Source organism: Sulfurimonas sp. (genome assembly GCF_028714975.1).
In the GTDB taxonomy this organism is placed as follows: Bacteria; Campylobacterota; Campylobacteria; order Campylobacterales; family Sulfurimonadaceae; genus Sulfurimonas.
In genome coordinates, this window is record NZ_JAQTLH010000008.1 from 1 (window position 1) to 57,671 (window position 57,671).

The 57,671-nt window shown below is 34.5% G+C and carries 57 protein-coding genes and 1 pseudogene (1 of these 58 running past the window's edge); 38 read left to right on the forward strand and 20 right to left on the reverse strand.

The window, feature by feature from the left end; translation table 11 throughout:
• Positions 1-242: 242 nt before the first annotated feature.
• Both purM and PHQ93_RS07835 read right to left on the reverse strand, forming a co-directional pair.
• Entirely contained in the window at positions 243-1,238 is a 996-nt protein-coding gene (gene purM, locus PHQ93_RS07830) for a phosphoribosylformylglycinamidine cyclo-ligase (RefSeq protein WP_299942865.1), read from the reverse strand.
• 49 nt (positions 1,239-1,287) lie between these two features.
• Complete coding sequence (locus PHQ93_RS07835) at positions 1,288-1,470, reverse strand: DUF2892 domain-containing protein (protein ID WP_299915197.1); 183 nt, start codon at positions 1,468-1,470, stop codon at positions 1,288-1,290.
• 143 nt (positions 1,471-1,613) lie between these two features.
• Here PHQ93_RS07835 and PHQ93_RS07840 point away from each other — a divergent pair, with 143 nt between their 5' ends.
• The 3 genes from PHQ93_RS07840 to dapF are packed head-to-tail and all read left to right on the forward strand — an operon-like array spanning position 1,614 to position 3,510.
• Positions 1,614-2,159 (forward strand): spermidine synthase, encoded by a 546-nt coding sequence (locus PHQ93_RS07840; RefSeq protein WP_299942867.1) that lies wholly within the window; start codon positions 1,614-1,616, stop codon positions 2,157-2,159.
• Entirely contained in the window at positions 2,159-2,761 is a 603-nt protein-coding gene (gene coaE / locus PHQ93_RS07845) for a dephospho-CoA kinase (RefSeq protein ID WP_299942869.1), read from the forward strand. The genes PHQ93_RS07840 and coaE overlap by 1 nt, the downstream gene beginning before the upstream one ends.
• Positions 2,758-3,510: a diaminopimelate epimerase gene (gene dapF, locus PHQ93_RS07850; RefSeq protein WP_299942871.1), complete on the forward strand. Its 753-nt coding sequence runs from the start codon at positions 2,758-2,760 to the stop codon at positions 3,508-3,510. The genes coaE and dapF overlap by 4 nt, the downstream gene beginning before the upstream one ends.
• Positions 3,511-3,589: 79 nt before the next feature.
• On the opposite strand, the gene prfA is transcribed toward dapF, so the two are convergent.
• Together prfA and rpsT are read right to left on the reverse strand one after the other, a co-directional pair.
• Positions 3,590-4,657 (reverse strand): peptide chain release factor 1, encoded by a 1,068-nt coding sequence (prfA, locus tag PHQ93_RS07855; RefSeq protein ID WP_299942873.1) that lies wholly within the window; start codon positions 4,655-4,657, stop codon positions 3,590-3,592.
• A 12-nt stretch (positions 4,658-4,669) separates the two neighbouring features.
• Positions 4,670-4,930 carry a 30S ribosomal protein S20 gene (gene rpsT / locus PHQ93_RS07860; RefSeq protein WP_299915192.1) on the reverse strand — a complete coding sequence of 87 codons (261 nt, stop codon included), beginning with the start codon at positions 4,928-4,930 and terminating at the stop codon, positions 4,670-4,672.
• 143 nt (positions 4,931-5,073) lie between these two features.
• On the opposite strand from rpsT, the gene glmM reads away from it, so the two are divergent.
• From glmM to PHQ93_RS07915, 11 genes are all read left to right on the forward strand, one after another.
• Positions 5,074-6,414, forward strand: coding sequence for a phosphoglucosamine mutase (gene glmM, locus PHQ93_RS07865; protein WP_299942875.1), 1,341 nt, complete (start codon positions 5,074-5,076; stop codon positions 6,412-6,414).
• Positions 6,407-6,862: a signal peptidase II gene (lspA, locus tag PHQ93_RS07870; protein ID WP_299942877.1), complete on the forward strand. Its 456-nt coding sequence runs from the start codon at positions 6,407-6,409 to the stop codon at positions 6,860-6,862. The genes glmM and lspA overlap by 8 nt, the downstream gene beginning before the upstream one ends.
• Positions 6,863-7,125: 263 nt before the next feature.
• Complete coding sequence (tig, locus tag PHQ93_RS07875; RefSeq protein WP_299942880.1) at positions 7,126-8,427, forward strand: trigger factor; 1,302 nt, start codon at positions 7,126-7,128, stop codon at positions 8,425-8,427.
• Positions 8,428-8,431: 4 nt separating this feature from the next.
• Positions 8,432-9,022, forward strand: coding sequence for an ATP-dependent Clp endopeptidase proteolytic subunit ClpP (clpP, locus tag PHQ93_RS07880; protein ID WP_299942882.1), 591 nt, complete (start codon positions 8,432-8,434; stop codon positions 9,020-9,022).
• Positions 9,023-9,040: 18 nt separating this feature from the next.
• Entirely contained in the window at positions 9,041-10,090 is a 1,050-nt protein-coding gene (locus PHQ93_RS07885; protein ID WP_299942884.1) for a GGDEF domain-containing protein, read from the forward strand.
• Between the two features lie 20 nt (positions 10,091-10,110).
• The gene (gene def / locus PHQ93_RS07890) at positions 10,111-10,638 is read left to right on the forward strand and encodes a peptide deformylase (RefSeq protein ID WP_299942886.1); all 528 of its coding nucleotides are present in this window, start codon (positions 10,111-10,113) and stop codon (positions 10,636-10,638) included.
• Positions 10,639-10,748: 110 nt separating this feature from the next.
• Positions 10,749-11,894 carry an ATP-binding protein gene (locus PHQ93_RS07895; protein WP_299942888.1) on the forward strand — a complete coding sequence of 382 codons (1,146 nt, stop codon included), beginning with the start codon at positions 10,749-10,751 and terminating at the stop codon, positions 11,892-11,894.
• Positions 11,895-12,250: 356 nt separating this feature from the next.
• The gene (locus tag PHQ93_RS07900; protein WP_299942890.1) at positions 12,251-14,050 is read left to right on the forward strand and encodes a hypothetical protein; all 1,800 of its coding nucleotides are present in this window, start codon (positions 12,251-12,253) and stop codon (positions 14,048-14,050) included.
• Between the two features lie 247 nt (positions 14,051-14,297).
• Positions 14,298-14,516, forward strand: coding sequence for a DUF2188 domain-containing protein (locus tag PHQ93_RS07905; RefSeq protein WP_299942892.1), 219 nt, complete (start codon positions 14,298-14,300; stop codon positions 14,514-14,516).
• Between the two features lie 4 nt (positions 14,517-14,520).
• Entirely contained in the window at positions 14,521-14,865 is a 345-nt protein-coding gene (locus tag PHQ93_RS07910) for a hypothetical protein (RefSeq protein WP_299942894.1), read from the forward strand.
• A 165-nt stretch (positions 14,866-15,030) separates the two neighbouring features.
• A complete protein-coding gene (locus PHQ93_RS07915; RefSeq protein WP_299942896.1) occupies positions 15,031-18,162 on the forward strand; it encodes a metallophosphoesterase in 3,132 nt (1,043 codons plus the stop codon).
• Between the two features lie 398 nt (positions 18,163-18,560).
• Here the strand turns inward: PHQ93_RS07915 and PHQ93_RS07920 are convergent, their stop codons facing one another.
• Genes PHQ93_RS07920 through PHQ93_RS07930 form a run of 3 tightly spaced genes read right to left on the reverse strand, consistent with a single transcriptional unit; the run spans position 18,561 to position 20,221 of the window.
• Positions 18,561-19,172 (reverse strand): hypothetical protein, encoded by a 612-nt coding sequence (locus tag PHQ93_RS07920; RefSeq protein ID WP_299942898.1) that lies wholly within the window; start codon positions 19,170-19,172, stop codon positions 18,561-18,563.
• A 16-nt stretch (positions 19,173-19,188) separates the two neighbouring features.
• Positions 19,189-19,461, reverse strand: a complete 273-nt coding sequence (locus tag PHQ93_RS07925) for a hypothetical protein (RefSeq protein WP_299942900.1) — start codon at positions 19,459-19,461, stop codon at positions 19,189-19,191.
• Positions 19,462-19,465: 4 nt separating this feature from the next.
• Entirely contained in the window at positions 19,466-20,221 is a 756-nt protein-coding gene (locus PHQ93_RS07930; protein ID WP_299942902.1) for a DNA/RNA non-specific endonuclease, read from the reverse strand.
• Between the two features lie 168 nt (positions 20,222-20,389).
• On the opposite strand from PHQ93_RS07930, the gene PHQ93_RS07935 reads away from it, so the two are divergent.
• The 11 genes from PHQ93_RS07935 (at position 20,390) to PHQ93_RS07985 (ending at position 30,269) form a co-directional block, all read left to right on the forward strand.
• On the forward strand, positions 20,390-20,563 hold the full coding sequence (locus PHQ93_RS07935) for a hypothetical protein (protein WP_299942904.1): 174 nt from the start codon (positions 20,390-20,392) through the stop codon (positions 20,561-20,563).
• Between the two features lie 120 nt (positions 20,564-20,683).
• Positions 20,684-20,995 carry a hypothetical protein gene (locus tag PHQ93_RS07940; RefSeq protein WP_299942906.1) on the forward strand — a complete coding sequence of 104 codons (312 nt, stop codon included), beginning with the start codon at positions 20,684-20,686 and terminating at the stop codon, positions 20,993-20,995.
• Positions 20,996-21,090: 95 nt separating this feature from the next.
• A complete protein-coding gene (locus PHQ93_RS07945) occupies positions 21,091-21,825 on the forward strand; it encodes an endonuclease (RefSeq protein WP_299942908.1) in 735 nt (244 codons plus the stop codon).
• Positions 21,826-22,290: 465 nt separating this feature from the next.
• Entirely contained in the window at positions 22,291-22,722 is a 432-nt protein-coding gene (locus tag PHQ93_RS07950; RefSeq protein ID WP_299942910.1) for an ImmA/IrrE family metallo-endopeptidase, read from the forward strand.
• Positions 22,723-23,097 carry a hypothetical protein gene (locus PHQ93_RS07955; RefSeq protein WP_299942912.1) on the forward strand — a complete coding sequence of 125 codons (375 nt, stop codon included), beginning with the start codon at positions 22,723-22,725 and terminating at the stop codon, positions 23,095-23,097. It abuts the gene before it with no gap.
• 593 nt (positions 23,098-23,690) lie between these two features.
• Positions 23,691-23,966 (forward strand): helix-turn-helix transcriptional regulator, encoded by a 276-nt coding sequence (locus PHQ93_RS07960; protein ID WP_299942914.1) that lies wholly within the window; start codon positions 23,691-23,693, stop codon positions 23,964-23,966.
• On the forward strand, positions 23,963-24,163 hold the full coding sequence (locus tag PHQ93_RS07965; protein ID WP_299942916.1) for a hypothetical protein: 201 nt from the start codon (positions 23,963-23,965) through the stop codon (positions 24,161-24,163). Before PHQ93_RS07960 ends, PHQ93_RS07965 begins: the two co-directional genes overlap by 4 nt.
• A gap of 8 nt (positions 24,164-24,171) precedes the next feature.
• On the forward strand, positions 24,172-25,539 hold the full coding sequence (locus PHQ93_RS07970) for a DNA adenine methylase (protein WP_299942918.1): 1,368 nt from the start codon (positions 24,172-24,174) through the stop codon (positions 25,537-25,539).
• Entirely contained in the window at positions 25,536-26,813 is a 1,278-nt protein-coding gene (locus tag PHQ93_RS07975) for a DNA adenine methylase (protein WP_299942920.1), read from the forward strand. The genes PHQ93_RS07970 and PHQ93_RS07975 overlap by 4 nt, the downstream gene beginning before the upstream one ends.
• Positions 26,800-28,536, forward strand: coding sequence for an AAA family ATPase (locus PHQ93_RS07980; protein ID WP_299942922.1), 1,737 nt, complete (start codon positions 26,800-26,802; stop codon positions 28,534-28,536). Before PHQ93_RS07975 ends, PHQ93_RS07980 begins: the two co-directional genes overlap by 14 nt.
• Complete coding sequence (locus PHQ93_RS07985; RefSeq protein ID WP_299942924.1) at positions 28,536-30,269, forward strand: hypothetical protein; 1,734 nt, start codon at positions 28,536-28,538, stop codon at positions 30,267-30,269. Before PHQ93_RS07980 ends, PHQ93_RS07985 begins: the two co-directional genes overlap by 1 nt.
• A gap of 35 nt (positions 30,270-30,304) precedes the next feature.
• Here the strand turns inward: PHQ93_RS07985 and PHQ93_RS07990 are convergent, their stop codons facing one another.
• The 5 genes from PHQ93_RS07990 to PHQ93_RS08010 are packed head-to-tail and all read right to left on the reverse strand — an operon-like array spanning position 30,305 to position 36,182.
• On the reverse strand, positions 30,305-31,600 hold the full coding sequence (locus PHQ93_RS07990; protein WP_299942926.1) for a hypothetical protein: 1,296 nt from the start codon (positions 31,598-31,600) through the stop codon (positions 30,305-30,307).
• Positions 31,597-32,679 (reverse strand): TniQ family protein, encoded by a 1,083-nt coding sequence (locus PHQ93_RS07995; protein WP_299942928.1) that lies wholly within the window; start codon positions 32,677-32,679, stop codon positions 31,597-31,599. The genes PHQ93_RS07990 and PHQ93_RS07995 overlap by 4 nt, the downstream gene beginning before the upstream one ends.
• 1 nt (position 32,680) lies before the next feature.
• On the reverse strand, positions 32,681-33,589 hold the full coding sequence (locus PHQ93_RS08000) for a TniB family NTP-binding protein (RefSeq protein ID WP_299942929.1): 909 nt from the start codon (positions 33,587-33,589) through the stop codon (positions 32,681-32,683).
• Between the two features lie 8 nt (positions 33,590-33,597).
• Positions 33,598-35,487 (reverse strand): DDE-type integrase/transposase/recombinase, encoded by a 1,890-nt coding sequence (locus PHQ93_RS08005; protein ID WP_299942931.1) that lies wholly within the window; start codon positions 35,485-35,487, stop codon positions 33,598-33,600.
• A complete protein-coding gene (locus tag PHQ93_RS08010) occupies positions 35,484-36,182 on the reverse strand; it encodes a TnsA endonuclease N-terminal domain-containing protein (protein WP_299942933.1) in 699 nt (232 codons plus the stop codon). The genes PHQ93_RS08005 and PHQ93_RS08010 overlap by 4 nt, the downstream gene beginning before the upstream one ends.
• Positions 36,183-36,355: 173 nt before the next feature.
• Here PHQ93_RS08010 and PHQ93_RS08015 point away from each other — a divergent pair.
• Positions 36,356-36,430: pseudogene (locus PHQ93_RS08015) on the forward strand (ATP-binding protein); the annotation flags it as partial.
• A gap of 42 nt (positions 36,431-36,472) precedes the next feature.
• Positions 36,473-36,745, forward strand: coding sequence for a hypothetical protein (locus PHQ93_RS08020; protein ID WP_299943085.1), 273 nt, complete (start codon positions 36,473-36,475; stop codon positions 36,743-36,745).
• Here the strand turns inward: PHQ93_RS08020 and metH are convergent, their stop codons facing one another.
• The gene (gene metH, locus PHQ93_RS08025) at positions 36,746-40,237 is read right to left on the reverse strand and encodes a methionine synthase (RefSeq protein WP_299942935.1); all 3,492 of its coding nucleotides are present in this window, start codon (positions 40,235-40,237) and stop codon (positions 36,746-36,748) included.
• Positions 40,238-40,404: 167 nt separating this feature from the next.
• Between metH and ccoG the strand changes: the two genes are divergently transcribed.
• The 9 genes from ccoG (at position 40,405) to PHQ93_RS08070 (ending at position 51,145) form a co-directional block, all read left to right on the forward strand.
• The gene (gene ccoG / locus PHQ93_RS08030; RefSeq protein WP_299942937.1) at positions 40,405-41,838 is read left to right on the forward strand and encodes a cytochrome c oxidase accessory protein CcoG; all 1,434 of its coding nucleotides are present in this window, start codon (positions 40,405-40,407) and stop codon (positions 41,836-41,838) included.
• 48 nt (positions 41,839-41,886) lie between these two features.
• A complete protein-coding gene (locus PHQ93_RS08035) occupies positions 41,887-45,396 on the forward strand; it encodes a DUF748 domain-containing protein (RefSeq protein WP_299942939.1) in 3,510 nt (1,169 codons plus the stop codon).
• A gap of 48 nt (positions 45,397-45,444) precedes the next feature.
• Positions 45,445-46,491 (forward strand): YeiH family protein, encoded by a 1,047-nt coding sequence (locus PHQ93_RS08040; protein WP_299942941.1) that lies wholly within the window; start codon positions 45,445-45,447, stop codon positions 46,489-46,491.
• Positions 46,492-46,552: 61 nt separating this feature from the next.
• Positions 46,553-47,020, forward strand: a complete 468-nt coding sequence (locus PHQ93_RS08045; protein WP_299942943.1) for a hypothetical protein — start codon at positions 46,553-46,555, stop codon at positions 47,018-47,020.
• The gene (locus PHQ93_RS08050) at positions 47,020-48,066 is read left to right on the forward strand and encodes a tetratricopeptide repeat protein (protein WP_299942946.1); all 1,047 of its coding nucleotides are present in this window, start codon (positions 47,020-47,022) and stop codon (positions 48,064-48,066) included. Before PHQ93_RS08045 ends, PHQ93_RS08050 begins: the two co-directional genes overlap by 1 nt.
• Positions 48,041-48,472: a ribonuclease HI gene (gene rnhA / locus PHQ93_RS08055; RefSeq protein ID WP_299942947.1), complete on the forward strand. Its 432-nt coding sequence runs from the start codon at positions 48,041-48,043 to the stop codon at positions 48,470-48,472. The genes PHQ93_RS08050 and rnhA overlap by 26 nt, the downstream gene beginning before the upstream one ends.
• Positions 48,469-49,152, forward strand: a complete 684-nt coding sequence (rnc, locus tag PHQ93_RS08060; RefSeq protein ID WP_299942949.1) for a ribonuclease III — start codon at positions 48,469-48,471, stop codon at positions 49,150-49,152. Before rnhA ends, rnc begins: the two co-directional genes overlap by 4 nt.
• The gene (gene aroC, locus PHQ93_RS08065) at positions 49,149-50,225 is read left to right on the forward strand and encodes a chorismate synthase (RefSeq protein WP_299942951.1); all 1,077 of its coding nucleotides are present in this window, start codon (positions 49,149-49,151) and stop codon (positions 50,223-50,225) included. Before rnc ends, aroC begins: the two co-directional genes overlap by 4 nt.
• 68 nt (positions 50,226-50,293) lie before the next feature.
• Positions 50,294-51,145 carry a nitrate- and nitrite sensing domain-containing protein gene (locus PHQ93_RS08070; protein ID WP_299942953.1) on the forward strand — a complete coding sequence of 284 codons (852 nt, stop codon included), beginning with the start codon at positions 50,294-50,296 and terminating at the stop codon, positions 51,143-51,145.
• Between the two features lie 20 nt (positions 51,146-51,165).
• On the opposite strand, the gene PHQ93_RS08075 is transcribed toward PHQ93_RS08070, so the two are convergent.
• The 6 genes from PHQ93_RS08075 to PHQ93_RS08100 form a co-directional block, all read right to left on the reverse strand.
• A complete protein-coding gene (locus PHQ93_RS08075; RefSeq protein ID WP_299942955.1) occupies positions 51,166-52,137 on the reverse strand; it encodes a DUF6781 family protein in 972 nt (323 codons plus the stop codon).
• Positions 52,138-52,150: 13 nt separating this feature from the next.
• Positions 52,151-52,420, reverse strand: coding sequence for a DUF493 domain-containing protein (locus tag PHQ93_RS08080; protein ID WP_299942957.1), 270 nt, complete (start codon positions 52,418-52,420; stop codon positions 52,151-52,153).
• Entirely contained in the window at positions 52,401-52,871 is a 471-nt protein-coding gene (moaC, locus tag PHQ93_RS08085) for a cyclic pyranopterin monophosphate synthase MoaC (protein ID WP_299942959.1), read from the reverse strand. The genes PHQ93_RS08080 and moaC overlap by 20 nt, the downstream gene beginning before the upstream one ends.
• Positions 52,872-53,017: 146 nt before the next feature.
• Positions 53,018-53,599 carry a molybdenum cofactor guanylyltransferase MobA gene (mobA, locus tag PHQ93_RS08090; RefSeq protein ID WP_299942961.1) on the reverse strand — a complete coding sequence of 194 codons (582 nt, stop codon included), beginning with the start codon at positions 53,597-53,599 and terminating at the stop codon, positions 53,018-53,020.
• Positions 53,600-54,640: an OmpA family protein gene (locus PHQ93_RS08095; protein WP_299942963.1), complete on the reverse strand. Its 1,041-nt coding sequence runs from the start codon at positions 54,638-54,640 to the stop codon at positions 53,600-53,602.
• Positions 54,641-54,704: 64 nt separating this feature from the next.
• A complete protein-coding gene (locus PHQ93_RS08100; RefSeq protein ID WP_299942965.1) occupies positions 54,705-55,970 on the reverse strand; it encodes a 3-isopropylmalate dehydratase large subunit in 1,266 nt (421 codons plus the stop codon).
• A 245-nt stretch (positions 55,971-56,215) separates the two neighbouring features.
• Here PHQ93_RS08100 and PHQ93_RS08105 point away from each other — a divergent pair, with 245 nt between their 5' ends.
• Positions 56,216-56,917, forward strand: a complete 702-nt coding sequence (locus tag PHQ93_RS08105; RefSeq protein WP_299942967.1) for a pseudouridine synthase — start codon at positions 56,216-56,218, stop codon at positions 56,915-56,917.
• A 10-nt stretch (positions 56,918-56,927) separates the two neighbouring features.
• Here PHQ93_RS08105 and PHQ93_RS08110 read toward each other — a convergent pair whose 3' ends face one another.
• Positions 56,928-57,431 carry a hypothetical protein gene (locus PHQ93_RS08110; RefSeq protein WP_299942969.1) on the reverse strand — a complete coding sequence of 168 codons (504 nt, stop codon included), beginning with the start codon at positions 57,429-57,431 and terminating at the stop codon, positions 56,928-56,930.
• A gap of 164 nt (positions 57,432-57,595) precedes the next feature.
• Between PHQ93_RS08110 and PHQ93_RS08115 the strand changes: the two genes are divergently transcribed.
• Positions 57,596-57,671: the 5' portion of a NifS family cysteine desulfurase gene (locus PHQ93_RS08115; RefSeq protein ID WP_299942971.1), read on the forward strand. Its footprint extends 1,136 nt past the window's final position; 76 of the gene's 1,212 nt are visible here — the first part of the coding sequence; it begins with the start codon at positions 57,596-57,598; its stop codon lies off the right edge, out of view.

Here is a 57,671-nt window from a genome sequence, read left to right on the forward strand (position 1 = left end):
ATTCTTTATAAAACGCTAAATTAAAACATCTAAATAATTCTAACTATTAACTTTTAAAATCATAACTACAAATTGAACTCTCTGAATATTTTTGTTTTTAGATTGCCGCGCTTCTAAAGAAGCTCGCAATGGCGATTACTCTAAGACTTTAAAAAATATTATAGTAATGGTTGTTTGGAATTTATTTGGGTATACAGTTTGAGAGAGGTTTGACATGTAATTATTTACATGTCAATTTTGATTTATATTAGAACTGCTTCTCTTTTTCCCTCTTTAATCTCACCGATTAGGTAACCGTCTGTTTTTGAAAGAACTGTTTCAACATCTTCTTCTTTTACGACTAAAATCATTCCTACACCCATATTAAAAGCTCTGTACATCTCATTTTCTTCTACATGATCAGAGATTAGTTTAAAAATCGGTAGAACTTTTATAGCATCTTTTTTTATTTCTGCTTTTAGGTTTTGCGGTAGAACACGAGGCAGATTTTCTACAATTCCGCCGCCTGTTATATGAGCTAACGCAATTATTTGATTTTTTAACTCTTTAAATGTTTTAACATAGATTCTTGTCGGTTCAAGCAGTGTCTCTATAAGAGGTTTCCCGTTAAAATCATCTTCAAACTTCATAGCCATTTTTTCAAACAGAACTTTTCTTGCAAGTGAAAAACCGTTTGAGTGGAGTCCTGAGCTTGGAAGAGCGATTAGTTTATGACCTGCTCTTACCATTGAAACTCTATCCATCTCTGATTTTTCTGCTACGCCTACGGCAAAGCCTGCTAAGTCATAATCGTTATGTGAGTACATTCCCGGCATCTCGGCAGTCTCGCCGCCGATTAATGCGCATTCGCTCTGTCTGCAGCCCTCTGCAATGCCGGCAATAACATTTGTTGCAGCCTTAACATCAAGTTTTCCCGTAGCGTAATAGTCTAAAAAGAATGAAGGAGTGCCAAAATTGCAAAGAAGGTCGTTTACGCACATAGCGACAAGGTCAATTCCGACCGTGTTGTGTATGCCTGAGTCAATAGCCAGTTTTAGTTTTGTTCCGACACCGTCAGTTGCCGCAAGCATTACAGGCTCTTTAAAGCCTTTTGGCAGCTCAAACGCTCCGGCAAAAGAGCCTATACCGCCCAGTACTCCCGGAATATTTGTAGATTTAACTAACGGCTTGATGTTTTCAACGAAACTGTTGCCGGCATCTATGTCGACGCCTGCATCTTTGTAGCTTATTTGGCTCATTATCGGCTCCAATATTAAAGTATGAAATTATACCTAATGAGAGTTAAAGTTACTTGATAGAACACTTTTTAGTGATGATGCAAAGCGGACAAAAGTCTGCTATTCCTGCAATTAAAGGAATTACTCCCAGATAAAACCATGCATTACCCGTAATTACACCCGTTGCGATAAGAGCTAAACCGACAACTATCCTGATAACTCTGCAATTTTTTCTTATTTTGTCATAATTCATTTTTAAGTCCTTAATCATTTTAATTTATAATTATATTTATATAAACAAATAATTGACTTAAAATCGGCTGCTATTTAAACTTTTTAAAGCTTTTTAATGCAAATATGATAAAATCGCGCTAAAAGAAGTTAGGAATTATAAAAATGAGAGATTTTATATATGCGGAGATGATGGTGCATGTGCCTATATGTACATCTAAAGAAGCAAAGAATATTTTGATAATAAGCGATAATGCAGATAAGTTAAGTGCAGAGGCGGCAAGACATTTTGAGTCAAATTTAAAAGTGATTCCTTGCAATTTAAATGAAGTAAGCTCTTTGGCTGATGGCAGTTATGATGTGGTTATATCTGAAATGCCTAGCGAAGGGGCGCTCTTTTCGCAAATTAACCGTGTTTTAAAGGTTGACGGACAGTTTGTAACTACTCATCCATCTTTGGATGATGTAGATAGAAATAAAAATATAATGGTCGCTTTGGCAAATTATTTTAAAATAATAATGCCTTATAATATCGGAAACGGCAAAACTGCGCTTTTTTGTTCAAAAGAGTATCATCCGACTGCCGATATAAATCTTCAAAGAGCCGATATGATTGACGGATTAAGTTATTATAATTGCGATATCCATCCGGCTGCATTTGCAATGGGGAACTATATCCGCAAAGAGTACTTAGGAATCATTAAAAACTAATGGCATTTGCTTATGCTATAGCATTAACCGGAGGAATTGCAACGGGTAAGAGTACCGTTGCATCTCTTTTGGCACTTAACGGCATGAGAGTCATAGATGCCGATAGCATATCTCATGAGATACTTGACTCTTCGGTTGAATGGGTGCGGGAAAACTTCGGAAATGAGTTTATAAAAGGTACAAAAGTAGATCGTTCTAAGCTTGGTCAATTGATCTTTTCCGACAATGAAGCAAAAAAAAAGTTAGAGAATTTTTTACATCCAAAAATCAGAGCCGAGATAGAACAAAGAAGCATAAAGCAAGACGGTTTTAAATTTCCATATCTTATTGATATCCCTCTCTTTTTTGAAAACGGTGCTTATGATATAAAAGAGAGTGTAGTAGTTTACACGCCTGCCGATATTCAATTAGAGAGATTTATGAAAAGAAACGGCTACTCTAAAGAGGAGTCGTTAAGACGCATAGCTTCTCAGATGGATATAGAAGAGAAGAAAAAAAGAGCTACTTGGGTAATAGACAACTCTAAGGACTTAAAACATCTGCAACGAGAGTGCGAAGAGTTTGTCGAGAAGATAAAAACTAAATATTTGGGGAAAAAATGAGAGTGGCAAAATATAGCGCAAACGGAAACGACTTTGTAATTTTTCACACATTTATAAAAAAAGAGAGAAGTGAACTTGCAAAAAAGGTTTGTCATAGACAAAACGGTGTTGGAGCCGACGGGCTTATTGTTTTGATTCCCTCTTTAAAGCAAGATGAATATGATTTTGAGTGGCAGTTTTACAATTCCGACGGCAGTGTTGCCAATATGTGCGGGAACGGTTCAAGAGCATGCGCGCACTACGCATTTGTAAATGAGCTGGCACCGCAAGAGATGAAATTTTTAACGGGTGCCGGTGTTATAGGGGCTTATGTTGATGGAAGTATGGTCACAAGCGAACTTACACCTCCGAAAATAGTAAATAAAGAGATTATAGAAAACTCTAAACTATGGTGGCTTCTTGATACGGGAGTGCCGCATTTAGTTCATTTTACGGATAATATAAACGAGTTTGACATTAAAGAGGCAAGAGAGTTAAGACATAAATATAATGCCAATGTAAATATAGCTTTTGTAGAGGATAAAAACTTACGAGTCAGAACTTATGAACGCGGCGTTGAAGATGAGACTCTGGCCTGCGGAACGGGAATGGCAGCATGTTTTTACAGAGCATATACGGAGAAAAAAGTAGCTAACGATATAGAAGTTTATCCGACAAGCGGCGAAACACTTTATCTGGGTATGAATGAGAGAACTATTACATTCCGCGGTGAAGTTAAAAAGGTTTTTGTGACAGAGTTTGGAAATTGAGAGTTCTAAGTAATATAAATTGATGTTATGTACTTTTTTGTAATAGTACATAACATAATGAAGCGGTAAAACGATAAAATTAGAGTCCTGCAGCCTCAACGATTTTAGCTTGGTGATCTGCTATAAGCGGCTCTACAATCTCATCCATAAGTCCACCCTGCATAATCTCGGCTAGTCTATAAAGAGTTAAGCCGATTCTATGGTCACTTATACGATTTTGCGGATAGTTGTATGTTCTAATTCTTCCGCTTCTATCGCCCGTTCCAACTTGAGCAGAACGATTTGCGCTATCTTTAGCAAGTGCTTCTTGCATCTCAAGATCATAAAGTCTAGCTTTTAGAACTTTCATAGCTTTTTCTTTATTCTTATGTTGAGATTTTTGATCTTGGTTTGTTACTACTAAACCGGTCGGCAAGTGAGTGATTCTTACGGCAGAATCCGTCGTATTTACACTTTGCCCACCACAACCGCTTGAACGCATAACATCAACTTTAAGATCATTTTCATTAATTTGTATCTCAACATCATCAACTTCAGGCATAACAGCAACAGTGATTGCTGAGGTGTGTACGCGACCTTGTGACTCTGTTGCCGGAACTCGCTGAACACGGTGAATTCCACCTTCATACTTCAACCTGCTATAAACCTGATCGCCTCTGATAAGTGCAATAACCTCTTTAAAACCGCCGGCATCTGATGGGGATGTGCTCATGATTTCAATTTTCCACCCTTTAAGATCTGCATAGCGAGTGTATGCCTCAAACAGATTTCCAACAAATATAGCAGCTTCATCTCCACCGGCTCCCGCACGAAGCTCAACGATAATATTTCTATCATCGTTTGGATCTCTTGGTAGAAGTAGAAGTTTTATATCATCTTCAAGCAATGGAATTCTCATCTCAAGCTCTTTGAGCTCCTCTTTTGCCATTTCAGCCATTTCTGGGTCATAAAGCATCTCTTTTGTATCGCTGATTTGAGCAATTACAGATTTGTACTCTTGTGCTTTTTCTACAATATCTTCGAGGGAGGATCTCTCTTTTGAGAGAGCTGTCATTCTTTTGATGTCAGAAGTTATGTCAGGTGAACTCAGCATTTCGCCAAGTTCATTATAACGATTGATAAACGGGGTAAGTTTATCGGCTAACATTAATAGTTAACCTTATATAGCGTTTACAGCTCTGTGAAGACGACTGATTTTTCTTGCAGCAGTCTCTTTTTTCAAGATACCTTTGCTTACAAATTTTTGAATTTGTTTGTTTGCTACGCCCATAGCTGTTGTAGCTTCTTCTTTATTTCCTGCATCCACTGCAGAACGAACATCTTTTACAATGTTTTTAAGACGAGTTCTGTAAAAACGATTTCGTTCTGCACGAACGATAGTTTGGCGAATTCTCTTAACCGATGACTTGTGATTTGCCATATGAGTCCTTCTCATAAAAATTTAGTGCAGAATATTAGCTTAAATATAATTAAAATTAAGTTAAAGCCAAGGTGAATCATAATAATTTCAATAATATTGACTAATTATGTTAAAATACAGCACATTAAATTTTGGAAAATATCATGAAATTATTTGGAACAGACGGTGTAAGAGGTGAAGCCGGTACATTTTTAACTGCACAGCTTGCTATGAAAATAGCGATGGCTGCCGGAATATATTTTAAAGCGCACTCTAAAACCAATAAAATTCTAATCGGAAAAGATACGCGCCGAAGCGGTTATATGATAGAAAATGCAATAGTGAGCGGACTTACCGCCATCGGTTACGATGTTATCCAAATAGGTCCTATGCCTACTCCCGCGATTGCTTATATAACGGAAAATATGCGCTGTGATGCCGGAATTATGATAAGTGCTTCACACAACTCTTATGAAGATAACGGGATTAAATTTTTTGACAGCTACGGGGATAAACTTCCACAAAGTGTCGAAGAGGAGATTGAGAAGATATACTTTAACGAAGATATGCTTTTAGAGGCTCAAGTTAAAGGTAAAGAGATAGGAAAAGCAAAAAGAATCGACGATGTAATAGGTCGTTACATAGTTCAGTTAAAAAACTCATTTCCCAGAGATCTCTCTTTAAAAAATATGAGAATTGTTCTTGATACCGCAAACGGAGCAGGATATATAGTAGGTCCGACTGTTTTAGAGGAGCTTGGTGCTGAAGTTATAGTTCTGCATAATAAACCTGACGGGTTTAACATAAATGATAATTGCGGTGCTTTGCATGTAAAAGATTTATGTGAAAATGTTATTAAATATAGAGCAGATTTGGGCATTGCACTTGACGGTGATGCAGATAGAGTCGTTGTCGTTGATGAAAACGGAACCGTGGTTGACGGAGATCAGCTCTTAGGTGCTCTTGGCGCTTATATGCATGAAACCGGTGTATTAAAAGGCAAAGGTATAGTTTCAACCGTAATGAGCAATCAAGGTTTAGACGAATTTATGAAATTTCACGGACTAAAACTCTTTCGCTCTGATGTCGGAGATAAAAATGTTTTAGAAATTATGAAAAAAGAGGGTATTAATTTTGGAGGAGAGCAGAGCGGACATGTAATCGTAAGTGATTACGCAAAGACCGGAGACGGTTTGGTTTGCGCTCTTCAAATATTGGCACTCTTAATCAGAACAAATCAAAAAGCATCAATTGCGCTGCGTCCGTTTGCGCTCTATCCGCAAAAACTGGTAAATATAAATGTAAAAGTAAAAAAACCGCTTGATATGATAGACGGACTTGACGCAAAACTAAAAGCGTTGGATGAAAAAGGGATTCGTCATCTCATTCGTTACTCAGGAACAGAGAATAAACTTAGAATTTTGCTAGAGTGCAAGGATGCTAAAAAAATGAACTTGCAGATGGATGATATGGTAGAATTTTTTCAAAAAGCTTTAAATGCATAATAAAATTTTTCGTCTTTTGACAATACTTTTTTTTACGATAGCAGTTATTTTTATAATAGATCAATATATCAAGTCGCTATTTGTCGACGGTTGGAGGTATTATACCGATTGTATAGATTTGATTTTAGTTTATAACAAAGGCGTGGCATTTTCAATGTTTGCATTCTTAGACGAGTCGCTAAAATATATTCAATCCGTACTCATTTTCGGTATTTTACTCTACATTATTTATCTTAGGGAAGTTTGTTACGCTTTTCCTGCAGGTTTGATGTTGGGCGGGGCATTTTCAAATATATACGACAGGTTTGTTCACGGCGGTGTTGTAGATATGGTTTACTGGCATTGCGGATTTAATTTTGCGGTATTTAACTTTGCGGATGTGATGATAGATGTCGCGGTTGCTTGGATTTTACTGCTTAATTTTAAGCCAAAACTTTGTAAAAATTAACTCTAAAGATAGATAAAAGCAGATTTAAGGTAATATTGCCAAAAATATAAAATAATAAATCAAGCTTTAGTGCCGTAGCGGCTTTTTATTCTGACACGGAAGTGTCAAGCTTTAGTGCCATAGCGGCTAGCGTAGCCAAAGGAATTACTTTTCTTTAGCTTTTTATTCTGACACGGAAGTGTCAAGCTTTAGTGCCATAGCGGCTAGCGTAGCCAAAGGAATTACTTTCTTTGGCGTTTTAAATTAAATAAAAAAGGAAATTGATGAAAATCAAAACAAATAAGATTAATAGTGCAAATGCTGAGATAGAAGCTCAAATCCCAAAAAAAGTAGTGGAAGCTAATATAGAAAAACTAGCTAAAAAGTTGACTAAGACTGCTTCGGTTCAAGGGTTTCGTAAAGGTAAAGTTCCTGTAGCCGTAGTTAAAAAACAGTTTGGAGATCGTTTAGTTCAAGATGCAGAAGCAGAAGCATTGCGTGAAGTTTTAAACAGAGGTCTTGATGAGTTAAAAGTTGCAATGAATTCATTAATCGGTGAGCCGAATATCTCTAATTTTGTTAAAAATGCAGATAGCATTGATGTAACCGTTAAAGTTGCAATGAGACCGGATATAAATCTTGACGGTTATCTTGAAATGGTAGAGAGCTTTAAAAAGCCTCTAATAAGCGATGAAGATGTAAATGCAAGACTTGAAAAAATTGCCGATTCTCAAGGAAAATTTGTAGATCTTAAAGAAAAAAGAGCTGCACAAAATGGCGACAGCGTGATTATCGACTTTGAAGGTTCGATTGACGGAGTACTTTTTGATGGCGGAGCTGCTAAAGAGTTTGCTTTGGTTCTTGGTTCAGGTCAATTTATCCCAGGATTTGAAGATCAAGTAGTCGGTATGAATATCGGCGAAGAAAAAGTTGTAAAAGTTAAATTTCCAGATAACTACGGCTCTGACAAATTAGCAGGCAAAGATGCCGAGTTTAAAGTAACTCTTCATAATATTCAAGCAAAAATAAAAGCGGAAGTAGATGAAGCACTTGCAGCAAAACTGCTTGCGGGACAAGATGATAAAAGTTTAGAAAACTTAAAATCTCAAGTAAAATCTCAACTAGAGTTTGAAGCTCTTTCAAAACTTTACAATGAAGAGTTAAAACCGGCGCTTTTAGAGACTTTTGTAGCTAAGATGGATTTTGACTTACCTGAGTTTGTAGTAGACCAAGAGATTGATGTTTCATTAAATAAAAAAGCTAGTACTATGAGTGAAGATGAGATACAAGAGCTTAGAGAAGATGCAGATAAACTAAAAGCACTTCGCGAAACTTTCCGAGAAGATGCGTCAAGAAGCGTAAAAGCAACTTTTATCATAGATGCACTTGCTACTGCGGAGAATATCAAAGTTGATGAAAATGAAGTTATGCAAACTATCTATTATGAAGCAATGCAAATGGGTCAAGACCCAAGATTAGCTTACGATAAGTATAAAAATGCAGGTTATCTGCCTGCTATTCAAATGTCAATGATTGAGGATAGAGTGCTTACGCAAATTCTTAACTCAAAGATGAAAGAAGCTTAATTAAATGAGTTATATTCCTTATGTAGTTGAAAAAACAGCGCGCGGTGAGCGTTCTTACGATATCTATTCTCGTCTTTTAAAAGATAGAATCATTATGCTAAGCGGAGAGGTTAACGACTCTGTCGCCTCTTCTATAGTGGCGCAGATGCTTTTTTTAGAAGCAGAAGATCCGGAAAAGGATATCTATTTCTACATAAATTCTCCAGGCGGCGTTGTTACTGCGGGCATGGCGATATTTGATACTATGAATTATATTCGTCCGGACGTAGCTACTATATGTATAGGTCAAGCCGCATCGATGGGGGCATTTTTGCTCTCTAGCGGAGCAAAGGGTAAAAGATACGCTCTTCCGCATGCTAGGATTATGATTCATCAGCCTTTGGGCGGTGCAAGAGGACAAGCGACGGATATCGCTATTCAAGCCAAAGAGATTCTCCGTATGAAAGAGGAGTTAAATCATATTTTGGCAAAAAACACGGGTCAAAATGTAAAAAAAATTGAAAAAGATACAGATAGAGATAATTTCATGAGCGCGCAAGAGTCCAAAGATTATGGTATGATTGATGAAGTGTTATTGAAAAAAAGCAAAGAATAGACGGGATAGGGGGTTGACATGTCGGGGTCTTTGAAAAATAAAATGCGTCATAGCGTAACGGATGCGGCACCCACCAGTGTAGTAAGAGATAAAGTGGTAGAAGAGGAACCGGAGAGCGAGTTGGATGCTTATTCAAAAGAAGTTTTAAGTGCGTTAATGAAAGATAGCTTGCCGCCGACCCCCAATAATTTCTCTCTCTATTTTGACAGACTTTTAGAAGATAAAAGTCAAAACACCCGCAATCATATTGTCTCTATACTTGAACTTGAAGACAATAATGAAGATGAAAACAGCATTATACTTGAGCAGAGTCTTAAGCAGGGTTTTTCATCGATAAAAAACATTCTCGGAGTTACCGCAAATATATATAAAAATATGTCTCTTATGACAAAAATACTTGAGAAGAGAAAACAAGAGCTTGAAGAGAGTTCGGATAGTCATAAAACGAGAGACGTAGCAGCATCTTTAGAGTCTGATATTTTAAAATTAGGCGCTATATTAAAAAAGCAGAGTAGCAGCATGAAAACCATGTATGATGACACTGCAAAGATTATAAAAAATGTTGAAAATGAGACTATATTTGATAATCAATACGGGGTTTATAACAAACGCTACTTAATGGCTAAGATTGAACAAGAGATAGAGCTTATAAGTAAATTTAAGCATAAAAGCTCTCTTATCATGATTGAGCTATCACGTGAACTTAGAAAAAATGTAAACAATGAAAAAGCCGTTATGTTGATGACAAGAACGATTGCGCGGCTTCTGCTTAAAACTTCCAGAAGAAGCGATATAGTCGCTCATTACGGAAATGGCGTCTTTGCAATGCTTCTTAAGCATACGGATATAGAAAATGCAAAAAGAGCAAGTGAAAGACTTTGCGATTTAGTTTCAAATAGCAACTTTTTTCTGGCAGATCGTGAAATTCAACTTAAAATATCTATCGGAATTACCGATATCACTGAAAATCATTCGGTAGAAGAGATTATTGTGAGTTCTATGAATGGAATCGAAAAGGCTTATGAAAACCCTAATTTAGACTTTGCAGTTTTATTAAGAAATATTTAAAAGCAGAAATATAAAAAGAGATGAAGTTAACTATAGTAGAGTATCCGGATAAAAAATTAAAAGAAAAGTCTAAAGCTATTGAGAAGTTTGACAAAGAGTTGCATAAATTGTTGGATGCAATGTACGAAGTGATGATAAAATCAAACGGTATAGGTCTTGCGGCAATACAGGTTGGGCATGCTAAGCAAGTTCTAATTCTAAATATTCCCGATGAAAATGATACTCAGCCCTTAGATAATTTGATTGAGATGATTAATCCGACTATTGTTCAAAGAAGCGGAGAAACGGTTTATCAAGAGGGATGTTTAAGCGTGCCTAGTTTTTATGAAGATATAGATAGACATGAGAAGATAATTGTTCATTATCATGATAGAGAAGGAAGTGCTCAAACCCTGTCGGCTGATGGTCTGCTAAGTATCGCTATTCAGCATGAAATAGATCATTTAAACGGAATTTTATTTATAGATAAACTCTCATACTCTCGCAGAAAAAAATTTGAAAAAGAGTATAAAAGAGTACAAAAAGAGAAAAAACTCTCTAAAGCCTAGCAATCACCTCTAATAACCCTAATCTTTTATATGACATTTTGTCATATTTTTGCACACCTGAAAATTTAAATAGTAAAATAGTGCTAATTTATTAAAGGTTGGTATGTATTATGAAAAGGGTTTCTTGTGCTACATATGAAGGTATAGAAGCAAAAGTTGTACATGTAGAGTCGACTTTAACAAAAGGATTACCCTCATTTAGCGTAGTAGGTATGGCAAGCGCCTCCATAAATGAAGCGAAAGAGAGAGTTAAGTCTGCACTTTTAAGCAATGAATTTTCATTTCCGCCAAAACGCATAACAATCAATCTTGCTCCGAGTGATGTAAAAAAAGAGGGAAGCCAGTTTGATTTGAGTATCGCACTCTTAATCGCGCTTGATTATATACAAGATGATTTAAGCGAGTGGTTTGTATTTGGAGAACTTGGACTAGACGGAGCGGTAAAGGAGAATATTCAGCTCTATCCGCTTCTGCTCTCGCTTGCAAATCAAAAAATCATTAAAAAAACAGTAGTTCCGTATGAGAGTTTAGAGAAATTATCAAATATATCAAACATTGAGTTTTACGGGGTTAAGACACTAAATGAAGCAATAGAGCTGCTTAAAAATTCTGCCGATGCCATGCCGAATGTTACTAACAAAAAAATTGAGTATCCTACATATGATATCGCCGGTGAAGAGTACTATTTTGATGATAAATACATTGAAGATTTTTTAGATGTAAAAGGTCAAGAAGTCGCTAAAAGAGCGGCGCTCATCAGTGCCGCAGGGTTTCACAACATACTTTTAGAGGGAAGCCCCGGATGCGGAAAAAGTATGATTGCACAGAGGCTTAGGTATATTTTGCCGCCGCTTAGCAGTGATGAGATTTTAGAGATTGCAAAGCTTGACGCTCTTGAAGCGATAGAACCTGAGTTTAAACCGCTTAGAAGCTACCGAGCTCCTCATCACTCGTCTACGACGGCGAGCGTGTTTGGGGGAGGAAGTCATAAGGCAAAAATAGGAGAAGTGGGTTTGGCGCATAGGGGGATTTTGTTTTTTGACGAACTGCCTCATTTTTCAAAAACTATTTTAGAAGCTCTTAGAGAACCTCTGCAAGACAATAAGATACGAATATCGAGAGTTAATGCAAAGGTTGAATATCCGAGTGATTTTCTCTTTGTAGGTGCTATGAATCCATGTCCGTGCGGTAATCTTTTAAATGCACAAAAAGAGTGCAGATTGTCACTTCCAACAAACAATGCTATATTCCAATAAATATCGCTACAAGTCTATATTTTCAGGGCAATAAAAGAAAGTGACAAGAATGACGAATACTCTAAATTTATAATTTCATCTATAAAAGATATTTTTTCAACCCCTACGGACAAAGCATTTTCTAAAGTTTCTGAAAAAATTGAAGATTCAAACGATTTAATTAATCTCACCAAAGCAGGGGAATTGATTAAATTATTGAAAGAAGTTCAAGCTAAAAAATTCTACTGAGACATAAGAACCAAATTATTTTATGTATTGTTTAAAATCAATTTCTTCCGTGCGCAACAACTCTTAATATTCACAATAGAGTATATCTTGTAAGATTATGACTTCCAATAAAAGGTGCTACAAAATAAATGAAAAATGTTTTTATAAATACCAATATACCTACAGTCGATAATTTTCCAAAAGATGATAAGCTCAGAGTTGTGTGGGCTTATGGTGCAGTATATAAAAATACTGGGACAACTAGGGTGCCTGAAATCTATGTGATGTTAAAAGAGATAGATTCTAACGGAGCGATAAGCAGCGCACAAATCTTTAGAAGAATTTCTGTCGCGCAGCTTGATATAGTAAGATATATGACTATTTGGAAAGGAAATCGCAGAACTACTGATTTTTGGAAATCGTTTGACAATAATTATGTAGAAAACCAACTATTTTTTCTTGATGCAAATACAGCTACCTCTATAAGCTTTACAGAGAAAAGAAAAAATACTGATTATGGTTATTTTCCTCCATATAGGTATAAAATCGATAAAATTGATAATCCGAAAGACTACTATAGTTTTGCGAATGCTACATTTACGAAAATAGAGGCTTTTAATGGAATAACTGTCATTGTTCCATCAATGGAGTTGCTAACTTCAACATATGTACCACAGGAGCAACAAATTAGATATAAGCTTATTCAAAGAGATTTAGATGATGTTCTTGATGAATATATAAAAAGCAGTAGTACAGATGGAAGTAAATATATAGTTGAATTATATGAAAGAAAAAATGAATCAAACATATCTTTTTTAGCCTATGCAAAATTTAACTTGGTGACTAGGCAACGACTTAAAAAATTAAGAGCCAGCATAGAGACAGGAAGCCCTTACCCTGAAAGATATCCGGTTGTTCTGCCTTATCATCCTTCCGAATTATATTTACAGGGAGATGGCATCTGGTTAGATGAAGAAACTTTTTTTATGTTTAGAATAAACCAATACTCATTACCAATAGATAATGAAATAGAATCTTACACACAAGAATTGGAGTTCGAAACAGATGAATCAAAAAAAGAAAATAGAAGTTATGTCAGAGTGCCTCAAAATTTAGATGACAATGAAATACCAGTAACAAATGAACACAACCCACACGGCAGGAATGCAGCGCAGCACATAATATCTGAAGTTTCAGTTTTAAACCCAAATAATGGTTCCATAAAACACCGAAGAGATGTGCTAAACATACCCATTAATAATAACATTAATATTGATATTGATATAGAAAATACCGAGGATATCAATCAGATATCTTCCGCCCAATCAGATCAGGCAACTGATTCCAAAAATACGGCAGGCATTATAATTGATGAGCAGGATAAGTCTCATCTAAAGCAATCAGAAGTTCTAGGAATGGTTATAGATGCACTTGAGTATATTAGAGATAATGCAATTGATATTTCTAGTGATGAAAGCAATCTTGATATTCTAGATATATTGTTTGTAGATGAAGAGTGCGGATTAAGTGCGACGCAGACAGCAACACAATTTTCAAGAGTTTTGAAAAAGGCAAAAAAAGAAACTAATTTATGGGTAAAAAAGAGAAAAATTCAAAATCATAAAACTATTTTTTTAGGCTTTAGAAATTACATGCTCATAAAGGTTGTATTGAGTAATGGAAAATATGCATACTTGTTTGAGATTGATAGAAAAGATGAAAACGAGAGTTTTCTTGGAATGATATTTAACGTTGGTGGTGAAATTCATAATGGAGTACTTGTGGACTTATTATATAAGATCATGGAAGAGCAAGGTGTTGTTAAAAAAGTAAAATTATCTGGATTAAAAACAATAACATTTAGGCATCAAACTAATAAAGAAGAGAACCTGAATGATAATATTCAAAGTGCACTGAAAAAAGCTATAAAAAATGGTTTATTTAGTTGAAAAATAATGTTATTTATATGGACAAAAAGATATAATGGTGCAATGCTTTATTTTTGTGTGATGGCTAAGTAAAGCAGAATATTATTATGCTTGGTAATGATATTTTATTTCAAGTTGTGGCATTGTATCGGAGTTTAAATTAAATGTAAATAAAGTTTAAATAAAAATCTTTAAAAATAAGGATTCGCTTCTTCGCCATTATAGAATGCTGATATCAAAATTTAAACCAAGCATACAAAGGTTTAAAATGAGCAGAGTGTCTGTTTCAAAACATCCAGATGGATGGAAAGCAAAAATTGCTGGCAATGAGCGAGCAAGCAAGGTATGTACTACACAAGCTGAGTGTAGAGAGTTTGGTATAGGTTTGGCAAAAAAATTAGGTGCTGAATTTACACTCCATGGTGAAAATGGTCGTATTCGTGAGAAGAATTCTTATGGTAATGACCCTAAAAGTATAAAAGGGTAAGTGTATGGATTGTTCTAATATTCAGAAAATTACAGATGTGACAGATCAGGTTGGCTATGATGATACTAATAGTGGTGGGCGTGGTGATTCCAAATTGGTTAGTTGTGGACAAGATGGTGGTTATAATGAGTTAAAAGATAAGTTTATCAAATATTTTAATGGTGTTACTCAAGAGTCATATGTGGCAAAATTAATGTGTGAATGTTGTAAAAAAATGAAGCCAACTGGTAAAGAAAAAGTGCTTTGGGCAGATTTTTACAAATGTATGCTATCAAAAGTCACAAATGAAACACCAAACACACTTAAAAAGCTTCAAGAGCTTATTAAGTGGCATGAAAAAAGAGAATAGTTAAATAAGTTTTAGCCAGTTTCTGCTGGTTAAAACTTCAGAATATTTTTAGGTCTGCCATCGTTAAAGGTTTTTTTTATTTAAGCTTTTATAGAAAAAACATAATAAATAAAAAATATTTTTAGATATTCTGTAGCGCTTGCTACTTTAGAAAAAGGACATTATTTGAAACTCTTGATACTACATATAAGTGATTTACACTTTAAAGATAATGCAGATAACAGCGCTATCTCAAAAAGTAAAAATTTAGTCGATGCAATAAAGAATAAAACATTCAGTATAGCACATGTTTTTATTGTAGTTACGGGAGATATGGCTTACTCTGGAAAAGAGGAGGAGTTTGATCTGGTATATAATTATCTACAAGACATAAAAGAAAAGCTGAATAATGTTAATAATAGGCTAAAAATAGAGTTTATATTTAGCCCAGGAAATCACGACTGTGATTTTTCAGATTTAAATCAAGAGGAAGTAAGGGAGATTCTTCGTTCTTCGGTATTGAGCAAACAGGATGATGTAAAACAATCTGTAGCTGAGCAGATAACTTTTGTTCAGAACAACTATTTTGAATTTATTAAAAAGTTTGATTCGTATCAATATATCAATCAGGATTTATCAAATAATTTATTTACAAAATATGAATATGAAATAGATGGTTTCAAAATTTCATTTAATGCTTTTAACACTGCATGGATGTCTTCAAAAAATGAAAAGCAATCAGAAATGATATACCCTCTTAATTTAATAGGTAAAGTTAAAATTGAAAGATGTGAGGCTAATTTAAAAATAGCAATGTTTCACCATCCTTTTCATTGGATGCAACATCAAAATATCAGAGTGTTTAAAGAGTTCGTTAAAAACAATAACGACATTGTTTTTACAGGACATGAGCACACTGTGAGTGCAAACACTACTGAAGATATATTAAACTCATCAAATATAATTTATATTGAAGCAGGAACTATACAAGATAGCCACAACGAACTTGAGAGTAGTTTTAACCTTATCGAATATGATACAAGTAATAATGAACCTATTTTACTTAACTCTTATAAATGGGAAAATGATGATTATAAGCATCATGTTGAAAAGGATATTTCTACAAATATTGATGGACAAAAAAAGATATTTGAATTAAAAACTGAACAAAAAGAGAAGATTTCAAGACTACAAATAAAGATAAATCATCCAGAAAAAGATAATGTACAGTTGTATGATTTATTTGTATATCCTAATGTCAAAAGATTAAACATTGCTGGCGATTTGACGAGAAAACAGTTTTTGGAAATATCTTCGAAGGATATTGTAAGCAAAGATACAATAGGTCATAATATTGTATATGGAGAGGACAACTCAGGAAAAACTACACTCTCACATGTTTTTCAAGACAATCTAATAAAAGATAAAGAGATTGTAACCATTATAATATGTAGCAGGGAATTTAAAAGCAATATTAATATCAAAACAATTGAAAAAATAATTCGACAGTCTTTTAAAAGACAATATATAACCAATGATAAAGTGTTTTCAGAGTTTGATAAATTAGATCGCTCTAAAGTTTTATTAGTTGTCGAAGATTTTCATAGATGCAGTGGAAATAATGAATATAAAAGTTTGATTATTAACACCCTTTTAAAGATGAAGTATCAAAATATAATTATAACAGCAAATGATTCATTGCAAATGGAGGCAACTAGTGAAACTGAATTGTCAAAAACCTTAAGTGAGTTTAACCATTTTGAAATTTTAGAGTTTGGCCATAAATTAAGAGATAAGCTTATAAAAAAATGGATAGGACTTGGTAGAGAATATGACATTGAAAAAATGGAGTTATCAAACAGAGTTAGAAGTGTACGTAAACATATATCAAAGACAGTAGGCTTTAATATTGTAAAGGCATATCCTCTTTATTTAATTACATTACTTCAAGCAATGGAAATTCAAAATACTTCACTTGATAAGAGTGCCCTTGGACACTATTATGACTTTTTAATTCTTCAAAGTATAAAAAGTACAGACGGGCTAAAAAATATTGAACAAAAAGATATTAATACTGTCTATACTTATTGTTCAGAACTTGCTTTCCAAATGTTTATAGACAGGCAGCATGAGTTTACATTATCAGAACTGGAAGAATTTGATGTAGATTATAAAAGAAAGAAAGACTTCTTCCCAAATTACAGTCTCAAAGACAGAGCAATAAAAACTACACTTCTTGTTAATCATGATGATAAATATAAATTCTCACAAAAATATATATACTATTTTTTTGTAGCTCATTACTTCTCTAAACATATTGACAAGGGAGAGATTACAGATATTATTAAAGCTATGACTCAACGTTTATATAGAACTGAGTTTTCAAATATATTAATGTTTATTTTACATCTTACACCAAAGACAGATATTATTAATATGATCCAAGATGAGGCAAATAAACTATTTTCAGAAATTGAAGAATTTAGCTTTTCTAAAGATGAGCTACAGAAAATAAATTCTTGTGTTAAAAAAGATGTAGATAGTTCTTTGCGCTTGGAGAATCGAAGTGTAGACGAATCAAGAAGTAGAGAAGTAGAAGAAGATGAAGTTAGTAGCAATATTGAAAAGCATATCTATTATGATGATAGAGATGAAGCAGATTACAATGAGGAAATAAAACAACTCGATTTTTATAAAAAAATAAACCTCGCTTTTAAAATAATTGAAATTTTAGGTGAGATTACTAAAAGTTATTCCGGTACTTTAGATGGTGAGCCTAAAGCTCAGTTAGTTCAATCAGTATACTCATTAGGTCTGAGAAGTTTAAAAACTTTTATTAGTCTTTTTGAAGAAGAACATGAACAACTTGTAGAACATATTCGACAAATTATTGTCAAAAAAAATAAGGTAACAGCGGATAAAATAGATGAATCTGTCCAAGGTATTATTTTTGGACTAGCTTCATCTATTGCATTGAGCATTGTTAAGAAAATTTCTAAATCTGTTGGAACACAAGATCTTAATCATCTTTATAAGAGGATGCATGCTAACAATAAAGACAATATTGCTTACCATATTTTAAAAATAGCTATAGACCTTGATTTTCAAGGTGGGCTGAATGAGCAAGAGATAATAGGACTTTTTAAAGAATTAAAAATACAAAAGAATGTATTGCCAAATTCTACCCTTAGAAACTTGGCACTTGAGCATCTTTATATGTTTGAGACATCAATATCTAGAAAGACTTCTTTATGTACTAAATTGGAAATTGATGCCAATGACGCCAAAAAGCAACTTTCAAAGCAGATAAAATTATAGTTTTATCTGCTTTAATGAATTAAGGCGTAAACCCAATATAAACAAGAATAAGGATAAATGATGGCAAAAATAGTATATACACTAAAAGAGCATCTACGGACAGGTGAATATCATTTTTTTGAAGCAACACCAAATAATGATGGTACATGCTCAGCAAAACAAAAGTCAATATGCTGAGTTTGGGAGAGAGGTATGCGGGGATTGCATAAAATAGGTCCAAAAATAACAATATTATTTGCTGATGTCAAAAGTCAAAGTTAATTGTATTTTCTCAAAGTATTATGTACAAAGTTAAAAAACTAGAATTCATTGTATGAAATTCAGTAGTCCTGTAGTGATAAATATAAATTTTTAGGTAGTTGCCATATGTGTAAACTTATTATGTTCATTTGTAAACATTAAGAGGTTTCATACAACTCTTTATTTATAGCTTCATAATTATATTGTTTATCTTTAGCATTAGCCGTATATCGTTTATTAAAATGATTAAGAGTAAACCCACCGCTGCTAGGTGTTATTAAGAGATTGTTATCATGCCCTAATATAGTAAAAATTACCCATGGGTCCATTTCTTTCCTTATAGAAACTATAGCATCAGAAGGATATTGCGTGTCTTCGTTTATAACTAAATTTTTAAAAGGCTCAATAATTTCAATAACTAGATTGAAGGTATTGCTTGGAAATCTATCAATATCTATCTCTAGTAGAGCTTTATTTATATGTTTTTGCTTTGCTTTAGGAAACAAAGGAATCAACTCTTTTGTAAACATAACTATTCCTAATGGATGAAAACCTTTAAAATCAGATAGAGGCACACTTTCTATAATTTTTCTTTTTTTTCCATCATAACTAGTTCTCCACTCTGAACCATCTCGATGATATGAATTATGACTTCCATTTAATGAGCCAACATCATAATAAAGATCATTATTTATACGTTTAAAGTAGCCAATAACCCTTTTTTCACCATCATATTCGTTTTTTGTAATAATATACATTTCTTTTTTCATGTTTTATGCTTAAATCTTACTCAAACGGATTCCGAACAATTTTAGCTGTTAACACTTCTATCTCATCAGGCAGCTCTTTTTCGTTCTCAAGCTTTTTGGCTATTGCGTCAATCTGCCGTTTTATAGCACAGATTTTTTCTAGTCCTATTTTGTCTCTTGTTATATCAATTCCACCGGAGATAGATACTCTGTCAGTTCTGTTTTCAAATGTTAAATCCTCGATTATTACAACCTCTGATTCATTTTCAAAAGTGTCAATCGTTTCAATATCTTTTATATCATTTGACATCTATTTATCCTCTCTTCTTTGGAGTCGGAAGTTCTAGCATTTTTTCTTTTTGTGTTTGAATTAATTTTGGAAAGTAATTTATGCCGCTTATCTTTTCAAGCTCTGCAATAGATATTATCTTATAACTATCTTCGGGCATATTGTTTACAATATACACCGCTCCTTTTTGCTGTTTTGGGCTAAAGACTGCTTTATATACTTGAGTAGGAACCAATACATTGTTTCTGCCTATAGCTTTTAAATTGCCGCCTTGATATAAAGCTCCTGTTATTACAAATACGCCGCCCTCTTTATTTGCCAAATGTCTTGTAGCTCCCTCAATGGCAGACCATATTCCTCTATTGGAAGTACCGTCTTGAGGAATCATGTTTGCCAAAGAAAATGATTCTGCTTGAGCATTAACGCTTCCCATATCGGCAGATGGAGCTAAATGACCTCTATCGTATCCTGAACGAGCATAATCGCTTAGTTCTGCTCTCTCGTTTGCAGGAAGTTTGCTCTCCGGATGGAACTCGTCTTTTCTTGAAATCTTTACGGCTATTTTTTCTCTTGTTAGATGCTCTGCTGAATATAGGGCAGATTTGGTTATGCCGGAATGAATAATACCGAAACCCTCGTAGCAAACTTCTTGTGTTTTTTTAGAAAGTTTTTCATTGACTATATCCGGTGCTGTTCCGTCAAAATAGTGAGTAGAGCAAGAAGTTTGTGCGGCATATAGTGAAATAGTAAGTAGTGATGTGCTTAGTAGTTGTTTTAGCATTGTTTTGCCTTTTAAATTTATTGTGGAATTATTGCATTTTTTTGATTTAATAGAGTTTGTTCTGTATGGCTTATTAAAATCAAACTAATTAAAACATTGCTTTGTTGCATTCAGCTTTTAAATCCTTTTTTTATGATACTATTTTTAAAACTCAATAAGAGGTGACTTATGAAAATTTTACTCTCTATTTTTTTTACAATACTAATCTTACAGGCAAATGATACATCAAAACTTTCTTCGCAGGTAAATGTAGTAGAAAAAGAAAAAATCTGTAAAGACATTAAATTTGAAGAAATTCAACAAAGAGGTTGTTGCTCACAGTATCAAATAGATGCTTGCTAATAACAAAAATAACTTCATAAAAACCCTTTAATAATGAATTTTGTGTTTTATTGTATCTAAATTATTTATAAATTAATTTTGAGATAAGCTATAATACTGATGTCTAACAGAGGGTCAAGCATGAGATTAAAGTTTCAAATAGCATTTTTTGTAACGCTATTCATTTATTTAGCTATTTTATTTTCTGGAGAGTATGTAAGTGTCTACTATACTTACTATCTACTACCACTGCTGGCTTTTTTAGCACTTTTTGCTTTTGGAAGTCTAAGGAAAATCAATCAAACTGCAAAATTGGTTTTTGTATTGACATTATTTTTACTAATTCTCACGTTGGCAACGGTTAGTTATGTGGGAGCTTATTTGCCAACTATCGTTGGTATAATATTTATGGTGTCTGGCATCATAATGTACTTGACGAAGAAAAAAGGGTAATGTATGCAAATAGATTTTTCAGAAGTTATGTTTTTTATTGGTTCTCGAAGCATGCTTGACTTACTTGCTGGCGCTTTGGTTAAAGGATGAGTATCATGAGAGCTATTTTTATACTACTATTTTTAGTTTTATCTCTATTTGCACAAAACGAGTCATTTTCTAACTCTAAAAAAGAACTCCGCAAAATTCATCGAGATCATCAAGTTACCTTTTATTGCGGCTGCAAATATAACTATACCAATAAAGACAACATGATTGACAGAGATTCATGTGGTTATGTTCCCCGTAACGAATATACAAAAAAAGGGAAGAAGAACGAACGTGCAAGACGTATAGAGTGGGAGCATGTCATCCCGGCTGAAAATTTCGGTCGTCAGTTTAGTTGTTGGAGAGATGGTGCATCTGAGTGTGTTGATTCAAAAGGTAAAGAATTCAAAGGGCGTAAATGTTGCGAAAAGGTAAGCAAAGAGTTTCGTATCATGCAAGCCGATATGCACAATCTTCAACCTGCTATTGGAGAATTAAACGCAGATAGAAGCAATTTTAGGTTTGATTTTGAATTGCCAAAGCAGGGACAATATGGCGAGTGTAAGTTTGAAGTTGATTTTAAAGCTGACAGAGCAAAAGTGAGAGAAGAGCTTCGTGGAGTGATTGCAAGAACCTATCTTTATTTCAATAAGCAATACGGTATGAAGCTCTCGACACAGGAGCTTAAAAAGTTCGAAGTTTGGGATAGGCAGCATCCACCTTCAGAGTGGGAAAAAGAACGTAATCACAGGATTGCTAAGAAGCAAGGAAATTTAAATGAGTTTATAGTAAAAATTTTTTAATAAGACCATTATCTGTGATTATTATTTATTGACTAATACAGTTACTATAGAAAGGGTCTCTTACCTAATGCTTGCTTGACATAATGAACGATAGTCTTAATAGAATTAAAAATATTGATATTTTAGAAATTGGTGATGTATTGTTATTCAGCAGTAGAACAAAGTATATAAGTAAAAAAATAAAAACTAATACAAATGGAAACTATTCTCATGCTGCTATTTATATAGGAGGGTGTGGGTTATGAGATTTTTGATTAGAGCATTATTAGGACGAAGGACGACGGTTTTTTCAAGGATAACACACTTTAGTGTATAAATTTCTATACATAATAAGATAAAAATATTTAATTAATATATATAATAACCAATGAATATCATTTATATGATACAATAGGTATATAAATTGCTAATGTTAATTAAAAAAATATGGTAAAATTCCACAAAAATTTTAGAAGGAGTCTTGTTATGGATATGTATAGAGTTGATCCCGTCGCACTTGCGCAGAGTTATGACATTGAAGTTGTAGGGACTCCTTTTATTGATGTAGATGGAAGTATTGAAAAGAAAGATACTAAAATTGTACTCATGTATAATACTAACTCTCATCCAAATAGACAAAGATTCACTATTGCTCATGAACTAGGTCATTTTATTGCTGGACACCTTAATGGTTCAACTAAAATGTTTAGAGATCAATCTAAAAACTTTACGATAGATAATTATGATATTCAAGAAGTTGAAGCTAATCAAATAGCAGCTCAAATTCTAATGCCACAGGAAACAGTAAAACATCTTATAGAGGATGTGGGCATTAGTACTATTGAAGAGTTGGCAAGTATCTTAGATGTTTCGACAGGTGCTATGCATTATAGATTAAAAAACTTAGGCATTATCTAAATGAATGGCGACATTGAAATAGACAAACCTCTTAATGCTTACGAGGCACAGCTAGATAACTCTAAGCTTAAAGATGAGGAGCAATTAAGAAGTTTTAAAACAGAGTTTTTTAAATTAATAAAGATAATGATAGTGGTTATGTTTGGTATAGCATATACTTTTATGCTATCAACTATAGCAAATAACCCAAATACTGGAGCCACTGTAATTGTTGTTACTTCTCTTATGGTTCCAACAGTTATAACATTAGCGCTTGTAAGATTTTTATATGCTAAAAATACTCCAAGTGAAGAAAAGACAGCACCATCTGTTGGTTTTAACTTTTTTAAAGAACTACTCCAAATAATAAAAGATTATGTAGCAAAAAAACAATAGCTACATATAAATTGAAAATGCTCTCCAATGAGCTACGCACACTAAAAAGTGAGCCAAACTATTGGTGTAGTTCAATGAACCAATTTGGTAACCTTATTGAAGAATATTCATCGTTAGCATCAGCATCACCTTCTCTACGTACACTGGAAAAAATCAGTATTACGGTTAGCTCAAATATTCATCTAAATTCATTTATGTATGAATCTATCCTTGACCTAACAATTGAACATCTTATCAACTTATATGATGAAGTTTGTAGTCTATCTGCGGGAGCTATCAATGCCAACACAAATTCATGACAAATCAAAGTAGATAAATAAAATACAATTTACCTCAGAAAAAGAATTCATTTAAGAGAAATCCTTATTCCTGAACAATATGACAAAATGCAATATTTTTAAGCTTTTTGTCATTTTTCATATAAAATATTGCAATATAAGTAGTATTATAATACTAATAATTTATTCTTTTATCTAATAATAAGTTATTTTAATATCTATATAAAATGCTAAAATAATATTATTAAGTATTTAAATATATAAAATTATTATTTTTATGGTACAATAAAGATAGTTTATTTACAGGTGGGATAAGTGGATTTGCCAGAATTATTTATATCGGTTCAGAACAATATCGCTACAAAAGAAAGAAGGAAGAATATTTCTTCTAAAGAAATGGCAAACAGACTACATTGTTCAAAAAGCACATATGATAAGTATTTAACTGGTAAATTACAACCCAAAGCCGTAAACAATATTATGTGTTTATTATCTATGTTAACAGATGATGATCTCTTAAGAACAGTCAAGCAATGGAAAGAAAATTCTGGGTGTGAAAAGAAAACTGCTAATATAAAGGATGCAGAATGAGTAAAATACCAGATATGAAAAAAGATAAAAATAAAACAAGTGATTTCTCTTTGGTGTATGCTGATGTGTTAAAAGGTATAGGTATTAATGAGGCTATCTATTATCAACGTATTCTTGATTTTATGTCATTGCTGACAATAAATTCCTCACATTTAAATTCGATCATAATAACCATGTATAATCCAAGGGATAAATAATAACAAAGATGATAAAAAAATCAATTCAACAGAATGATTACTCAATTTTTAAAACAATGCAGTATTTAGGCTCAAAACATAGGTCAATCACTAAAATTATTGAGCAGAGTATTCTTTATTCCAAAAATGGCTATATACTAGATTTATTTGCTGGATCAACAACAGTTTCTCAAGCATTCAGCAGTATTGGTAAAAAAACAATATCTAATGATATACAGCAATTTAGCAAAGCTTTTGCAAATGCAACATTACAAATTAATTTAGAAGAAAAAGATTTGATTTCATCTTTAGACAAGTTAGATAAATTAATTTCAAATCATGAAGAATATAAATATTATAATACTTTTAAAAAATTCACAAACAAAGAAGAAAAGCTACTTGATTCCAAAAATATTAGTGAATTATTATCATTATATGCTGCCTTTCCTCTTATTTGGAATATTAATAGAAAAGAAACAATTGAAATTCAAAAGCTACACCATAGGTTTAAAAAAAATATAGATAAACCAGGATTTGAAATTGGACCAATTACGACATTGCATTATGCTGGTTCTTATTTTGGTATTAAACAATCTTTAGATATTGACTTTTTAAGGACAATGATTGAACAAGAAAAACGCCAAGGAGAAATAAGCAATTGGCAGTACAATATGTTTTTAACATGCCTTTTAACTGTAGTCTCAAAAATTGTTTTTTCGGCTGGTAAGCATTTTGCTCAACCTGTTAAGGCTACAGGAATAATTAATACCCCAGTGTTAAACAAAAGATTAATTATAGATAGATCATATAGTGTAGTAGAGCTATTTAAAGAAACTGTAACCAGTTTTATTCAATATTCTAAAAATACTTCTCATTGTGATAAGAATATTGCGTTGAATAAGTCAATGGAAGAGCTTTTAAAAAGTGATTTTGACTTGCCAGTTATTGATATAATTTATGCAGATCCACCTTATACAGCACAGCAATATTCGAGATTTTATCATATTCCTGAAATAATTATTGAGTATAAAATTCCAAGCCTTCAAGTACATAAAGGATCTATAACTAAAGGGATATACCCTAACAATAAATACAAATCTAATTTTTGCTCTAAAAATAAAGTAAAGGATGCTTTTAAAGATCTTTTTTTATTGACAAAAAAACTTGATTCTGTACTTATTTTAAGCTACTCTGAATCAAAAAATAGTTCAACCGGTAATGATAGAATGATAGATTTTAATTCTTTAGATAGATTGCAAAAAGATATTATTCCTGATTATACTTCATTAAAAATTGAATTTGATTTCGAGTATCGACAATTGAATAAATCAAAATTTGTTGATAAAAACAAAGATGACAAGGAAATACTAATTGTTTACAGCAGGAAATTAAAGTGATAGAAAGATACCTAGGAAACAAATCATCAATAATAAATCATATTATGAAAGAAGTTGATAAGTTATGTAATAAAGGAGATTATGTTTGTGATATTTTTTCTGGGACCTTGTCTGTATCTATAAATCTGAAAAAAAGTGGATACAGAGTTATTTCTAATGATATTAATCGTTTTTCATATTGTTTTGGTAGAAGTCATTTAATTGCTAATAATATTCCGAAAATAGATTTTGAAAGTTTGGGAATTGATTATAACTTATATGCAGAAAATGCGATTGCAAAAGTAAAATTGATAGAAAAGGGTGTTGGTTATAATTTTTTGAATGATAAGAAAGAAGAAAACAGCTACGTAGATTTAATAGTCTTATTAACTTATCTGGATTCAATTTCTGAGAAAGATATTGATCCTGAACATAGAAAGAGTTTCTTTTTTGATTATTACACAGAAGAAGGAAAATATAGTAAGTTCGTGAGTCAAAGAGGTAGCGAAGGTAATCGAAAGTTTTTCACTCCATCAAATGGTTCTAAAATTGATTTATATTTAAATAAAATTAGAGAGTGGCATAAAAATAATTTATTACTAGATGATCTATATTATCTTCTTTTATCCACTATTTCAGAATCGGTAGAAAAAGTTAGTAATACACAAGGCACATTCCATGATTTTCCAAGAACTAAATATGATTCTAGGGCCTTTAAAAAATTAGAATTAAGAGCTCCTAAATTTGACAATATTTTATCTGATATTGATGGACATATTCTAGGTAAAGAACGTGATTCAATGGAGTTTATAAAAGAGGTTCCATCACATAAACTTTTATATATAGACCCTCCGTATAATTTTAGACAATACACATCATATTATTTTATGCTTAACTTAATTTGTGATTATTGTGAAATTCCAGATTTAAATAAATACTTCAATGAAGTTAAATATGTAAGAGGGCAAAATATGGATAAGAATTTTATTTCATCTTTCTGTAAAAATTCTGAATTTATTTCATCATTACAAAAACTAATTGAAAATGCTGATACGGAATGGATTGTTATGAGTTATTTTAATGGTAGAAATCATAAATCTGCTACTGCAGGAGATAAAGGAACTATTCTAAATGAATTAGAGCAGTTTTTTCAAACAGACTTATTTGAATCTAACTCTCTAAAAATAAAACCTATAAAAAGAAAAAATTACCAAAGTTATGGTGGACATAAAGCTCTAGAAGTTAATGAGTTATTGTATATAGTTAAAAAAAGGATGAAAGATGAGATGGTTTGATATTTTAAATAGCACGGCCTTTAAAGAATGGATAATTGCAACAGGAAGCGGAGGAACTTTACCGCAAGGAGAATTTAAATTAGATCCTTTTGGATCTTCAATGCGTAAATTTAATAACGCTCATACATGGCTTTCTGAACTTAATAATACTGGTGTTTTTAATCCATCAGGTAGAGAATCACAAGCAAAAAGCGATCTTGCAACAGCAGGATTTTTTATAGATGAGACGATATTTACCATATTAGGTCAAATGACAATTGATAAATGGGACGCTTTTGGTATTCCAGCAGGGGATGATGATTATGAAATCCATCGGTGTTTATTATTAGTAAATAATGCTATTTCTATTGGTGATAAACAATATCTTACATACTATAATCGATGGCTAAATCTACGAAAATTATTTGAGTATAATTTTTTAGTAACAAACAAAAGCTACTTATATTTGTTCTCATATTTTGATAAATATAGTAATGGATACAATCCTTTTAATGTAATAACTAGCTTGAAAATAAGTCAAGCATATTTTGATGCCAATATTGACTGGAACTTAATAAAGAATTACTATATAGACCCAGCAGTAGATACTGCTGTAGATAAATATGAAAGCACTATTAATACATATACGGGGAGAGAAGGTCGTTCAAATATATGTATTGCTTATGAAATAATCTCTAAAGATGAAGCTGATAGAATTGATTTTATTAGCTCTTTAACAATGAGTCAGATATGTAAAGATAAATTAATAGAAATAAATGAAAATATAAAACCATTTGTCAATGCAAGTAATAAAATATATTATGGTCCTCCTGGTACCGGTAAATCTTATGAAGTAAATAAAATCACAAAACCACATAGGTTAATCAATCCAAAGAGAGTTGAAATAGTTACTTTCCATCCAGAGTATGATTATCATTCTTTTGTTGGAAGCTATAAACCAACAATGAAAAATGAAAAAATTTCTTATGAATTTATACCTCAGCCTTTTGCAAAAATTTATGTTTCAGCATGGCAAAATTTAGAAAATGAATATTTCTTACAAATTGAAGAAATCAATAGAGGAAATTGTGCTGAGATTTTTGGAGATTTATTTCAGTTATTAGATAGAAACCCTGATTATAATGTTACAGCGGATGAAGATTTTAAAAAATATCTTCAAAGTGAATTAGGAATAGAGCATAAAGGTATATTAGATGGTCAAATATCATTGCCTCCAAATTTAAATCTAATTGCAACAATGAATACTTCTGATCAATCACTATTTCCCATGGATAGTGCTTTTAAAAGAAGATGGAATTGGGTATATGTGCCAATTAAGTATGAGGAAGATTGCAATGATGTTTCAAAAGATTATTTAATTGAATTAGATGGATTAAATTATAAATGGCTAACATTTTTGGAAAAAATAAATAAAGAAATTTTCAATGCAACAGAAAGTCAAGATAAACAAATAGGTAATTGGTTTGTTACACCAAAACAAGGAAACATCATTGATATTGAGACTATCGTCAATAAAGTTATCTTTTACCTATGGAATGATATTTTCAAAGATGAAGATGAGCATAATATTTTTAAAGTTACTGATGATAAAGCTAGTGAATTTGGTATAGAAACAGATAAAAAAGTGATTACTTTCGAAAAATATTTTGAAGGTGAAGCTAGATATCGTATTCCAATATTAAAGTATCTATTTAATGAAGTACTATCCGTGGAACCAATTTAATGAGAGTATTCATTGAAGGAGAGTCTTATGATCTAGCTCTATTAGAATCTCTTCTCGGTGACAAATTTCATTCAAAGAATAATGATAAAGGAACTATTGAGCAGGTAGGATATTTCCATAGTAAAAATAATGAATTAATTTATCTATTGCCAAAAGTATTTATTAATAAAGATTGCTTAGTCCTAAATAAGTATCATAAAAATGATCTTGCTTTAAATCCAATTTCTGAAATAATTACTGACATAACAGAGTTAAACTGGATACGTAGATTTTTAGTAGTTTTTTATAAAAGTTTAATAGAATATAAAAATCGTTATAGTGAAATACTATTAGCTAGAGAAGATGTCCTTCAGTTAAATACAACAATAGGTAAATATGAGTTCTCTTATTTGGATATATCTTTAAGTGTTATTAATTTTTATAAAAAACATCAAAATACAATCATATACAGGTTAAAAGAATATGAGTCTCAGAAACATAAGTCTGTAAAATGGAATAAAACTATTAGAAAAAACTCTCAATTTTTTACAGATAATAATGAGCCTATATACAATAGAACAAGAAATAAGAAAAAAGAAAAAGATAATGAAGAAGAACTTTTATTAATTTACTATTCCGTGCTTTATCATTTAAAAAAAGAATTTCATTTTAATATAACAATAGATAAAGCATTTGCTATATATAAAGGTGCATCATTTGATAACATGTCTAAAAGAGCGCCAAAAATATTAAAAAAAATTAGGTATAAATATTTTTCCGATGAATTAGTAAAAATATATAATCTTCTTCAAATTTACTTCTCTAAATATAACGTAGCATCTGTTAAAAATAGAAGAGAAGACTATGTAATGGTAAAACAATATCACTGGGTTTTTGAGGATATGATAGATAAGTTATTCTCCGATAATGTAAAAGAAAAAAAAACGAGTAAAGGTGTATCATTAAACAAATTAAAATCCCAAAAAGATGGTAAAGAAATAGATCATTTATTTGAATACAACTCACTAATTGATTGTGATGAAAGCATCTATTATATAGGTGACTCAAAGTATTATAAGACTAATAATAGCTTACAAGAAAATTCCATATATAAACAATTTACATATGCAAAAAATGTAATTCAATTTAATATTGATTTACTGAATGAAAAGAAAAAAATAAACGAGACTCTAAGCTATAGAGATGAGATAACGGAAGGATATAATATTACACCAAATTTCTTTATTCAAGGAGTAATTGGAGATTTAAATGATTTTGAAAATCATCATTTACAACAAGATAATAATAATAAAAAAATTGAACATTCCTACCACTACAAAGATAGATTATTTGATAGGGATTCATTGTATGTGCATTATTATAATATTAATTTTCTTTTTGTACTAAGTGCATATACTAAAAAAGATATTTCATTGTTAAAAAACTTTAAAAGCTCTACGAGAAGTGAATTTAGAAGCAATTTTGTTCGTTACTTTAATAAACAACGTAATTTTGATTTTTATAAATATGATTTTATTGATGTAGCTGAGCTTGAGGGGTTTGTTAATAAAGAGTTTAGGTTACTTATTGGAAAAATCTACAGGTCTAAGTCATTCCCTAATAGAGTGATTTTTGCAATACACAAAGATGATATTGTTCTTAAAGCAAGAACATCCTCAAGAGAACCCGCATCAATTGAATACTGCGATTCAAGTGATATAAAAATCAAACTAACAAAATTTGAATTTCAATAATTCGCTTTCAAAAATAGGGTTGACAGATCATAATGTCATTTTGCTTTCTTATGGTTTAGTTCAGCAATAACAGCGTATACCTTTTCAGGTATGTTGAATATATGTCCACACATTCTGATATAACAATCCCCATTTCTATTAAAATGAAAGTTATCATAGGCAATAAATACATTAATCGGTATCGAAATCCAATGTAAATAACCAAAAATGGCTGTATAAAAATAAGATGCTTTTTTATCAATTAATTGAGGATTTTGCATCAATTTTATAACTCTAGCTCGTAATATTTGATGTGATATACTTGGTCTTTTTAGCCTAGCTTTTGGTATTTTCGTAATTTGCAAGCTATACGCAAATTCATTGGTGAGAAAATTAATAAATTCTGTAATAGTCGCCCTCTGTCCTGAATATAGCCAAAGATATCCTTCTAAAGCTTTCATCGTAGGCTTATTTTCTTGGAAGTTTTCACAGTATTGTAAGAACTTTATTGCAGGAGTTAAAGCAAGACGGATAGATCTCAGAGTAATTTGTTGGTTTTGAAGTTTCGTACATAAATATTGATAATATTTGTGGATTAACTTATGTTTGTAGCTACGTGAATTAAATCTTTCTAGCTGCTTCTCTATTAGATTAAAGTTTGAGTACTTCTCTGTAATATTTCCATCCATTTTAATAAGATGCTGTTCATCTAAGAAAGTATGGATCAGAAAATACTTCTTACCAGTTGCAAACCTAAATCTACTGAGTAAAATCTCATAGCTAGGCATCTGTTTCAGTTCCTCGTACAATTTATCAATTTGATAGAAATATAATTGATAGTTTTGAATATACGTTGCTGCAAAAAGCAAGCCTCTTCGATTGTTTAGCCACTTTGAAAAATCCACAAAACATTCACTTAGATGGGTAAAAGAGTTCGCAATAAAGGCTACTTTCTTATCAAGAGTTTGCCGGTAATGACATGCTTGACATGTTCTCCCTTGCCCAGCAGGAAACTCTTTTTTACATTTTATGCATTTTCTCGTCCTCTCGATAGAGCAAAATTTACACAAAGGCTTTTGTTCTAAAATAAAAGTAAGTGTTTTTCTTCTGTATCCGCAACTATGGCAAACAGGAAGGTGCCCAGAGTAGCATTTATCACACAGCAATCTGACTTCGCTATTAGGAAGAGTTCTGTTGGAAGTGGGATACATATTATCTCCGCATGTGGAACAACTTTCATATATTTGAAAATATTTTGCACAAGATTTACAGACTGTACCGGTTTCTAGTGTTTTTCCGATTACATAGTTTGTCTTTTCACATCGTAAACATGGGGTAGTTGGAGTTTTCATATCTTTATGTACTCTCTAATCTCATCAAACAATCTCTCTACTTCTTCTTTGCTTTTTGGAACAATCTCTCTTGATAGACTTCTTGAAGGCTTAAATATTTTTTTGGTATCAAGACGATTAAAAATATATTCTGCTGTCGGTGAGAGATTCCTGAAGGTTCTTTTAAAACCATTTTGAGCCATTTCTGAGTCTCTTAGCAGAGTGACTATCTCATTTAGTGATAACTTAAAGAGATTTGATATAATGAAGAGTAGATGTTCTTTGTCTTTAATATGCATTCGAGCAAATGTAGTGTTGTTTGAAGTTCTGAAAGCGTGTTTATCATTCATGTTTAGATACTTGAAAATTCCAGCAAATTTCTCTTTTTGATTCATGTGCACAAATAACGACAAGAAAAGCGTGAGTGTCAAAAATAGATCTTTTCTATTGTTCTCAATAAGTGGAAAGTCTATTTCCATGAAATCGTCTTTGAATGCAACTTGGGACAACTGCTCTTGAAATACCAAAACCTCTTGATTGACATATTCAGTAGTTGAAGCGCTTAAGTTAAAGCCACAGTTTGTGCAATAACAAAGATAGGGATTCTCATATGTAATTTTATGTGGTGAAAATACTTGTCCGCAATTTTCACAACTGAGTAGCAGAAGATTTTTGTGGATAGGGCAAGCGACAACCCATGCCAACTTCCACTGCTTTTTTAAATATGCATCATCCATAACAAGACATTTAGGACAAAAGTAAAATCCATTTGTACGAATCGCACCTTTGAGTCCTATTGGTGTTATGAGCTGCCATTTTGAGTAGGGGTTGTCTTTATGAGTCTTGTGAGAAAGATTCTGGATAAGTGACTCTAAAGTAAGAGCTCTAATCCCTTCTTGAGACAACGAGCACAGCAGACTTAGTTGCACCACCTTTTCATATGGGATATATCTGTCTATATCTCGATACCATGTGCTATCTTTTTTAAAGGCAGCGATTGCAAAACTCCTAGGATCAGAACCATTGGCAATAGCATTTCTTATAACCCACGATGTGAGTGTTTCATCTTCATGCGGATGAACCTCTATTGCAAAGTTCATTTTAAATAGGTACTTCTCTTGGCGTGAGGGTACTTGTAGGTTTTACCCATTTAAATTGGTTGATTATATTCATGGTAATTTCTTCTACACCACTCTCTATTGCATAAGTTGCACATTCTGTTAATAATCTATGCAAATTCCCCAAATTTCCCTGAGAAATTGTGTACAGCAAAGTCGCCTTTTCTTTATCAGCCAAGTATGACGCTTTTTTAAGAGGTATCCTCTTTTCAAATGATTGGAGCAGTCCTCTAAAGTTCCTATCTAGTTCCCATTTTGTTAGCTTTATACTATCGAATCTACTGCTTAGTTGTGGATCTGATGTTAATATGAGAGTCGCTTCTTTTAATCCGACACAGACAATTGGTATCATAAGTTTATTACCAATATTTTTGAGTGCATCCATTACATTTCTTTGCTGCTTTGGAGTACCTCTTAAATAATGGTGTATCTCATCTATAATAAGCATCTTTACATTACACTCCTGAAGCAAGTGAAACATTTGGTGTCTAAGTTTTGCAAGTGAGTCAGCAGGATTAAATGGTGTCCAAAATGCTTCTAAAACTGAGATATATAAATCTTTTACATCTGCATTATCAGAAGCAAGTGCTAATATGACAGGTCGCACAATAGTTGTCATTTTTTGCTCATCTTCAATTGTATAACTTGAATGCATCTTCTCAAAAGAGGACACAACAGAAGTTTTTCCGATATTGGACTCACCGGTGATAAGCAAGTTCTGAGTCCGTGCTTTTTTAGGTCTATCCATCATCTGTTTTAAAAGTCTATGAATCTCTTTTATCTTAGGATATTCAATTAGGATCTCTTTGTATAAATGATGAACTCTCTCTTCTTTGGAAAGACGTATTATCTCTTGACACTCTTCATTTAAATGTGTGTATAAATTTTCCATTATTAATCCTAATCAAAATCCGGGATATCATCATCCCATATAGCTTCGTCAACATAGCTATTAGCAGGTAGAGGTTTTGTAGCTAATATCTCTTGCGTCGTACTAATCTCGGTGTCTTTATTTTTTAATCTCTGCTTCAGTCGTCTTGCTTTTTTGGTTCTATTGGTAGAGTCTTCAATCTGCTTATGCAGTTCTTCATGTGCCTCAATGATTTGTGCAGTATTTATTTGTGTTGTACCGTCTTCGTGAAGTTTTTTTCTAATAAGCTCATATTCCCACAGTGTCATATTAGGCATATTCTGGTCAGCAACATTAATTTTAAAATACTCTTGAAGAACATTATCGTAGAACCAGACATATTTAATATCCCTAGGATCTCTTTTAAAGATGAATTTTTTCTTTCTATTTGTCCCTTCCTCCATCATATTTATTTTTGAGCGCAAAAGATGGTCATAGTAATTTAGCCCTTCAATATTTACTCCGTTTTTTTGAATCGTTCTATGAAAAATTGGTAAAAAGTCTATTGTTACACTCACTGAATCTGTAGGCTTAGGAAGTAACCCAACAGAAGACTCTTCTCCAAATATACCTTTCTCCCATAATTGTTCAGGAGACATTCCAATTCCTTCATGTTTTCTTTTATGATAGATTTTTGTAATAAAAGTAACAAGCCATTTCTCAAACTCTTTAAATGTCATAGATGAGTTTTTGTTTGAATCATATTCTTGGCGTTCATGAATACTAGAGAAAGTAGTTCCGGGTATTTCATGAGCTGCTTTCATTAATGTGCCGATGACCCTCTCAACATGACCTCCGAAGTTTGATTTTCCAACAGGTCTAAACTCAATATTGATTCCATGTGCAAGACCTGCTGTTCTTAAAGCTTCGGCTCTAAAGTCAGCTCCGTTATCAACATGTATTGTCTCTGGAAAGCCCCACACATTCCAATCTGCTTCTATATCAAGCTCTAGCAGTGTTTTTTCTTTAGAGAGGACTGTATTAGTTATGCATAGTGCAACGGATGTGCTACTAGGAGGGCTGAGAGTAAGATAGTACCCGACTATCATTCTGCTGTATACATCAATAGCAACAGTAATATATGGTCTGCCTATGGGTTCTCTCGTATCATCATCAACTAGAATCAAATCTACAGGAGTATGATCTATTTGAATAAGCTGCATTGGATATTCAGCTTCAAAACTCCCGGGAACTGGTTCAAATTTTGTTCTGGCGATTGAACGGTTGCCCTGTTTTTTAAGTATGTCATACTCAGAGAGCTTATGAATTCTATTTCTGATTGTATTTTTACTTGGTGCTATAATGCCTCTGTTTTTACATTCAATATTTATCTTATTTATTACGGATTGAACAGACGGTCTTTGTCTTGTAAGATAGTAATTATTTATGACTTCTTGCGTTACGTCTTCTGTCATAAAGTCTAATCGAGTCTCACCTTTTTTTCTTCCGGACGGTTTTGGTAAAAGTCCAGTAAGAGTACCTGTTGATTTATATTTTCTTAGCCATCTATAAAGTGTTGTAAAGTGAACACCTATTTTCTCAGCATGTTGTTCAATCTCCTCCCGAGAAATATCATTGGAGAGTAAAGGTTGAATTGCACTATATTTTTGCTGTATCTCTTTAAATTCTTCATCTGAGTATTCGTCAATATCTTTGTATATCGCTGGATTCATCTCAATATTTTCAGGAGTAATCGGCTTCAAATATTTAATTTCTAATCTCTTTGGGCGCTTAGTCTCAATATTTATTCCAACAACCTCATGAAAATCAATAATGCTAGAGATTTTAAATATCTCTTTTTTGTATTCAACAAACTCATTTTCTGCAATCTTAAGACTGCTCCTATCTAGCTTAACAGACTTTTGAACTTCTTGTGTCATATCACTTCTCCCATCTCTATTTCTTCATTAATCCAAACTAATGTTTTAATATTTAAAGCTGTCTCCATTGAACACAATAGTTGTCTATGTGCTACCATATTCCATATCTGCCCTAACGCTATTCCCTTTTGTTCCTGTGTAGCAAAAAGATGTTCTAATACATGTTCAACAGAGAGACTACCATTGGAATGAACAAGAGATAGAATGTTCATAGTGTCTTCCCTATTATATGTAAGCCTTTTGTATCTTTTCAAAAATTGTATATTTTTTAAATACATATTTCTAATTCTGCTTTCATCATAGACTTTAAAGATCATGTCATTAGCATGAGCGTATTGAATTCCAACTTGAAATTTCTTTTTTAATTTTTTCCAATCTTTAATAAGTCTATCCCGTGGTTTAACCTCTATAAGTAGAGGTTTGCGTTGCATACGTAATAGGTCAGCATCTGGCTCGTTGAAGAATACGAGAAAGTCAGGAGTGTATGTTACATCTCTACCGTTTTCATTGGTATATTCAATAGTAACTGGCTGTTCAACCACATCACTGACACTATCATTGAATTCTAATAATGTAAGTAAATCTCTTTCAAGAGTAGATTCAAAAGCAATACTTTTTTCTTTACGAAAAGCAAAGTGCCCTGATACGCTTCCGTATGTGTAGCCTATCTTTCTATTTTTTGTTGAGATTTTCATACTCTGTTTTCCTTGAATTGGTAAGTTTGTAGCATAGTATAATGGTAAATGACAATGTTGTAGCATTGTTCAAAGGAATTTTTAGTAACTTTTATTGGAATTTTCATTATTTTAGTCCTTCTTTAGTGTTAAATTGTAGCAATTTTTAATGGAAATGTCACAGATGCAGCGAACTTGATGTGCATAGATATAAAAACAGACTCTCGGATCCATTTTTGGAGAGGATAGATCTGTGCGTCGTTATGCAATATGTAAATCCAAACGATAAAGCAACCATAAGCTCAAGAGAGATGCATAAAAAGGTTATAGAGGTTCATAAAAGAGTAAAGCTTAGAGGGCAAAAGAGTTTTACGGCAAAACTCAGCGATGCCGAGATAGAGAAGTTTTGTGTTTTAAGTGATGAAGCTAAAGCTGTTTTGGATATGGCAGTTCATAAATTTGCGCTATCTTTTAGAAGCATAAAAAAGATTCAAAAAGTCGCTCGAACAATTGCGGATTTGGATGAGAGCGAAATCATCCAAAAACCGCATCTTCTTGAGGCTTTGAGTTATAGACGGCGGTAGCTACACATTATAGTAACTAGCACTCGGATGATAAACTACAAGAGCAGAGGTTGACTGTTCAGGATGGATTTGAAATGTTTCGCTTAATTCTATGCCAAACTCTTCAGGCTTTAAAAGATTAAATAGAGGGCGATTTAGCTCTAAGTTTGGACATGCGGCGTATCCAAAAGAGTAGCGGCATCCCTCATACGCAGACATTTTTACATCGCTTAGTCTGTTTCCCTCATCTTTTGCGATGCCCAGATCTAGCCGTATCTGTTTATGTGCAATCTCCGCTAAAGCTTCGGCAAGTTCGACTCCTAGCCCGTGAAATCGGTAATACTCGGCATAATCTCCCATCGCGTAAATCTCTCTCTCAACATCACTTAGTTTTGCCCCCGCACTCACACAGGTAAACGCTACCACATCGTGTCTGTCCCTATGAAAAAAGTCGCTGAGTGCGCGGTGCGGTTGTTTTGACTGGCGAGGAAATGTAAACTTCTCCTTTGCTCTGCCTATGATTTCATAAAGTGGTTCGTGGTTTATTTCGCTCTCACTGTTGTAGCCTTCGCTCTCATCAAAAATCAAAAGCGTGTCATCGTCACTTCTGCATGGCCAGTAGCCGTAGATAATAGTCGGTTCAAATAGTTTCTCTTCGATAAAGCGTTTTTTGAGTTTCTCATAAGCGGGTTGCACAACTTCTTTTAACTGTTTTTCGTAAGCCTCTTTTGTTAATCCTTTTGAGCTGTAACCCCAACGAGCCTTAAAGAGAAGCTTATGGTTTAGCCACTTAAACGCCATCTCAATTTGTGACGGTGTGAGTTTTAATTCTCTTCTGCCCCAAAACGGCGGAGTAGGAACTTTGACATCTCGAGATGGCATTTTAAGCTCTGAAAATGGAGGGATAATTATCTCTTCTTTAATTTTAATAATCTTCTCTTCGCCCTCTTTGCCGTGCAGGTCGGTATCAAAATTTCCTGCCTCAATACGGCTCATGGCAGTTACGCCGTCAAATGCATCTTTGCAGTAAAATATCGGTCCATCGTAAATAGGGCGGCAAAAATCATCTATAAACGGGCGTGTAAGTGCCGCACCGCCGAGAAGCACGGGGATTTTTATACCCTCTTTTTGAAGTGCTTCAAGGTTTTCTTTCATAACTTGAGTTGATTTTACCAAAAGCCCGCTCATGCCGATTGCACTTGCATTTGACTCTTTTAAGGTTTTTATAAACGCTTCTATATCAACTTTTATGCCGAGATTTATAACTTTAAAGCCGTTGTTTGAGAGGATGATATCTACTAGATTTTTGCCGACATCGTGAACATCCCCTTTTACGGTTCCTAAAATGAGCGTAGTATCTACTTTTTTATCAATTTTAGGCAAGTAAGGGTTTAGATAATCTACCGTTTTTTTCATGGTTTCGGCACTTTGAAGAACAAAAGGGAGCTGCATCTCTCCTCGACCAAAAAGCTCTCCGACAACTTTCATAGCGTTTATTAAAATCTCATTTACGATTTTCTCAGGCGCAATGGAGTGCCTTGCCTCTTCAACTAAAGGAATCATTCTATCTTTGTCGCCGTCCATTAAAAGTTTTGCGATTTTCTCTTCATCGCTCATCGCAAGGTATGCTTCGTCTACTTTTGTCGTGTCAATCGCTTCTTTTGTGCTGAAGTGCTCGATAAACTCAAAAAGAGCTGCTCCCTTTGGTTTGCGGTTAAAGATGAGGTTGTCGCATATCTCTTGGTCTATTTCGCTGATTTTATTTATGGGGATGATGTGCTGCACATTGATGATGACGCTTGTTAAACCGGCTTGTATGCAGTGGTGTAAAAACATAGAGTTAAGGTATGGTCTTGCATCTTTATCTAGTCCGAAAGAGATATTAGAGAGTCCTAAAATAGTTCCTACTTCAGGGTGTCTAGTGCGGAGTTTTCTTATGGCTTCTATGGTGCTTATGCCTGCATCAACATACTCTTCATCCCCGCTTCCAAGGGTAAAAGTGAGCAGGTCGAAAACCAAATCCTGCGGTTTTATGCCATGTTTTTTGGTGGCAAGTTCGTAGATGCGTTCGGCAACTTCAAGTTTTCGTTCAACCGTTTTTGCCATACCTATCTCATCGATGGTCAGACAAACAAGTGCGGCTCCAAATTTTTTAGCTAGGGCACAAACTTTGTCAAACTTCTCTATCCCGTCTTCAAGATTTACGGAGTTTATGATAGGTTTGCCGCCAATTTGCTTAAGTGCCTCTTCGAGTGCAGGGGTTTGCGTAGAGTCGGGCATAAGAGGAAGTGCTATCTTTTGAGCGTAAAGAGCCATAACGCGATTCATATCTTTTGTCTCATCGCGCCCTGCAAAACCCACGCTTACATCGAGCACATGCGCGCCGACTCTTACCTGCTGTTGCGCAACGCTAAGTGTTCCCTCATAATCTTCAGCAAGTAGAAGTTCACGAAATGCTTTTGAACCCGTTGCGTTGCTTCTCTCTCCGACAAGCAAAACGGATGATTCTTGAGTAAGTGAAACCGTGTTAAATAGTGAGGCAAGAGAGTTCGGCTGGCTTCCTGATGGCTCTTTTGGAGCGGTAGAACTTACCCGATTTACAAGAGCACGGATATGTTGAGGTGTTGTTCCGCAGCATCCGCCTAAAAAACTAACTCCGTCATACTTTAAAAACTCTTCTTGTTTCGTGGCAAACTCATCGGGTCCCATCGGGTAGTATGTGTAGCCTCCGCGGTTTTGCGGAAGTCCGGCATTTGCGTGAATACTGATGGGTTTATGCCAAATCTCGCTTAGAGTTTTTACATGTTTTTCGACCTGCTCGGGTCCTGTTCCGCAGTTAAATCCAAGAGAGATGATGTCAAAAGGCTCTAAAATGGTCGCGATTGTAGCGGCATCTGTGCCGATAAGCATCGTTCCGCTTAGCTCAATCGTGACCGAAACCATGATGGGAATCTCTACGCCTCTTTGCCTGCAAGCTTCAGCACACGCATGAAGAGCGGCTTTTATCTGAAGTGGGTCTTGACAAGTCTCAAGCAAGAAAATATCAACTCCGCCCTCAATCAGCGCTAAACAAAACTCCGTATAGCCCTCATACATCTCATCGTAAGTTATATGTCCTAAAGATGGGAGTTTTGTTCCCGGTCCGATGGAGCCTAAACAAAAACGCGGATGCTCTAGCGTGGAAAACTTTTCACACTCATCTTTTGCAAGTTTTGCTCCCGCTTTGGTCAGTTCATATGCACGATGTCCGATGTCATACTCATCTAAAACCCAAGAGAATGAACCAAATGTGTTGGTCGTGATGAGGTCTGCACCAGAGACAAGATAAGCGTGAAAAATCTCGCTTAAAACTTCAGGTGCGGTAACATTTAAAAGTTCGTTACACCCCTCATTGCCCTCCCACGCCTCTTTTGATATTTTTTCATCCCGTTGTTGAAGCTGAGTTCCCATAGCACCGTCTATAATCAACGGTCTATTTTTTATAGTTTTTAAGATATACTCTTTTGTTGTCATGAAAATTCTTCTTAGTTATGTAAATAACCTTAATTTTATCAAAATTGAGCATAAAAGAGGCTTTTGGATATTTTGTAGTTGAGATATTAAATAATTATAATTATTATAATAACAGATTAAAAAAGATTGTGGTATAATTTTGTCAAAAAAGTGTCAGAGGAGTGGGGATGAGTGAGAATAGCGTCGGTATAAAATTGCCGACTCCGTGGAGATATAAGAGATACCTCTTTTTTACTTTTTCAACGGTTTTTGCTTTAGTTTTGCCTTGGATAAAGATAAATGAGAGTTACTTTTTTCTACTGAGTTTTGACAAACTCAAGCTTCATCTTGCGTTTGTGCAGTTTGATATGCAGGAGTTATATCTTTTGCCGTTTTTGCTGATGATACTATTTTTAGGCATTTTTGGGATGACGGTTGTCGGCGGGCGTGTTTTTTGCGGATGGATCTGTCCTCAGACGGTATTTCGCGTAATCTACCGTGATTTGATTGAGACTAAACTTTTAGGTTTAAGAAAACGGATAAAAAACAAACAGCAAGAACCTGATATGAGTTTGACTGAAAACAGAGTCAAAAAAGCGGTTGCTATTTTGATATGGACAGTTTTATCGCTTGTCGCAAGTGCAAATATGATTTGGTACTTTGTTCCGCCGGAAGATTTTTTTAACTATTTATTAGACCCGTTTGAGCATGTTGTTTTATTTGGAACGCTTCTCTTTACGGCACTTTTTCTTATATATGACATAGTTTTTTTGCAAGAAGAGTATTGTATCTATGTCTGCCCATACTCAAGGGTTCAGTCAGTTTTATATGATGAAAACACCGTTATGGCACTCTACAATACTAACAGAGGCGGGCATATTTACGATGAGCATAAAGTCAAGCAGTTTACCAAACAGAGCGAGCTTCAAAAGGTTGAACCGCACGCTGAATGTACCGCCTGTGAGAGTTGTGTAACCGTCTGTCCGACACATATTGACATCCGAAAAGGGCTTCAACTTGAGTGTATAAACTGTCTTGAGTGTGTTGATGCATGTACGGTCGTTATGGGGAAACTCGGCAAACCTTCGCTTGTTACATGGTCGAGTGATTATGAGATAATCGATAAAAAAGGAAAAACGCAATATTTCCGCCCTAAAGTTATCGCGTATGCTCTCTTGCTTGTCGCTCTAACCGTCGGAATGGTTATGATGGGAAGCAAAAAAGAGCATATGCTTTTAAATATAAACAAAGAAAACAGGCTCTATTCCGTCAGTAAAATTCAAGATGGCAAAGTAGCGGTTGATAATGCGTATGAGTTTTTACTTCAAAATACGCAAAACGATAAGATGGATTTTTACTTTGAAGTTATTTTGCCAAAAGATGCAAAAGGAAAGATAGAGATACTTAAGCCTACTGAGCCTTTTGATGTCACTCCTGATGTGAAAAAGAAAAAAATCGTAGTGCTTAGAACTTACGACATATTGGCGGATGACGCAAGACACGATACGATTATCCCTATTACAATCCGTGCTTATGCTATTGGACATGAGGATAAAATCACTGTTTTTAGAGAGTCGACTTTTGTATATCCAAGAGCCGATGTGATTAAAAACATAAAATAATCTACATTTAAAAAACAATTCGATAGACTTAAGAAAAAAGGTCTGTCGATGCTTAAGAAAATAGTTCTAGCGCTACTCTTAATCTACCCGATTTTAGGCTTTTTAGTTTTACCCCCTATCTTAAAATCCCAACTTGAGAGCGTCGTCGCAAAAGAGACAAACTCTAAACTCTCCATAAACAACATACGGTTTAACCCCTTTAGTTTTAAAGTAGAGGTAAGCGGAGTTTCTATTAAAACTCTTGAAGGAAAAAAAATAGCATCGTTTGAAATGCTTGAAGCCAATCTGCAGCCTCTCTCGCTTTTTAGATTTGCTCTGCATCTAAAGAGCATCACGCTAAAAAAACCAGAACTTTTTGTTCTTTACAATCAAGACAAAACATTGAATCTTAGTAAGATATTTAAAGAAAAAAATGAGGCACTAAGCAAAAACGCAAATGTGCCGCTTAAACTGCCTAGAATTATCATCGATAGCATTAAAGTTGAAGAGGGAATTTTAAACTATGAGGATTTTACAACGGCTAAAAAATTTGAGCTGTCGTTAAGCCCTATTGATTTTAAATTAATTAATATGGATACGGATAGTCTCGATTCAAATCGCACGGTTTTTAGATTTTACAGCGCTTTGAGTGATGGCGGAGAGATTGATTTAAGAGGTAAAATAGCGAGTTATAAACCGCTAAAACTTGATGGAAGCCTTAACTTGGATGAGATTAAACTCTATACGATTTGGAGATATATTCAAGAGAAGATTGCGCTTGAAGTTGCTGATGGAGTTATGTTTTTAAGTGGCGACTATCATATAAATTTTGATGATTTAAACTCGACAAAAGTTGATGAAGCGCATCTTAGTTTGGATAATCTAAGAGTAAAACCAAAAGATAAAAACAGCGATATTTTAAATCTAAAATCACTCTATGCAGACAGTATAGCCGCAAAGCCTATGATGCAGGATTTATATATACGAAATGTTGTTTTGGATCAATTAAAAGCGAATATAAAAAGAGATGCAAAAGGGGATATAGATTGGATAGAGTACTTTAAAAATAAAGAGAAGATTTCAGAAAGTAAAAAAGCCCAAAAAGATGAGAAAACCGCCCTTTTAAACATAGCCGTAGAGGATATTTTGCTAAAGAGAACAGTTGTTAATATTGACGATAAAGGCGTAATTCCCAATGTAAAAACAAAGTTGAATGAACTTAATTTGGATATTAAAAATTTTACGCTCTTGGCAGAAAAGCCGTTTTCTTATAATATGAATTTAGTTTTAAACGACAAAACCGCATGCAGCTCAAGCGGCGATATCAAAGATAAATGGTCGGAAGCAAAAACCCGTCTTGCTTGTAAAAATCTTGATGTTGTTCATTACCGACCGTACATAGACCAAATCGCCTCAAATATGTTAAAGAGTTACGATATTTTGCTAAAAAGTTCAATGCTGAATTTTGATGCGAATGTTACTTTAAAAGATGAAAATTCAGAGATAGCCGCTTTGGTAAATAGTGCAAATCTATCTCTTGATAATTTTGCGCTTAATCATAAAAAGAGCGATGAAAATCTGGTGAATTTTAAAAATTTTGATGTAAAGGGCGTTAGTTTAGATACTAAAACGAAAGCCGTAACTATTGAGAAAGCCTCTTTTGGCGGTTTGGAAGCAAATCTCAAAAGAGAGAAAAGCGGAGCTTTTAATTTTGAGGGCTTGATAGAGGCAAAACCGAATATTTCAAAAAACATAAAAAAAGATGATAAAAAAGATGAAAAAGCATATAGAGTAAAACTAAAATCATTTAATATAAATTCTGCAAAAATAAATTTTAATGATAAAAGTATAGAAAAAAGCGCAAAAACAACTCTGGATAAGATAGATTTTAGCGCCGATGAGATAGATTCAAAAGAGAATAGCCTCTTTAAATACAATCTTGCGTTTAGAGTAAACAGCAGAGGAGTTGTAAAATCCGGCGGTGAGATAAAACACACTCCGCTTGAACAAAAAGGTACGGTTGCGCTTCATAAAATCCCTCTAAAAGAGCTTACTCCCTACATAGAGGAGTCTACATTTTTAAAAATCAGCGACGGATACCTCAATCTAAAAAGTACGACTGCTTATAAGCAAAAAGATAAAAAAGATGAGTTTAATGTTGATGGAGAGTTAAGCGTTGAAGAGTTCTTTTTGCACGACAACAGAGACGGCAGCACGGTTGCTTCTTTTTCAAAAGCCGATTTAAAATCGTTTAATCTCAAATCAGATCCTAACTCTTTATATATTGACGAGGCGCTTCTTGACTCTTTTTATCTGGATGCTATGATATATGAGAACAAAAGTATGAATCTTGCCAAACTTCTAAAACCAAAAGAGCTAGAAAGTCAAAAAGTATCGCAAAAAAGTGACGAAAAATTCGCATTTAGATTGTTAAAACTTAAAGTTTCAAACGGGAGTGCAAATTTTGCCGACTATTCGCTTCCGATAGATTTTAAAACATCCATTCACGACTTAAACGGCAATATCTATGCCATTTCAAACAATGATGGGGAAGTGGCCTATGTCGATATGGACGGAGCGGTTGATGAGTACGGTTCTACTAAATTAAAAGGGAGTTTTGAACCCTCACATATAAAATCGTTTTTGGATATAGATTTTAATTTTAGAAATCTAAATCTTAACGCCCTAAGCGGATATAGTGCGCAGTTTGCAGGCTATAAAATAGACAAAGGCAAACTCTTTTTAGATTTAAAGTACCGTATAAACAACTCCGAACTCCTTAGCAAAAACAGTATCGTCATAAAAAATATGAAATTAGGCGATGAGGTAAAGGATAAAAACATTACAAAACTGCCGCTTGGTTTTGCCATCGCGCTTCTTGAAAACAGCGACGGCGTTATAGATATAGATATGCCGATTGAGGGAAATGTGGATAAACCGGACTTTAAGTACGGAACTATAATAATGAAAGCTTTATCAAATCTCATACTAAAAGCTGTCGCTTCGCCGTTTACATTTTTGGGAAAATTGATCGGGATAGAGGGAGATAAGCTAAAAAATATAGATTTTGAAGCAGGTGAATCTTTAATTTTGCCGCCCGAGAGAGAAAAGCTTGATAATCTTGCAGATATTCTGCTAAAAAAACCTAAGCTTAGTTTAGCAATTAGCGGAGGTTTTGACGGCGAGAAAGATTTAGAAGCGTTGAAATCTAAAAAATTAAAAGAAAAAGTATTTGAGATAAGCAAGCAAGAACAGCCGACAATTCAAATTTTAGCAAGAATATATGTCCAATCGGGCGGCGACATAAAATCTCTTCAGAATGAAATTAGAGCAAAAACAGGCAGAGAATTGTCAAACGGAGAGTATCAAAAAGAGTTGTATACCAAATGTGTTGATGCTCAGAGCGTTTTAGAAGGGGAGCTAAGCGAATTGGCAGACAAAAGAGCAAAAATCATTCAGAACTATTTGGCAGAGACTAAAAAAATTGATGTTAAAAAAATCATAGTGCATAAGGCAAAAAGTGTGAGCGATTCGCAAGAAAATTTAGTTAAAACGGCGCTAAAAATAGAAGTAAAATAGAGTTTAAAACTATTTTGCTATAATTCATTTTTTAATAAAAGGAACTATATGCCGTTTTCACCAAAAAATAGAAAAGGTACTATTAACGGAGTTATTTTTGTAGCTATTTTTGCTGCAGCAGCCACCATGATTTCGGAGCTTGAGTTTATCAAGGCTCTTGGTATTTCGCCTCTTGTTATAGGTATAGTGATGGGTATTTTTTACGCAAACACGCTTCATAATAATACTCCAAAAGAGTGGAGCGGCGGGATAACTTTTTCTGCTAAAAAGATTTTAAGATTTGCCATAGTTTTTTACGGTTTTCGCATAACCTTTCAACAAATAGCCGAAGTCGGGGTCGAGGGGTTTATGGTTTCACTTATCATGCTCTCAACTACATTTATTCTTGGGACTTGGGCAGGGCAGAGACTCTTTAAGATGGATAGAGACACTTCTATGCTTAGTGCTGCCGGAGCTTCCGTATGCGGAGCGGCGGCGGTTTTGGCAACTGAACCTGTCTTAAAGGCAGAGGAGCATAAAGCGGCAATTGCCGTCTCAATGGTTGTTCTCTTTGGAACGATAGCAATGTTTTTATATCCGGCACTTTACAACATGGGTGTTTTTGATATGAGTGCAAAAGAGTTCGGCATATATGTCGGCGGAACCATTCATGAAGTTGCTCAAGTTGTTGCAGTTCCGGCTTCGGTGCCGGGTGCAAGCGCAGAGATGGCGAATTCGGCGGTAATTGTGAAGATGACAAGAGTTATTATGATTGCGCCGATGCTTATCATCTTGGGAATTTATCTCTCTTACAGCGCTAAAAAAAGCGGCACGGCTGCCGGAGGCGTTAAGCTGGTTATCCCTTGGTTTGCGGTTTACTTTATCGGTATGGCAGGATTTAACTCGCTTGGATTGTTGCCTCAAAATATAGTAGATATTATTAATAGGGCGGACACTTTTTTACTGACTATGGCAATGACGGCTCTTGGAATGGGTACGATATTTGCAAAGTTTAAAGGGCTCGGTTTGGCACCTCTTTATACTGCCGGTTTAATGTTTGCATGGTTAATGATAGGCGGATATTTTATTACAAAATGGGTTGTGGCGGTGTTTTAACCACTTGTAACTTTTAACTAAAAACTATATAATAGATTTTTAAAATCAAGGAGTCAGTGATATGTCATATTTGCCAAATACGCTTAACTCCTATTGGCTTTGGCGGGAAGTTTCGTCAAAGCTAGGCGTATCAAATCCTGCATATAAATATTGGAAGAGTACTCCTAATTTAAAATTGAACAATAAATATCTCTTTATACAAAAAAATACTCTGCCGCAAAAACATCAACATATAGAGAATATATTAACCGATCTCTCCGGTCATCTACCGATAAAGTATGCTTCAGACAGGCTGCATGTAAGCGAACACATATTTTCATATGACAGGATGAAGCTTCACGGAGAGTTTGAGTATAAATTTGTTGAAGATGTAAAATTTGTAAATATAAAGAAATTTTTTGTAGAATTTGGCATAAAAGTGAACAAAAATTCTATTATTCAGCTTGGAAAGATTAAAGATTTGGAGATTACTTCAAACTCTACATTTTATAATCTAAAAAATGAGTATGGCTTGGTAGTGTACGAATAATGAATACGTTTTTTTTAGAGTTTCGTGACCCGCTTTTTGGGATAATAATCTTTTTTGTTCTTATTTTCGTAATAACATTTTTTTCATATTGGTTTACTAGATATAAGAAAAAAGAGGATTACAAGCATCTTGATAAATTTTTAAAACAGTTTCACGCTGCCCCTTCTCAAGATGAGTTAAAAGTATTGATTGCAAAAGGTGAACTCTCTGAAAAATCTTGGCTTATACTAGCTAACTCATATGCAAAAAACGGCAATTATGAAAAAAGCATCGAGATATATAGCGAACTTTTAAAAGTCGGCGATAAAGCAAACTACAGAGACACCATGTTTTTGTTGGGTAAAACTTACTTCAAAGCAGGTTTTCTTGAGCGTTCAAGACAGATTTTTTTAGAGATATTAAAAAACAACCCGCGTACTCCTCAAGCACTCAGTTATCTGCTTTTAGTATATGAGCAGATGAAAAATTATAACTCGGCTCTTGAAGTATTGGAGCCTTTGGGTGAGTTAAAAAAAGATATTAGTACGGAGAGTACTTATTTAAACGCTTTGTTAATTTTAAATACTTCGGGAATGAAAGCGGAGGAAAAAGTTTATAAATTGCTAGAGATATATAAGAGAAGCAATCAATTGACATATCTTATTTTTGAGTATATATTTAGAGTCAATCCAAAAGTTGCGTGGGAAAATTTTGATACCTCTAAAGCAGAGTTGATAGTCGATATATTATGGAACTCTAATAAAAAAGATTTGAATTTTGATATAATAATGCAAAATGGCTATTTAAGGGAACTTTACACCGCAAAAGGGTATATCAAAGAGGCGGTAAAAAGTTCTGTTTTTGAGCTTGATGTGCTTATAAATCTTGATTCAAAAGCTAATGCAACGCTAGGTTTTGAATATATCTGCGATAACTGTAAAGTTGTCTATCCGTTTGCTTTTAGCCGCTGCAGCGGTTGTCACGCTATAGACACATCCAGAGTAGAATTATCTCTCGTTAAAGATTATCATAAGGATTTCAGTGAAGAAAATAGCTCTTTTTTGTGACGGCAGTGCTTTGGGAAATCCCGGACCGGGAGGCTATGCGGCGATACTAAGGTTTGGAGATAAGGAGAGAGAAATTTGCGGGGGAGAGATTCATACTACAAACAACAGAATGGAGCTTTTGGCGGTTATTGAGGGCTTGAGAGCCTTGAAGGAGCCTTGCGATGTGGATATCATCTCAGATTCGTCATATGTCGTAAAAGGGATAAATGAGTGGCTTGAGGGCTGGATAAAAAGAGATTTTAAAAAGGTAAAAAATCCCGATTTGTGGGAAGAGTATTTAGAGGTTTCAAAGAGCCATCAAATAAACGCTATATGGGTGAGAGGACATGATGGGCATGTTGAAAACGAGAGGTGTGACGTATTGGCAAAACAAGAAGCCCAAAATATGAAAAAGGCAGTAAAATGAGTAAAAATATAGAAGATTTAGAAGAGGTTTTGGGTTATAAGTTTAAAAATCAAAAGCTCATTATCGAAGCGCTGACGCATAAAAGTTATAAACAGCCCTACGATAATGAGCGACTTGAGTTTTTGGGTGATGCAGTTTTAGACTTGATAGTAGGGGAGTATCTTTTTTTTAAGTTCCCAAACTCGGATGAGGGAAATCTCTCAAAAATCAGAGCAGCGCTTGTGAATGAAAACGGATTTGATAAACTTGCAAGATCGATTAATCTGGGCGAATATATCTATCTCTCAAACGCAGAAGAGAACAACGGCGGAAGAGAAAAAGCGTCGCTTCTTTCAAATGCTTTTGAAGCTATAATAGGAACAATCTATCTTGAGTCAGGGCTAGATGCAGCAAAAGCAATAGCAATTAGTATAATTGAGAAAAATCATAAAGAGATATCATTGGACTCACTTTTTAGGGATTTTAAAACTTCCTTACAAGAGTTGACGCAGGCTAGATTCGGAGAAACTCCGGAGTATGTCGTAGTTGCAAGTCGTGGACCGGATCATCAAAAAGAGTTTGAAGTAGCGGTAATTATTCAAGGCATGGAGTATGCCAGAGCTGCCGGAAAAAGCAAAAAAATTGCTCAGCAGGAAGCGGCAGAGATGGCTCTAAAACTTTTAAATAAGGAAACAAAGTGAATAGTTTTGGTCAAAAATTGAAGTTTAGCACTTTTGGCGAGTCGCACGGCAGGGCAATAGGGTGTTTGCTTGACGGGGTTCCGGCGGGGCTTGATATAGACGAGGAGTTTATCCAAAGAGAGCTTGATCGCAGAAAACCGGGTAAAACCGAGTTTGAAACGGCGAGAAAAGAGGATGATATAGTAGAAATTTTAAGCGGTGTTTTTGAGGGAAAAAGTACGGGAACTCCAATTGCGATGGTTATCTACAATACAGACCAAAAGTCAAAAGATTACTCAAATATAAAAGATGTTTTTCGCCCCGGACATGCAGACTTTACCTACTTTTACAAATACGGCATCAGGGATTATCGCGGAGGCGGGCGGAGCTCTGCAAGGGAGACGGCGGCAAGAGTTGCAGCCGGCGCAATCGCGAAACTTATGCTAAAAGAGTTAAATATTGAAGTTTTAAGCGGTATATGCGAGATAGACGGGATAAAATCAGAACTGTTTGACTACGAATCTGCCAAAAAAAGCGTCATCTATGCACTTGACCCAATTAAAGAGCAAGAGCAAAAAGATGCGATTTTAAGAGCAAAAAACGAACATGATTCTGTCGGCGGAGTCTCAAGAGTTCTTGTAAAAGGTGCGCCCAAAGGCCTCGGTCAGCCACTTTATTATAAACTTGATGCAATATTGGCAGATGCTATGATGGGCATAAATGCCGTTAAAGCAGTTGAAATCGGTGACGGGGTGCTCAGCGCATCTTTGAGAGGTTCACAAAACAATGACGAAATAAGAGCGGATGGATTTGTAACTAACCATTCCGGCGGAATTTTAGGCGGTATCAGCAACGGAGATGAGATAGTAATGAATGTCTATTTTAAACCGACACCATCTATTTTTAAAGAGCAGAAAACCGTGACGACTAAAAATGAAGAGGTTGATTTTTCGCTCAAGGGACGACACGACCCGTGTGTCGCCGTAAGAGGAACAGTAGTTTGCGAGGCAATGGCAGCTTTAGTTATAGCCGATATGCTGCTTTTAAATATGGGCTCGCAAATGGATAGGGTAGTTAAATATTACAAGCAATAAATAGAGTTGCTATTGATATATAAGTTAAATACTGTTAGAATGAGTCTACAAAAATTAGGAGAGCAGTAATGCGTATTTTTTTATCTATTTTAATTTTAACATTTAGTGTTTATGCGAAAACTCTGTTTAGCAATGATAAGCAGGTAGATAGCAGCCAATACATAAATTCATTAAAAGATTTAGTAATAGCAACACAAAAAACAAGAGGTTTGACAAATAGTTACTTAAACGGCAATCAAGTTGCTTTAATGTTGGTTCAAGACGCTAAAAGCGATATGAAAAAAGCTATTGATAGCATGGAGTCTTTGGGATTGGCATCAGATCCCGTGATAAGCCAAAAAGCAGCAGAAGTAAGTAAAAAGCTGGCAGAGCTTAACCGTAAAGCGTTTAAACTTGATGCAAAGGTTGCTTTTGAGAGATATACCGAAGAGATAGCAAATGTTTTAGCACTTGCGCAAATGGTCAGCAAGCGAAGTTCAGAGCATATGAGTCCTTTTGCGAAAGAGGCTTCACAGGTTATGATGGAACAGATGCTGCCGCTTACCGAGAATGTAGGGCAACTAAGAGGTATGGGTTCCGGTATAGCGGCTAAAGGCGAAACGACAACGGAGCAAAGAGAGAAGCTGCTTATTATGATTAGCGAGACAAATAAGATAAACGATAATCTTCAAAGAAATATGAAAGACCTTGTTGCTAAAGGCGGAAATCATTACAATCAAGATATCGGCTCGAAGGTTTTAAAGATGAACGAGTCCATACAGAGTTACACGGCATTTATAAAAAAAGAGTTTTATAAAGATGCAGTAAAAGTCAATCCTGATAACTATTTTGATGCAGGAACGCAGATAATCGTACAGATTATATCAATCTACAATGAAACAAATAAGGCTATTCTAGATAACTCAAAAGGTTGGATATAAGAGAGACCGAAGCAGTGAAATTACTGCTTTGGCTCAATCGCATTTTTAGCTGATTTTATAGCGGTGCCAAGAGCCGTCTTAGCAATTCCCCAAGCTTGAGTCCCCATTCTTTTTGCCTCTTTGGCAGTGTTTGAATGAAGTGCCGTATCTGCCTTTTTTACTGCCGTTTTAGCTAGTGAAGAGAATTTCTCTTTCATTACAAGCGCTGTCTCTTTTGACATATGAACCAACTCTTCAAGGTCGTAGTGCATCTTGCTATTTAGTTCTAAAAGAGTTTTCTTTGTAGTCGGAGTACTCTCATTTGCTTGGGTCTGAACGACTTGAGAGAAGAGTATGTCTGTTTGGTTTAGATCCTGCATAATCGTATCATAATCTTCTATAAGTATATGTTTTGCTTCAAGCGGCATAAAAGCCAATCTCTTTTTAAATCTCTCAATTGATTCTATAAGACCGCTTCTCATACCTTTAAGTGTAGCTTCTAAAATATCCTCTGAAAAGTTCGGTGATGCTTCGGCTATTTCTATCGATGAGTGCAGAATAGTAGAGAGGATTTTTCTGACTCTTATCGTGTTGAGCGTTCCCTCTTTAATGGTTTCAAAAGTAAGCTCTTTTATAATCTCTTCAATCATATTTTTTGCTTCGCTGTCTTTTGATTTCTCAAGCGCGGTAATAATTGCGCCCTCAACAGTTTCGCTAAGAAGGTCAAAAAGGTCAATCGACTGAAGTTTTGCCTGATGAAGTTTTGAAAGTGTCGTTACATCATTTTTATCTATAACAGACTCAATTTCATTAAAAATAGAGTATTTCAGCTCTTGAAGTTCATGTGATTTTTTTTCTATATTTTTTTCAAGCAACTCTTTTTGTAACAAAAGCTCTTCTAGCTCGTCGCGTAAATTTTTTGTTCTCTCACCTATAATCGTCGATGTTATATCTTTAATTTCGTGAAGATTTAATTTTTCAAATTCAATCTTTTGTGTCTCTTGTAAATTCATAGTAAACTCCTTTTTAAAGTACCATTTTTATATGTTGGTGAGCCTTTAGGGCTTGATAGATAAAGTTTCTGTCATCTTCGTTATGCACAAGCATATCAAGATTCATACTTATATACTTGCCGCCTTTAGAATTATTTGAGTGAGTCAGTTTATGCTCTCTCTCATCGATAACATCCCGTATAGCCTTTTTGAGTGCCTCTACTTCAGAGGCTATCAGCTTGTAAGACCAAGAACATGGATATGTAAGTTCTAGTTTCTCATCTCTAGCGTTTAAAATCTCCACTTTTGCCTCCCGATTTTTCTTCTAGCTGCACATTTCGTATTACCATACCTTTATCAATTGCTTTTACCATATCATAGATAGTTAAAAGCCCGATACTGGTGCCCGTTAGTGCTTCCATTTCAACACCTGTCTGACCTGTCAGTTTTGCGCTAACCGTGAGTTTAAATCCCGGAAGTTCTGCCAACTCTTCAATATCGCAATTGATTCCGCTTAGGTTTAGCGGATGGCACATCGGAATAAGTTCACTTGTCTTTTTTGTTCCCATGATAGCCGCTATAACGGCAGTTTGAAGTACAGGGCCTTTCTTTGTCTTTTGGCTTACTATGGCATCATAAGCATCTTGACTCATCTCTATGATACCGCTGGCAACTGCAACTCTGGTTGTTTGATTTTTGTCCGAAACATCAACCATTTTCGGTCTGTCTTTCTCATCTAAATGTGTTAATTTCATATTTTCTCGTTTCTTATAGAACGCAAAATGAGCAGGGCCCATTTTGCTACGCTAGCCGCTATGGCACTAAAGCTTGTCTCTTACGAGACAGAAGATTTCTTACAAAAATATAAGAAATCTAATAAAATTATTAAGTAAAGATTATATCAAATAGTTGATAAATGAGAGAGTGCCTCTTGATATTCGTGCGGATGGTTAAGGTTTAGAAACGGTTTTTCATCTTTAAAATCCACAAAGAGAGTTTTTGAATTTTTAAGCAAAAATCCAAGTTTATGGTTATCCTCTTTTAGCATTTGATTAAATTTTTCATCCATAGAGCGGTGGTAGATTCCGCACATAGGCTGAATCCCGCTTTGAGTTTTGGCAATGGTGGCGTCATATGTGGATTTATCGGCATTTATGAGTTGTTCTATCTCATTTTTACCTACAAACGGAGTATCTACGCTAAGAGCAAAAAATCTATCGCATCTTAAATGTTCAAAAACAGCTACAAATCCGGCAGTCGGTGCATAGGTAGAAGAAATTTTTATATCTTCTATAAAGTCAGCTTGAAAATTAAATTTTGATTTGTCTTTGCAGGAGATATATACATTTTTGAAAATTTTATGAAGACGGAAGAGTTGAAACTCCGTTAAAGTATGAAAACCGCCAAAAGGAAGAAGAGATTTATCTTCTCCCATTCGGCTTGATTTGCCACCCGCGAAGATGACACAGGGTATATCAAACATCTATTTTTTGATTAACTCTGCTTCGATTCTTCTGTTTTCAGCTCTACCCTCAGGAGTAGTATTTGTAGTAGTAGGAGATTTTTCTCCCATGCCAGCTGTTGTGATTCTGCTTGCTTCAATACCCTCTTTAACAATAAGAGTTTTTACTGCATTTGCTCTGTTTTCAGATAGTGTTTGATTGCTCTTATCGCTACCGACGCTATCTGTGTGACCTACAATTTTTGCATTATAGTTAGGCATATCTTTTAAAAAGTCGGCAAACTCTTTAATTTTTGGTTTTGATGCATCTTTAATTTTATAAGATGCAGTATCAAAATTTATATGTAAATTTACCAATTTTGAACATCCGTCGCTATCAACCTTATGCCCTATAGGTGTATTTGGACATTTGTCAACAGAGTTTAAAACACCGTCTTTATCATCATCACCGTCAACCGGTTTTGGTGCAGGTGTAGGAGCCGGAGCAACTACCGGAGCAACAACCGGTGCCGGAGCAGCAACAGGCTCAGGAGCAACTTTTTGTGTTTTTGGTCCAAATGCAAAGTTTACACCTGCTAAAAGAGCAAGATTGCTGTCTAATCTGCCATCATTGTTTTTTGACATATAAACAGATTCTACTTTTAGAGCGATTGCATCAGTAAAGGGAATTTTCGCTCCTATACCTGCATTAACAAAAACGCTGTCTTTGTTGTCCGCTAAGTGTTTATCCATTGTTTCATAACCGATACCCACTTTTGCAAGCGGCTTAATCATACCGATTTTACTAAATTCATAAACACCGTTAAGAGCGATACGATATATATCCGTGCTTATTAGAGAGTTTTTATAATCAGCATCCGTATAAAGCACGCTAAGTTCAGGTTTTAAAAGTGAGTCACAACCGTTGTATTGTAATTCAGCTCCATATAGAGTTTGATTTTTTAGCTTTAGATTTCCCTCAGCTATGTTATAGCCGACAACCGGCGTAACTTCGTAGTTGTAATCTTGCGCAATCGCAAGGCTTCCTAGCAAAAGAGCCGGAATAAGTACTATTTTCTTCATGGTTTCCTCCGTGTTTTTCAGCATTGTATCATTTAGTGACTTAAAATATATGTAGATTTGGATATTAGTTTAATCTAGGATCCGCAATATAGCCATTAATTGCCGAAATAGCCGCAACTGCAGAGTTCGCCAAGTATACTTTTGAACTTCTTGAGCCCATACGACCTACAAAGTTACGGTTTGTTGTAGAGACTGCTACTTCGTTATCTCCCAAAATCCCCATATATCCGCCAAGACAAGCTCCGCAAGTAGGATTGCTCACGACTCCGCCGGCGTCTACGATGATGTCGATGTAGCCGAGTTTGTTCGCCTCTCTTAGTATCATCTGCGTTCCCGGAGTTACAATAAGACGGACATCGGGATGAACTTTTTTACCCTTTAAAATCTCTGCCGCAACTTTAAGATCACTTAGTCTGCCGTTTGTGCAGCTTCCGATAAATGCCTGATCTATTTTGATTTTATCACTTACTGCTTGAGTTATGCTGTGACCGTTTGAGGGTAAAAACGGGTATGCGATAACTGGTTCAAGATTTGCAACATCTATCTCTAAAACTTGTACATAAGAAGCATCTGCATCAGAGTGATGAATTTTAGGCGTACGAGCTAAATTTTTATCCGACAAGAACGCTTCCGTAACATTGTCATAAGCTACGATTCCGCTTTTTGCTCCCGCTTCAATAGCCATGTTGCACATAGAAAATCTATCATCCATCGTAAGGTATTCAATCGTGCTTCCGGTAAACTCTAAAGTTCTGTAAAGTGCGCCGTCAACACCGATCATGCGTATAATCTCTAAGATAATATCTTTACCGGTTGTATATTTTCCCGGTTTTCCGCTAAGAACGACTTTGATAGATTCAGGAACTTTAAACCAGTTTCCGCCTGTTACCATCGCAAATGCCAAGTCTGTTGAGCCCATACCCGTAGAGAATGCTCCGAGTGCGCCGTGCGTACATGTGTGTGAGTCTGCACCGATGATAACATCTCCCGGAACTACAAGCCCTTTTTCAGGTAAAAGCGCATGTTCTATTCCCATGTCTTTTTCGTCAAAAAAGTTTTTTAAGTTGTGCTTTTTTGCAAAGTCACGGCTGATGCGTGCTTGATTTGCACTTGCTATATCTTTTGCAGGGATAAAGTGGTCAAGAACTATGGAAAATCCATCAGGATTTGCCAGTTTCGTAGCACCGCTATCTTCAAAAGCTTTGATAGAGATAGGCGTAGTAATATCATTTCCGATAACCATGTCGATATCACAGCGGATAATCTCCCCCGCATAAACAGGTTTGCCGACATGTTCGGAAAATATTTTTTCAGTTATAGTTTGTCTCATAATATATGATTCCTTAATTTTATTTCATAAAATGAAGGAAACCCTCCATTTATTTGTTAGTAAAAGGAATTTGTACCTTTTACTTCGCTAGCCGCACAGGCACTAAAGCTTGACACTTTCGTCTAAGATTTGTTTTATAATGATATCGGAAGTAATCCTGCCGTCTATCATTTTATTTTTGCGATTATACCATTTTCTATTTTAATCCAAAAAATGTTATATTTAAACAAAAAAAGAAGCCATATATGCCAAACAGTTACAAAAGAGTAGATGCTCACCTCTCAAATCTAGGATATTGCTCAAGGGGTGAAGCCAAAAACTTTTTAAAAATGTTTAGGGTTTGCGTCGATGGTGTGAGGATTTTTGAAGTAACCAAAAAATTTTATCATAACGATATAACGGTAGACGATGAGCCGCTTGATGCAGAGAGTTTAGTAATCCTTATGAACAAACCAAGCGGAGTAATCTGCTCTCATAATGATGCAGGAGTGCTTATCTACTCGCTGCTTCCGATAAGATGGCAAAGAAGAAATCCAAAAATATCGACTATCGGCAGGCTGGATGCGGATACTACGGGGGCAATTTTACTAACTGATGACGGGGCGCTAAATCATAAACTCACAAGCCCGAAAAGTGATGTTGCAAAAGTGTATGAAGCTACTCTTGCCCAGCCGCTTAAGGGTGATGAGGCAGATATTTTTGCTAGCGGAGAACTTCTTTTAAACGGAGAAAAAAAACCGCTTCTTCCAGCAAAAATGGAGGTGCTAAATCCAACGCTTGTAAGGCTGAAGATTTGTGAGGGAAGATACCATCAGGTAAAGCGAATGTTTGCAGCGGTCGGGAACAGAGTAATCGCACTGCACAGAGTAAGCTTTGGAGATTTTAGTGCAGAAGAGCTAATGCCATCAGAATATAAAGTTATAAATCTTACAAAAAATATCAAATAAGATTTATAATTTAAAGTTCATATTTCAAGGCTTTTTTCATATATTCTGTTGAGCAAAAAAACATTGCTGCAAAAATAGGATTGATTTTTACATAATTTTCTTCAACTGTTTCAAAAATTTTAAAATTAAAGCCGCCATTACTTTCATTACCTTTCGTAATCACGGTAAATTCGACTGGTGCTAAAGTTTTTACCATATTTAAAATCTTTTTCTGTTTTTTTAAACTATCATTTTTTAGTAGATTAAAATCTTGATTTTCTGAACTTTTGTGAGAGCGGACAATCTCCTCTAAAACATCAAATTTATCTTTAAAAACTATTTTATTCCATTTAATCGTAAGCTCTTTAGAATCGACTTTACATGCGCTATGTATGAGAGCATTCGGCTTTTTCTCTTTCATCGCTTCAATCAAGCCTAAAAGGAAGTTAGTGCCGCCGACTGCCTCTGCACACTTTTGCATCAAAAGATGTATTAATGCTTTCGTATCGTCATTTTGTTTGTTAAAATTACACATGAATTATTCCTGCTTTTGTTATATTGATATAATTATAGCTTAAATAGTTCATAAGTACAGTTTCGTTTAAGCATATCGTAATAACAAACCTATTATCATATCAAGAACAAAAGAAGACAAAAATTGTCTTAATTAAAAAATAACTCGATTTAATGAGGTAGAACATGCAAGTTTATTTAGATAATAACGCTACGACAATGGTTGATCCGTTGGTTGTAGAGGTTATGCAGCCGTTTTTTA

Excerpts from the sequence above, each read along its gene's own strand:
- ccoG (WP_299942937.1), top strand. The coding sequence starts at position 40,405 with ATGAGTGAGAATAGCGTCGGTATAAAATTGCCGACTCCGTGGAGATAT.
- clpP (WP_299942882.1), top strand. The coding sequence starts at position 8,432 with ATGAGTTATATTCCTTATGTAGTTGAAAAAACAGCGCGCGGTGAGCGT.
- PHQ93_RS07970 (WP_299942918.1), top strand. The coding sequence starts at position 24,172 with ATGATAAAAAAATCAATTCAACAGAATGATTACTCAATTTTTAAAACA.
- PHQ93_RS07930 (WP_299942902.1), bottom strand. The coding sequence starts at position 20,221 with ATGCTAAAACAACTACTAAGCACATCACTACTTACTATTTCACTATAT.
- PHQ93_RS07885 (WP_299942884.1), top strand. The coding sequence starts at position 9,041 with ATGTCGGGGTCTTTGAAAAATAAAATGCGTCATAGCGTAACGGATGCG.
- PHQ93_RS07895 (WP_299942888.1), top strand. The coding sequence starts at position 10,749 with ATGAAAAGGGTTTCTTGTGCTACATATGAAGGTATAGAAGCAAAAGTT.
- PHQ93_RS07910 (WP_299942894.1), top strand. The coding sequence starts at position 14,521 with ATGGATTGTTCTAATATTCAGAAAATTACAGATGTGACAGATCAGGTT.
- PHQ93_RS08000 (WP_299942929.1), bottom strand. The coding sequence starts at position 33,589 with ATGGAAAATTTATACACACATTTAAATGAAGAGTGTCAAGAGATAATA.
- PHQ93_RS08110 (WP_299942969.1), bottom strand. The coding sequence starts at position 57,431 with ATGTGTAATTTTAACAAACAAAATGACGATACGAAAGCATTAATACAT.
- dapF (WP_299942871.1), top strand. The coding sequence starts at position 2,758 with ATGAGAGTGGCAAAATATAGCGCAAACGGAAACGACTTTGTAATTTTT.
- PHQ93_RS07995 (WP_299942928.1), bottom strand. The coding sequence starts at position 32,679 with ATGAACTTTGCAATAGAGGTTCATCCGCATGAAGATGAAACACTCACA.
- PHQ93_RS08050 (WP_299942946.1), top strand. The coding sequence starts at position 47,020 with ATGAATACGTTTTTTTTAGAGTTTCGTGACCCGCTTTTTGGGATAATA.
- prfA (WP_299942873.1), bottom strand. The coding sequence starts at position 4,657 with ATGTTAGCCGATAAACTTACCCCGTTTATCAATCGTTATAATGAACTT.
- PHQ93_RS08075 (WP_299942955.1), bottom strand. The coding sequence starts at position 52,137 with ATGAATTTACAAGAGACACAAAAGATTGAATTTGAAAAATTAAATCTT.
- PHQ93_RS08035 (WP_299942939.1), top strand. The coding sequence starts at position 41,887 with ATGCTTAAGAAAATAGTTCTAGCGCTACTCTTAATCTACCCGATTTTA.
- PHQ93_RS07920 (WP_299942898.1), bottom strand. The coding sequence starts at position 19,172 with ATGAAAAAAGAAATGTATATTATTACAAAAAACGAATATGATGGTGAA.
- PHQ93_RS07905 (WP_299942892.1), top strand. The coding sequence starts at position 14,298 with ATGAGCAGAGTGTCTGTTTCAAAACATCCAGATGGATGGAAAGCAAAA.
- purM (WP_299942865.1), bottom strand. The coding sequence starts at position 1,238 with ATGAGCCAAATAAGCTACAAAGATGCAGGCGTCGACATAGATGCCGGC.
- PHQ93_RS07835 (WP_299915197.1), bottom strand. The coding sequence starts at position 1,470 with ATGAATTATGACAAAATAAGAAAAAATTGCAGAGTTATCAGGATAGTT.
- PHQ93_RS07935 (WP_299942904.1), top strand. The coding sequence starts at position 20,390 with ATGAAAATTTTACTCTCTATTTTTTTTACAATACTAATCTTACAGGCA.
- PHQ93_RS08100 (WP_299942965.1), bottom strand. The coding sequence starts at position 55,970 with ATGAGACAAACTATAACTGAAAAAATATTTTCCGAACATGTCGGCAAA.
- PHQ93_RS08095 (WP_299942963.1), bottom strand. The coding sequence starts at position 54,640 with ATGAAGAAAATAGTACTTATTCCGGCTCTTTTGCTAGGAAGCCTTGCG.
- rpsT (WP_299915192.1), bottom strand. The coding sequence starts at position 4,930 with ATGGCAAATCACAAGTCATCGGTTAAGAGAATTCGCCAAACTATCGTT.
- PHQ93_RS08105 (WP_299942967.1), top strand. The coding sequence starts at position 56,216 with ATGCCAAACAGTTACAAAAGAGTAGATGCTCACCTCTCAAATCTAGGA.
- PHQ93_RS07965 (WP_299942916.1), top strand. The coding sequence starts at position 23,963 with ATGAGTAAAATACCAGATATGAAAAAAGATAAAAATAAAACAAGTGAT.
- PHQ93_RS08005 (WP_299942931.1), bottom strand. The coding sequence starts at position 35,487 with ATGACACAAGAAGTTCAAAAGTCTGTTAAGCTAGATAGGAGCAGTCTT.
- PHQ93_RS08045 (WP_299942943.1), top strand. The coding sequence starts at position 46,553 with ATGTCATATTTGCCAAATACGCTTAACTCCTATTGGCTTTGGCGGGAA.
- PHQ93_RS07955 (WP_299942912.1), top strand. The coding sequence starts at position 22,723 with ATGAATGGCGACATTGAAATAGACAAACCTCTTAATGCTTACGAGGCA.
- PHQ93_RS07925 (WP_299942900.1), bottom strand. The coding sequence starts at position 19,461 with ATGTCAAATGATATAAAAGATATTGAAACGATTGACACTTTTGAAAAT.
- lspA (WP_299942877.1), top strand. The coding sequence starts at position 6,407 with ATGCATAATAAAATTTTTCGTCTTTTGACAATACTTTTTTTTACGATA.
- moaC (WP_299942959.1), bottom strand. The coding sequence starts at position 52,871 with ATGAAATTAACACATTTAGATGAGAAAGACAGACCGAAAATGGTTGAT.
- PHQ93_RS07840 (WP_299942867.1), top strand. The coding sequence starts at position 1,614 with ATGAGAGATTTTATATATGCGGAGATGATGGTGCATGTGCCTATATGT.
- PHQ93_RS07990 (WP_299942926.1), bottom strand. The coding sequence starts at position 31,600 with ATGAAAACTCCAACTACCCCATGTTTACGATGTGAAAAGACAAACTAT.
- coaE (WP_299942869.1), top strand. The coding sequence starts at position 2,159 with ATGGCATTTGCTTATGCTATAGCATTAACCGGAGGAATTGCAACGGGT.
- glmM (WP_299942875.1), top strand. The coding sequence starts at position 5,074 with ATGAAATTATTTGGAACAGACGGTGTAAGAGGTGAAGCCGGTACATTT.
- PHQ93_RS08010 (WP_299942933.1), bottom strand. The coding sequence starts at position 36,182 with ATGAAAATCTCAACAAAAAATAGAAAGATAGGCTACACATACGGAAGC.
- PHQ93_RS08040 (WP_299942941.1), top strand. The coding sequence starts at position 45,445 with ATGCCGTTTTCACCAAAAAATAGAAAAGGTACTATTAACGGAGTTATT.
- PHQ93_RS07945 (WP_299942908.1), top strand. The coding sequence starts at position 21,091 with ATGAGAGCTATTTTTATACTACTATTTTTAGTTTTATCTCTATTTGCA.
- PHQ93_RS08020 (WP_299943085.1), top strand. The coding sequence starts at position 36,473 with ATGCATAAAAAGGTTATAGAGGTTCATAAAAGAGTAAAGCTTAGAGGG.
- PHQ93_RS07980 (WP_299942922.1), top strand. The coding sequence starts at position 26,800 with ATGAGATGGTTTGATATTTTAAATAGCACGGCCTTTAAAGAATGGATA.
- PHQ93_RS07900 (WP_299942890.1), top strand. The coding sequence starts at position 12,251 with ATGAAAAATGTTTTTATAAATACCAATATACCTACAGTCGATAATTTT.
- PHQ93_RS07985 (WP_299942924.1), top strand. The coding sequence starts at position 28,536 with ATGAGAGTATTCATTGAAGGAGAGTCTTATGATCTAGCTCTATTAGAA.
- rnc (WP_299942949.1), top strand. The coding sequence starts at position 48,469 with ATGAGTAAAAATATAGAAGATTTAGAAGAGGTTTTGGGTTATAAGTTT.
- tig (WP_299942880.1), top strand. The coding sequence starts at position 7,126 with ATGAAAATCAAAACAAATAAGATTAATAGTGCAAATGCTGAGATAGAA.
- mobA (WP_299942961.1), bottom strand. The coding sequence starts at position 53,599 with ATGTTTGATATACCCTGTGTCATCTTCGCGGGTGGCAAATCAAGCCGA.
- PHQ93_RS08070 (WP_299942953.1), top strand. The coding sequence starts at position 50,294 with ATGCGTATTTTTTTATCTATTTTAATTTTAACATTTAGTGTTTATGCG.
- PHQ93_RS07950 (WP_299942910.1), top strand. The coding sequence starts at position 22,291 with ATGGATATGTATAGAGTTGATCCCGTCGCACTTGCGCAGAGTTATGAC.
- PHQ93_RS07940 (WP_299942906.1), top strand. The coding sequence starts at position 20,684 with ATGAGATTAAAGTTTCAAATAGCATTTTTTGTAACGCTATTCATTTAT.
- metH (WP_299942935.1), bottom strand. The coding sequence starts at position 40,237 with ATGACAACAAAAGAGTATATCTTAAAAACTATAAAAAATAGACCGTTG.
- def (WP_299942886.1), top strand. The coding sequence starts at position 10,111 with ATGAAGTTAACTATAGTAGAGTATCCGGATAAAAAATTAAAAGAAAAG.